General features: G+C 52.9%; 39 protein-coding genes (1 of these 39 only partly in view). 7 read left to right on the forward strand and 32 right to left on the reverse strand.

Translation table 11 applies throughout. The annotated features are described in order from the left end of the window. The 10 genes from B1748_RS16825 to B1748_RS16870 form a co-directional block, all read right to left on the reverse strand. Positions 1-3,964 carry the 5' portion of an S-layer homology domain-containing protein gene (locus B1748_RS16825; protein ID WP_087569096.1) on the reverse strand. 1,418 nt of this gene lie to the left of the window's left edge, so 3,964 of the gene's 5,382 nt are visible here — the first part of the coding sequence; the start codon lies at positions 3,962-3,964; the stop codon falls past the left edge of the window. Positions 3,965-4,022: 58 nt separating this feature from the next. Continuing rightward, complete coding sequence (locus tag B1748_RS16830) at positions 4,023-4,907, reverse strand: carbohydrate ABC transporter permease (protein ID WP_087569097.1); 885 nt, start codon at positions 4,905-4,907, stop codon at positions 4,023-4,025. A gap of 13 nt (positions 4,908-4,920) precedes the next feature. Beyond that, a complete protein-coding gene (locus B1748_RS16835; protein ID WP_087569098.1) occupies positions 4,921-5,817 on the reverse strand; it encodes an ABC transporter permease in 897 nt (298 codons plus the stop codon). Between the two features lie 58 nt (positions 5,818-5,875). Next, the gene (locus B1748_RS16840; RefSeq protein WP_179215631.1) at positions 5,876-7,588 is read right to left on the reverse strand and encodes an extracellular solute-binding protein; all 1,713 of its coding nucleotides are present in this window, start codon (positions 7,586-7,588) and stop codon (positions 5,876-5,878) included. Between the two features lie 88 nt (positions 7,589-7,676). Further along, positions 7,677-9,353 (reverse strand): response regulator, encoded by a 1,677-nt coding sequence (locus B1748_RS16845; RefSeq protein WP_087569100.1) that lies wholly within the window; start codon positions 9,351-9,353, stop codon positions 7,677-7,679. Next, positions 9,338-11,080, reverse strand: a complete 1,743-nt coding sequence (locus B1748_RS16850; protein ID WP_256975728.1) for a sensor histidine kinase — start codon at positions 11,078-11,080, stop codon at positions 9,338-9,340. The genes B1748_RS16845 and B1748_RS16850 overlap by 16 nt, the downstream gene beginning before the upstream one ends. 32 nt (positions 11,081-11,112) lie before the next feature. Continuing rightward, entirely contained in the window at positions 11,113-13,641 is a 2,529-nt protein-coding gene (locus B1748_RS16855) for a glycoside hydrolase family 2 protein (protein WP_087569102.1), read from the reverse strand. Positions 13,642-13,873: 232 nt separating this feature from the next. Next, positions 13,874-15,604, reverse strand: a complete 1,731-nt coding sequence (locus B1748_RS16860) for a sensor histidine kinase (protein ID WP_087569103.1) — start codon at positions 15,602-15,604, stop codon at positions 13,874-13,876. Between the two features lie 30 nt (positions 15,605-15,634). Continuing rightward, the gene (locus B1748_RS16865; RefSeq protein WP_087569104.1) at positions 15,635-17,260 is read right to left on the reverse strand and encodes a response regulator transcription factor; all 1,626 of its coding nucleotides are present in this window, start codon (positions 17,258-17,260) and stop codon (positions 15,635-15,637) included. Positions 17,261-17,521: 261 nt separating this feature from the next. Next, on the reverse strand, positions 17,522-18,295 hold the full coding sequence (locus tag B1748_RS16870; protein ID WP_087569105.1) for a phytanoyl-CoA dioxygenase family protein: 774 nt from the start codon (positions 18,293-18,295) through the stop codon (positions 17,522-17,524). 127 nt (positions 18,296-18,422) lie between these two features. Between B1748_RS16870 and B1748_RS16875 the strand changes: the two genes are divergently transcribed. Further along, entirely contained in the window at positions 18,423-19,313 is an 891-nt protein-coding gene (locus tag B1748_RS16875) for an AraC family transcriptional regulator (RefSeq protein ID WP_087569106.1), read from the forward strand. Positions 19,314-19,339: 26 nt separating this feature from the next. Here the strand turns inward: B1748_RS16875 and B1748_RS16880 are convergent, their stop codons facing one another. From B1748_RS16880 to B1748_RS16935, 12 genes are all read right to left on the reverse strand, one after another. Then, positions 19,340-20,155 carry a sugar phosphate isomerase/epimerase family protein gene (locus B1748_RS16880; RefSeq protein WP_256975721.1) on the reverse strand — a complete coding sequence of 272 codons (816 nt, stop codon included), beginning with the start codon at positions 20,153-20,155 and terminating at the stop codon, positions 19,340-19,342. A 31-nt stretch (positions 20,156-20,186) separates the two neighbouring features. After that, positions 20,187-21,053 carry an AraC family transcriptional regulator gene (locus tag B1748_RS16885; protein ID WP_087569108.1) on the reverse strand — a complete coding sequence of 289 codons (867 nt, stop codon included), beginning with the start codon at positions 21,051-21,053 and terminating at the stop codon, positions 20,187-20,189. Between the two features lie 82 nt (positions 21,054-21,135). Next, positions 21,136-21,873, reverse strand: coding sequence for a phytanoyl-CoA dioxygenase family protein (locus tag B1748_RS16890; RefSeq protein ID WP_087569109.1), 738 nt, complete (start codon positions 21,871-21,873; stop codon positions 21,136-21,138). A gap of 108 nt (positions 21,874-21,981) precedes the next feature. After that, positions 21,982-23,748 carry a glycoside hydrolase family 2 protein gene (locus B1748_RS16895; protein ID WP_087569110.1) on the reverse strand — a complete coding sequence of 589 codons (1,767 nt, stop codon included), beginning with the start codon at positions 23,746-23,748 and terminating at the stop codon, positions 21,982-21,984. A 10-nt stretch (positions 23,749-23,758) separates the two neighbouring features. Then, positions 23,759-25,774, reverse strand: coding sequence for an alpha-L-arabinofuranosidase C-terminal domain-containing protein (locus B1748_RS16900; protein WP_087569111.1), 2,016 nt, complete (start codon positions 25,772-25,774; stop codon positions 23,759-23,761). Positions 25,775-25,856: 82 nt separating this feature from the next. Then, positions 25,857-26,753: a carbohydrate ABC transporter permease gene (locus B1748_RS16905; RefSeq protein WP_256975722.1), complete on the reverse strand. Its 897-nt coding sequence runs from the start codon at positions 26,751-26,753 to the stop codon at positions 25,857-25,859. Positions 26,754-26,766: 13 nt separating this feature from the next. After that, a complete protein-coding gene (locus B1748_RS16910; protein ID WP_087569112.1) occupies positions 26,767-27,729 on the reverse strand; it encodes an ABC transporter permease in 963 nt (320 codons plus the stop codon). Between the two features lie 33 nt (positions 27,730-27,762). Further along, complete coding sequence (locus B1748_RS16915; protein WP_087569113.1) at positions 27,763-29,367, reverse strand: extracellular solute-binding protein; 1,605 nt, start codon at positions 29,365-29,367, stop codon at positions 27,763-27,765. Positions 29,368-29,491: 124 nt separating this feature from the next. After that, on the reverse strand, positions 29,492-31,129 hold the full coding sequence (locus B1748_RS16920; protein WP_087569140.1) for a response regulator: 1,638 nt from the start codon (positions 31,127-31,129) through the stop codon (positions 29,492-29,494). A 3-nt stretch (positions 31,130-31,132) separates the two neighbouring features. Continuing rightward, positions 31,133-32,929 carry a cache domain-containing sensor histidine kinase gene (locus B1748_RS16925; RefSeq protein ID WP_087569114.1) on the reverse strand — a complete coding sequence of 599 codons (1,797 nt, stop codon included), beginning with the start codon at positions 32,927-32,929 and terminating at the stop codon, positions 31,133-31,135. A 62-nt stretch (positions 32,930-32,991) separates the two neighbouring features. Beyond that, entirely contained in the window at positions 32,992-33,846 is an 855-nt protein-coding gene (locus tag B1748_RS16930) for an AraC family transcriptional regulator (RefSeq protein ID WP_087569115.1), read from the reverse strand. A 234-nt stretch (positions 33,847-34,080) separates the two neighbouring features. Beyond that, positions 34,081-35,415 (reverse strand): vWA domain-containing protein, encoded by a 1,335-nt coding sequence (locus B1748_RS16935; RefSeq protein ID WP_087569116.1) that lies wholly within the window; start codon positions 35,413-35,415, stop codon positions 34,081-34,083. 348 nt (positions 35,416-35,763) lie between these two features. On the opposite strand from B1748_RS16935, the gene B1748_RS16940 reads away from it, so the two are divergent. The 5 genes from B1748_RS16940 (at position 35,764) to B1748_RS16960 (ending at position 44,380) form a co-directional block, all read left to right on the forward strand. Next, positions 35,764-39,993: a glycoside hydrolase family 9 protein gene (locus B1748_RS16940; protein ID WP_087569117.1), complete on the forward strand. Its 4,230-nt coding sequence runs from the start codon at positions 35,764-35,766 to the stop codon at positions 39,991-39,993. A gap of 148 nt (positions 39,994-40,141) precedes the next feature. Continuing rightward, on the forward strand, positions 40,142-41,695 hold the full coding sequence (locus B1748_RS16945) for a spore germination protein (protein WP_256975725.1): 1,554 nt from the start codon (positions 40,142-40,144) through the stop codon (positions 41,693-41,695). A 51-nt stretch (positions 41,696-41,746) separates the two neighbouring features. After that, a complete protein-coding gene (locus tag B1748_RS16950; RefSeq protein ID WP_087569118.1) occupies positions 41,747-42,955 on the forward strand; it encodes a Ger(x)C family spore germination protein in 1,209 nt (402 codons plus the stop codon). A 39-nt stretch (positions 42,956-42,994) separates the two neighbouring features. Beyond that, entirely contained in the window at positions 42,995-43,246 is a 252-nt protein-coding gene (locus tag B1748_RS16955) for a hypothetical protein (RefSeq protein ID WP_087569119.1), read from the forward strand. Between the two features lie 42 nt (positions 43,247-43,288). Further along, on the forward strand, positions 43,289-44,380 hold the full coding sequence (locus B1748_RS16960; protein ID WP_087569120.1) for a GerAB/ArcD/ProY family transporter: 1,092 nt from the start codon (positions 43,289-43,291) through the stop codon (positions 44,378-44,380). A 40-nt stretch (positions 44,381-44,420) separates the two neighbouring features. On the opposite strand, the gene B1748_RS16965 is transcribed toward B1748_RS16960, so the two are convergent. From B1748_RS16965 to B1748_RS16975, 3 genes are all read right to left on the reverse strand, one after another. Beyond that, entirely contained in the window at positions 44,421-45,776 is a 1,356-nt protein-coding gene (locus tag B1748_RS16965; protein ID WP_087569121.1) for a hypothetical protein, read from the reverse strand. 4 nt (positions 45,777-45,780) lie between these two features. Then, positions 45,781-46,266: a sigma-70 family RNA polymerase sigma factor gene (locus B1748_RS16970; RefSeq protein ID WP_256975729.1), complete on the reverse strand. Its 486-nt coding sequence runs from the start codon at positions 46,264-46,266 to the stop codon at positions 45,781-45,783. Between the two features lie 184 nt (positions 46,267-46,450). Then, positions 46,451-47,278 (reverse strand): helix-turn-helix transcriptional regulator, encoded by an 828-nt coding sequence (locus B1748_RS16975; protein ID WP_087569123.1) that lies wholly within the window; start codon positions 47,276-47,278, stop codon positions 46,451-46,453. Positions 47,279-47,448: 170 nt separating this feature from the next. Between B1748_RS16975 and B1748_RS16980 the strand changes: the two genes are divergently transcribed. Beyond that, complete coding sequence (locus tag B1748_RS16980; RefSeq protein WP_087569124.1) at positions 47,449-49,113, forward strand: acyltransferase; 1,665 nt, start codon at positions 47,449-47,451, stop codon at positions 49,111-49,113. 987 nt (positions 49,114-50,100) lie between these two features. Here B1748_RS16980 and B1748_RS16985 read toward each other — a convergent pair. From B1748_RS16985 to B1748_RS17015, 7 genes are all read right to left on the reverse strand, one after another. Continuing rightward, positions 50,101-51,060 (reverse strand): alpha/beta fold hydrolase, encoded by a 960-nt coding sequence (locus B1748_RS16985; RefSeq protein ID WP_087569125.1) that lies wholly within the window; start codon positions 51,058-51,060, stop codon positions 50,101-50,103. A gap of 142 nt (positions 51,061-51,202) precedes the next feature. Further along, positions 51,203-52,279: a family 43 glycosylhydrolase gene (locus B1748_RS16990; protein ID WP_087569126.1), complete on the reverse strand. Its 1,077-nt coding sequence runs from the start codon at positions 52,277-52,279 to the stop codon at positions 51,203-51,205. After that, positions 52,280-53,242 carry a glycoside hydrolase family 43 protein gene (locus tag B1748_RS16995; protein ID WP_087569127.1) on the reverse strand — a complete coding sequence of 321 codons (963 nt, stop codon included), beginning with the start codon at positions 53,240-53,242 and terminating at the stop codon, positions 52,280-52,282. It lies immediately after the preceding gene. 14 nt (positions 53,243-53,256) lie between these two features. Beyond that, on the reverse strand, positions 53,257-54,090 hold the full coding sequence (locus B1748_RS17000; protein WP_087569128.1) for a carbohydrate ABC transporter permease: 834 nt from the start codon (positions 54,088-54,090) through the stop codon (positions 53,257-53,259). Next, positions 54,083-55,006: a carbohydrate ABC transporter permease gene (locus B1748_RS17005; protein WP_087569142.1), complete on the reverse strand. Its 924-nt coding sequence runs from the start codon at positions 55,004-55,006 to the stop codon at positions 54,083-54,085. The genes B1748_RS17000 and B1748_RS17005 overlap by 8 nt, the downstream gene beginning before the upstream one ends. A 25-nt stretch (positions 55,007-55,031) precedes the next feature. Beyond that, a complete protein-coding gene (locus tag B1748_RS17010) occupies positions 55,032-56,411 on the reverse strand; it encodes an ABC transporter substrate-binding protein (protein WP_087569129.1) in 1,380 nt (459 codons plus the stop codon). Positions 56,412-56,564: 153 nt separating this feature from the next. After that, positions 56,565-57,416: an AraC family transcriptional regulator gene (locus B1748_RS17015; RefSeq protein WP_087569130.1), complete on the reverse strand. Its 852-nt coding sequence runs from the start codon at positions 57,414-57,416 to the stop codon at positions 56,565-56,567. Between the last annotated feature and the right edge of the window lie 255 nt (positions 57,417-57,671).

Raw genomic sequence — 57,671 nt, forward strand, 5'->3', positions numbered from 1 at the left:
TCATAACCGTCAAATACACCGTGGATCCTTTTCCGTAACGTTCCACATATACTTCAGGATGGTTGCTGGTGGCATATGTGATAGATTCCCAGCCGGCTTCCGCCACTTCTTCCACGATCGGCACATATTTCTTAAACAACTCGCGGTCTCGATTGTAGTATTCCGGAGTAATCCAGTAGTTGTTTTCGCTAGCATTTTTGCTAAATGCGCTCGGATAAATGCCGTAGAAGAGGAGACGCTGCATATACAACTCCATATATTCATTTGTGAAATGAGCGAAATCCGTGTTTTGCAGCATATTGTACGGCTTCTGCGCGGAAAGCGTTCTGAAGCGGCTCAAAAGATAATCCGGATCCGGGTTGTAGGAATGATCTACTCCAAGCCAGTTGCGTTCATTGCCCATAATATCCAGCCACGGCATATACATCGAATAGCTATAAGGCGTTCCGTTAGACATCATCATCTTGTCCATGCCGTGCATGCGATCCGATAATTTCTTGACCAGTTCCCACGCGGCAAATGCGCGGTGAACCGCAGGCTGTTTTGTAATAGAAGAATACACCAAAGGCGTCTTCGCAGGACCGAAGTGTCCGCGTTCGTAATCGAGCGTATATGGCCAGCCATCAAGCGTGTCCAAATACTCTCCGTCCATCGCGTCCGCACCACCATAACGCCTTTCCAGAATCTCATCGCTGTAATAAAGCTCGTACCCGTTCGGATAGTCAGGGTAGTCGGGATTCTTTAGATCGGGATTCGAGTTCACCATCCATCTCGCGCCATTTGTCCAAGGAGTCTGTACCATTTGGAGGATCGGATTGCCGAGAGCGTTTTTCATCCCCGCGACGACTGCCATTTGGGCAGGCAGGAAACCTTCTTCCGTCATAATTTCCCGTTCTGAGATCGCGGTCTCAATCGTTTGCGGCAGGTTTTGGTCAATCTTCTGCCACCATGTGGATGGTTCAGTATAGTTAAAATCGTCGATATCGTTATCGATATGAAATTGGCGATCCGGATCGTTATCGTCGCCCTCTTTGTACTGGAAGCCAAAATCCTGCCAGTTAGGGATATCCGCGATCGAAGCGAACGGCATCCATATGCCTTGCTCCTTCGAACGAACGGTATAGAACTCAGGGAAGAGCTCCGTATATTTATCGAACGAGCTTCTAAATCCCCACTCCGGATCGAAACGGTATATCACGAACGAAAAGTCCGCGCTGGAAGGAAAATTCGCTGTATCGGGAGACAAGCCGAATTCGAAAGTGATGAGCAACTGCTTCGTTCCCCGGTTGTAATCCAGCTTATAATGGGTTGGCTTGTTGTAATCGACCGCAAGGGCCAGAGACTTGCCTGATGCCTTATCGTATATCGCCGTAGTCGGGTAAAGTGACAACGGTCCAGTCTCAAAATCCGGTTGATCATTATTCGAATACGTATACGCCTCATCATATGGTCTGATAACTCTGCTTTGGCGAATATAATCGTCCCACACCCAGCCCGATGCGTTCACCGGCAGGGCAAACGATAACGTGACCGCCCGGTCTGACTGCGTTGTGTCGGTCAAACGGCCAGTGACTTTGATGGCGTTGTCCAACTCCTCAAAGTCCGCATCGACCTCCAGACCCAAATCCTCGACCCTGCCTTTATATTCATTCGCTGTACCGGCGCCTGTCCGACGGAATGCATACAAGTTGGAATCGGCTGCCTGATCTCTGATCAAGAATCCGGAAGGTACGCCGGGAACTTTAAGCTCCACATTGTCTTGCTTCAGCGAAGCGATGCCGTTATCGCCTAGCGACAAACTTAATCCGTCCTCCGTCTCCAGTGTCGTATAAGCATTCTGCGGCCGCTCATTTACCTGAGTTACCATCGCATTTTGGAGTTCGGCTCCCGTTGTGATTTCTCTTATCGAGAAATCGTCAAACCATACTTTGCCTGTATGTCTGCTGAACAGGGCATACAAGTAGATTGCCGATACTGGTTTCGGCGGATTATAATAGAACATGCGTTGCTGCCAATCATGCGTACCGTTCATAAACGAGATTGTTTTCGCGTTCAGCCATGTTCCATCGGCGAAAGCAATGTCCATATAGATCGCGTATCCGTTATCGATCTCACCGTCAACTTCTTCCGCCTTGCTCCAGCCGCTGATGGCCAACAAACGAGGCGTAGTCTGATACAGGCCAACCCCGGTATACATGCCTCCCTCATCGGTTGCCGACGTATTTTCCATCATAACGCCGGTCGTGCCGTTGCGTCCGCCCCCATTGTCCAGTGAATATCCCTTGCCGAACGGGTTCCAATCGTTGAGCAAGTTGCCGTTAGTGATTTCCATGCTTCCGTTCGTCACTTTTTCTATACCCTGTGTATCCGTCGGAATAACATTGTAGGCCGTTACACTGTCCAGTTCTTCTACGACAATGTTGTCGAACCACACCGTTCCGGTATGATTTCTAAATATACCAAATATCTTGATCGACTTAATCGGCTTTTCGGGTTCAATATATAGCGTCTTGTACTGCCAACCATGTGTGCCGACATCGAACTGAACATGATAGCCCAATCCCTCGGTTCCGTCGTTGTATACAATATCGGCATATAAGGAGTAATCCGAAGAAATGTTTCCGTCGACATCCAGAGCTTTGCTCCAACCGCTAATCAGCAAAGGCAGGGCCTCTTCTCTGTTCAGCATCAGTTCCTGATAAATACCGTTTTCTGCTGCCTGACCCGATTCCCTAACGATTTTGGCTCCCCGCGAACCTCCTAGCCCCTCCGTATTGGCGACGCTATAACCGGCCAACCAACTATTCCATCCCGTGAAAGCGCCGTCCGCCATATTTCCCAGATCGCTATTTTGCAACAGATTGTCCGCCGGAATTGCAGGCTCTTCGAACGGGTATTCTTCGACTTTAAAATCGTCAAACCATACTTTCCCTGCCGTGTCCTTGAACAATGCATTAATGGTAAGTCTCTTGACCGGTTTTTCCGGGTTTATCGTATACTCGGCATACTGCCAGTCATGCGTGCCGGTATTTAGCGTTACGATCTGTCCCCATAAGGGCGTGCCGTCGTTGTATTCAATATCTACCCATATGGAGTAATTGATGCTTGGACTCCCCGCGACGCCTTCCGCTTTGCTCCAGCCGCCGAACTTTATCGGAGCAATGACACTGCGATTTAAAGTAATTGTTTGAGAGGCTCCGTATTGCGAACCCGCTCCAGTATTATTCTCCATATAAATGGAGTTAGATCCGCTTTTCGCATTGGCTGAATCTAAGGTATAACCTAGATTTAGAGGTGCCCAGTTTGCTGCGTGATTTCCCGATACCGTCTCGAATGAAGGATTCTGAACAGTATCCGTTCGAAATTCTTGAACATTAAAATCGTCGAACCAAACTTCACCCGCTATGCCTCTAAATAATCCGTTTATCGTCAAGCTTTTAATCGGTTTAATAGGATTTATCGTAAACTCGATAAATTGCCAACCGTCCAACCCGGTGTCGAACGCTCGAGCATGTCCCCATTCAGACGTATCATCGTCATATAAGAGGTCTACCCAGATCGAGTATGCGGCAACGTCAGGACTATGAGTCCCGCTTATACCCTCCGCCTTGCTCCAGCCGCTGATCTTGACCGGTGCAATACTAGTACGGTTCAAATGGATGGTCTGATAGATGCCATAATTCGTATTCTCGCCGACGGTATTTTGCAAGTGAATGGACCGTGAGCCGTCATAAACGTTTTCTGCCACTGTATCAACGGTATAGCTGCCTTCCGATATCGCCCAGTGGTCGGCAATGCCGTTTGATGCCGATTCAAACGAAGGGTTCTGCAAGACGGAATTGTAATTGCTTTCTGCGGCCGATACTTCGTTGATAAATTTTTTAAAGCCTGGAATGCTGATAGATGAAAAAAATAGCAAGAACGCAATTATGCAAGCAATACCGGTACGACATGTTTTGCCCATTTCACGTATAACCTCCTACTATAAGGTGTAACCGCATTCAAATCGTCATTCTATCGCGTCATTCTTTCACGCTGCCAAGTACGATTCCGCTGACAAAGTACCGTTGCAAGAACGGATAAATCAACAGAATGGGGAGAGTGGCCACAAACACTTGTGCCGCTTTACTTGTTCGTTCCGATACGTGGATCAGCGTTTTTACTTCTTCGGGCGTAATGAAGCTGACATCCCGTTTAATCAAAATGGTCTGCAAGTAGCTCTGCAGCGGATAATTATGCGGATCGTTCATAAAAATAATGCCGTCAAACCAACTATTCCAGTGGCCCACAAGCGAAAACAATGTGATCGTTGCAATTGCCGGCATTGCCAGCGGAACATAAATCGACCACATAATCCGAAAATGACTTGCACCGTCAATCAAACCAGACTCCTCAACTTCCTTTGGCAATGAACGAAAGAAATTAAGCAGCAGAATCACATTAAATACTGGTACCGCAGTCGGCAATACCAATGCCCAGATGGAGTCGATCAACCCTGTGCTCTTAACCGTAATATAATGGGGGATGAGCCCTCCGCCAAAGAGCATAGTAAAAACGAAATACCAAGCGTAAACGCTTCTCGAACGAAACGACCTCGAGCTCTTTGATAACGGGTAGGCAATCAGAATCGTCAACAAGCAATTGATTGCCGTACCCAAGACTACTCTCTGGGCCGAAACCCACGTGCCTTGCAAAAATTGTTCTTTCATAATAACGAATTTGTAAGAAGAAAGCGTGAACTCGACTGGCCAAAGTAAAACCTCTCCAGCTCCGGCCGCGCTTGCCGAACTCAAAGATAAGGCAAGCACATGAATGATCGGTACCAAACATAAAAATGCGGCAACCGATAAGAAAGCGTAATTAAACCATTGAAAGGCTTGAAGGCCTGTTATCTTAAATCTGCTCATTGAAGCACCTGCTTTAAAAGATTCGATAGTTGGCGAACCGATAAGCCACGAAATAAGAAGTGGCGATCAGAACAAAGGATACCAAAGATTTGAAAAGTCCAAGAGCCGTGGCCACGCCATACTGCGCGCTCTCCAATCCCAAACGATAGATCAGCGTATCAATGATGTCTCCTCGTTCATAAACTAGCGGGCTATACAAGTTATAGACTTGATCAAATCCCGCATTGAGAACGTTACCTAAGCTCAGCGTGCCCACTAGTACGATCATCGGCACAATGCCGGGTATCGAAATATGAATCGTTTGCTTCCAGCGGTTGGCACCGTCGATCTTGGCCGCCTCGTACAGGGAAGGGTTTATGCTGGTCAAAGCAGCCAGATAAACGATTGTGCCGAATCCGAATTCCTTCCAGACATCGGAGAGAACCAGGACAAAAGGGAACCAGTCGTTTCTGCCAAGAAAAAACACGGGCTCCAATCCGAAGAAAGACATCGCCTTGCCAACCAGTCCATTCGACGGGGATAGAATGTCGACCAGGATCCCCCCCAGAATGACCCAAGACATAAAGTGCGGTAAATAGACGAGCGTTTGGACGGTTCTCTTAAACAGCGTCTTTCTGACTTCATTCAGCAACAGCGCAAAAAGAATGGGCACGACAAATCCGACTACGATCTTCAGCACGGCAATGAATACGGTGTTATAGATCACCTGAAGGGTATCTTCCATGGCGAATACGAACCTGAAATTGTCCCAGCCGACCCAAGGCGAATGAAGCACTCCTTTGCCGGGATTAAATTTCTGAAAGGCAATCATGATACCTGCCATCGGGATGTAGCAATAGACAAACACCAACAGCGCGCCGGGAAACAACATGGCATGGAAAGGCCAATTAATTTTATGTTTTTTTCTCATTTACGCTCCTGACCTTCTTTATTAATGAGGGAGGACCGTTTGGACCTCCCTTCGAATCTTATCGTTTAACAGTTTGATACCACTCGTTTACTTCTTGCGTGATGTCGTTGCCGCCGAGGGACTTCCATTGTTCGACGAAAGAATCGAATTCTTCCAGCGGAGCGGCACCGACGATAATTCTCGTGAAAACCTCCTCCTGCTTTTTGGACAACGTACTATTTTTTTCGGCCATTGAAGGTGTCAGCGCACCAAAATATTCGTTAAAGACAAAACGGTTTTCCTGAGTGTACTGATACATGGTTTCGAGCGTGCCGCCTTGTTTCAACTGCATGGCGTAACCCCAATGGTCGGTATTTCCCTTTAAATAATCGGTCATAAAATCGTACAAAATCAATTCCGAGTCCGGCAGAAGCGTCGGGTCTTTTTCGGCCAACGCCTTCGAGATTGCCTTGCCTACCACCGGAAAACGGTCTTGCTTGCCCACGAATGTAGGATTCAATACATAATAGGTCTGATCAGCTCCGCCTTCAATTTGGATTTTCCCTTTGACGTATTTCGCGGCATTCGGTTCCGTTGCCGGAGCATCCATTGCCCAGATGGATTGGTTATACATTTTAATAATCGCTTCGGGGTTTTTGGCTTTCTTGGATACAACATAATATAATCCGGTCGATTTTTGCAGCTGCGCCTTGGCTATTTGATCATCCGCCGACACAATCGGGTATACGCCCCAATCCTGAATGACTTTACCGTCTTTTACAGCCCCGGCTTGCAAGGGATAATTCCCGGTCCAGAAGAGGCCGTATGTGATGCCGATTTTGTCCTGGGCGATCAACTCCGCTTCTTTAGCCAGATCCTTGACGCCAAACTCCTTGTCTATCTCACCGTTCGCGTACATCTCTTTCAGCTTGGCCAACGCGTTTTTCATTTCCGGTTGAATGCTGCCGTATACGAGCTCGCCCGCTTCGTTATTCAGCCAAATGTTGGGGTAGGCATGAAATCCGTTAAAGAAGCCCTGCAAGCCCAACGATCCGCTCATGAGATCCTTCTGAAGCGCCAATCCGAATGTATCATCCTTGCCGTTGCGGTCCGGATCGTTGCGGGTAAATGCCGTCGAGATCGCCTCCAGATCCTGCATCGTCTTAGGCGGCTGCAATCCCAGCTCGGCGAGCCAATCATTGCGGATAAATAAATAGGTCGAATCGTTATGAACGCCGTTCGTGTAAGGCAAAGCCATCATTTTTCCATTAATTTTCGTAGAATCCAGCTGCCCGCCGCCGTCTCGCGTCACGTACTCTTTCGTATACGATGTAGCGTATTTCTCGAAGATTTCGCCGATATCCATCAGCATGTCCGCATCCAGCAATTGCTGGAATTGAACGCTGTTCACTTGCATAAGATCGGGAATATCGCCGCTGGCGATCGCAATGTTCACTTTCTGATCATACTGGGATCCGTCCACGCTCCAGAGATTTTTGATCTTGATCCCCAAATCGTTTTCATAGGCGGCGTACACACCGTTGCGATCATAGCTTTCGCCCTGATCCCATATGATTGAAGGATTCATGGACCTGACTGTCGTGACCTCGACCGGAGGGTCATATTTCTGCATGGGGTCAAAATCTTGTTCCGGAGTCTTGGACGATGATGCCGAAGCTGTCTCTTGCCCTGCCGTTGATGTTGAAGACTTGCCTTCCTGCGATTCATTGCTGCACGCGGCGACAAAAAGACATGCAGCGGCAACTCCCACTAATACGAGTTTCCTGTACACTCTGAGATCCCCCCTAGATTTCTTGGATGAATGCGTTCTCATCTCAGTTTGATTATAAGCAGTGAAACTTTCGTATGTAAGATACGAGTTATGACCTCTTTTCCATGCTTTTCTTTACTTCGCGATATTCTTGCGGCGTCATTTGCACCTGGCTTTTGAAAAAACGAATAAACGCCAAACTGGATTGATAGCCTACAGCCTGCGCAATATCCTGCACCTTCATATCACTTTCAAGCAGCATAAATTGAGCTCTCTCGAGCTTCAAATCCAATACATATTCCCGCAAACCTCGACCGGTCATTTGTTTATACAGCCTGGACAAATAAGATGAGTTAAAATTCGCACGCTCCGCCAACGTCTTCAAAGACACATCGTTCATCAGATTATGTTCGACATAATCATGAATTTTTTCGATCACGCCATGGGATTGCTCCCGCCTTTCTTTTTCGATGCAGTCGAAAATATAAAGCGCCGCCTCGGTAAACCGACTTTTGATTTCGCTGGCGGATTTCGAATCGATTGCTGTATAAATGCGTTTGGGGTCGTAGAGCTCGCGGGCAATGGCTCTCCTGTTTGTTTTGGAAATATAGTAGACAAGGGTGGAAGCCAAACCGTGAAGATAACCTAACCGATAATAGACTGGCGTTTTATTGTCGAATGATACATCCAAATATTCTTCAAACGTTTGGAAAAAGAGCCAACGTTGATTGTTTTCCAGATAATCCGTCAACCTGTTCAGTCTTTCGAAACGCGGTCGCTCTTCTTCGCCTTCTTCCGAGAAGTCGGCGTCACTGCCGCCAGCGCGATCGGCCAGCTCATCGTCCGTGACCAAAATTTCTCGGTTTACGCCAAGCCCCCAGCCTAACTCCAGACACAGGTCGTCGTATTTTTGCGCGATATCGCGCCAAATAACAGGCTTTCTGCCGATCAGTATCGATAGGGTAATCTGAAATAAATTTCGGCAGGTATTCTGAACGTTCTCGAAAATCCCCAGCAAAAGGTCTGGAAAGGTGTCCGATAACGTATCGCTTTCCGTGCCGCTTTTAACCGGTTGGATGAGCCAGATACATTTGGATGGTTCATTGGGAATCGCGAAGTATCGGAACAAATTAGGCGCATATTCCTCGAATACATGCTGTACCAAATAAATCGATTGAATTTCCTCCGGCTCCAGGTTGTCCCCCGTCTGCCCGTCTATGCGCCCGATCGTCACGAAGACGGGTTTGGAGGGATCAAGCGGGATTTGCAACAAATCGAATTGGTTTTTTCTTACTTCGGCGGATACTTGTTTCCCCCGCAGAATGTCCCCCAAAAATGCTCTTTGCATGTTGGGAAGCGACTCTCGCAACTGCTCCTTCGTTTTGGCGTAGAGTTCGTCCCGTTCGAATTCCTCATTTAGCGATCGAATGGCTTTATCGACGGATTCAACGATTTTCTCATCGTCTTCGGTCTTCAGAATATAATCGAATGCTCCCAGTGAAATGGCATCCTTCGAATATTTGAAGTCGCTATAGCTGGTCAAGAGAATAACTTTGCACCGCGGCCAATGATCTTTGATTTGTTTCAGCATGTCCAAGCCCGACATACCGGGCATCTTGATATCGGATATAACGATATCGACTTTGTTGGATTTCATTAAATGGAGTGTTTCAAACGCCGAGACGGCGGACAGAATCTCCAGGTCCTCGCGATGCAAATCCTCGAAAAATTGCACCATACTCTGCACGATAATAGGCAAGTCGTCGACAATCAGCAATCTGTACATGACGATCCGCTCCCTCCGCTTATCCTTACTTCCACTCTTAGTCCGCCCAGACTGCTGCGGGATACTTCGATCCCCGATTCGTCGCCGAACTTGATCCGCAGCCGATTGTGAATATTGATTAAGGCCGTTCCTTCGCCTACAGACGTTTCCCGGGCATTTAAACTTTGGCGAATATGTTCGATGACCGAGGACTCAAGTTCATCTCCATTGTCTTCAATAATGACAGAGACACCGCTTCCATTTTGCGAGAATGAAAGCTTCAATATACCTTTTGTCAATTTATTCTCGAGCGAATGCTCGAACGCATTTTCCAGGATGGGCTGCAAAATCAGACGCGGTACTTTTAAGGCCAGCGACTGGGGAGGCGGAGGCTCCAATTCGATTTGCACCCTTTCGGTATAACAAATCAATTGAATATTGGTATAAGCTTTTGCAAACAAAAATTCCTGTTCCAGCGTAATTTCGTCTTGTTCATCCTTGGTTACATAACGCAAATATTCGCCGATGTACTTGGCAAAAACGTATGCGCGGTCATTGTCCCCCGCCTTGATCAACCTGGCCAATATAAAATGGTTATTATAAAGAAAATGGGGATTAATCTGCGACTGGAGTCTCTTTAATTCCGCTCTCTGGCTATTGATTTTCTGCTCATACACTTCCCCTATCAGCTGACCAAGCCGATTAATCATATTGTTGAATCTTTCATACAAAAATCCGAATTCGTCTCTTCTGTCATGAGAAATTTTGACCTGCAAATCCCCCGCTTCCATTCTGCGAAAGGATTGAACCAAATACACCAACGGTCTGTGAATAATGCGCCGGATCCAATAGGAAAACAAAAAAATGAAGCCTATGGAGGTGATGGACAGAATCCAGAACCAAACGGTATACAATCGCACAGGTCCCATAATCTCCCTCTCGGGAATAAAGGTCATGTAGGTCAAACCAAGATAATCGGAGCTTTCGTAGGCTGCATAGTACTCCCTGTTTTCTACTTGGATAAAACCCGATCCGCTATTTTTATTTTCATGAACGGTATCGGCAATAAAATGGACGAACGCTTCCGTATCCGCAATAGAGCTTGCATTGGCAATCACGCGATTATTATGTTTGTCCAATAGCAGCGAGCCTTCATTTTCGAAGGTTCTTTTGCTGTTCATGGATTTGATAATCTCATCGGTAGAGAGCTCGATCGAAAGCAAATACAACAACATTTTGTCGGCGACATCCCTTCCCGGATAGGGCAAACTCATAAACAACCGGCCATCTATCATCAGCAGCCGATTCTCGTTATGCCGACTAAGAATGTCAAGCCATTCCTGATCGATACTTGTCAAATACTCATAGGCTGTAATTGTTCTGTCGATGGCGGGGATAAATATCCCCGTATTTTTAATCAACGAGCTGGACATCTGCATAATCTGCAGACGTTTTTGCAAGGCAAGCGTGATCCGAAACCGTTCAAAGATATCGAGACCTTCGCTAATGGTGCTAAGCTGCAACAAATCCGCATCCATCACATAATCGCTTTTGAGCCGGGTAATTCTTTCGATCTCGTCTTCCATATTGTCGATGTAAGAACTTACGCGAAACTGCAAGGAGCTTGTTATTTGCGATTTATTTTGTTCCGCTCCTTTTATGTTAATAAAAAGATTCGCCACATAGAGCGGTACCGCTACCAGCAGGAACGCCATAAGCAGTTGATTATATATGGTGCGCGGTCTCATAAGCTTCAATGCTCCACCTCCAAGCCTCAGCTTCAGTCGGTATTCCAAGCCTGTACGGCAACATCCCAATTTCCGTTTATGCCGACCTCTCTCGTTTCTCCCGGGTTGATCCAAAAGTAATTATCTTCTGCAACCATCTCGTTTGAGTTGGCCGAACTTATGCTCACGCCAACGGCGGGTATGTTCCCTGTGTTTCGGATCATCAATTTGTCGCGATGCCTCTCGCTTTGCAGCGTTGTTCTCGGCAATCGGAACAGACAGCCTCGGTCGGATAAATAATTAAGCCAGTAGAATGACCGATATCTGACCCTGCCCTCCAATCGCAGCTCGCAAACCATAAACAAAGGCGTATGGTTTATTTGCTCTTTTGTTAAAGAGAACTGGCCCAATTGCTGGCGAATGGGGATCGTCCCATGCCCGCAAAAAAACGTTTTTTTCACTTCCCGCAGCGTCGAACCGAATGCCGTCACTTCAACCTCCCAGTTTTGACCGGCGAGACAATTGGAATCATCCAGAATAAAAACGGGTGCATCCATCGGAGAATCCCCTGGATTTAAGCCGTCCAGCAGAACAACGGCAGCAAGCGGAGAATAGGCATCCTGGACAAAATAATAAGCAAGTTTGGGCGCGCCATACCAATCGACTATCGACCAGGAGACGGACGGGCAGTTATCGTTCAGTTTGTAGAAGGCAACCCCCGCTGCTTCCGGCCACCGTGTTCTGGCTAATTCGAGCGTATGGCGCATCCCTGTAGCCTGTGCAAGCTGCGTTCCCAGCACAAACGCCTCCATGCTGCTATTGTCGATAAAATCGGCAACGTAATGCGACAGCCTGCTCATATCTTCATTGCGATTAAACACCGGGGTCTTATGGGCAAACGTCCCGAACGGCGGAGGCGGCCACGCTTCCCATTCGTGTTGCGGAATGTATTTCTTTACCGACTCCAGGTTTGGAGCCGATGCGAGGCCGAACTCGCCAAGGAACGGCGACTCCAGCTTTAAATTACGATCCAGAGGCTGACGCCCCCAATAGACATCGTAATTGTTCAGGCTGCCTCCCCACGGCTGCGTGCGTCTGAAAGTTCTTGTCCCATCCAATTCGTAGCTTAAGCGCCCCATCATATCAATGGCTTCGCCAGTCGGATCCGGCGACTCGTTGCCTCCGCCCCACTGAACGAGCGACGGATGATTGCGCAGGCGCATCATATTTTGTCTCACGGTTTTTTCCAGAATCGAGATCGGTTGAACTTTATGACTGTCCCAAGCAGTCGGCCATTCTTGGTAGACCATAATGCCCATACGGTCGGCCAGGTCGTAAAATTCGTCCGTTTCCGGCAATCCCGCTCCCCAAGCGCGCATGAATTGAATATGGGATCGGCGAGCCAGATCCATAAACCGCGCGTATCTCTCCTTATCGAATCTCATCAAAGCGTCAATGGTGCACCAGTTGGTTCCTTTGGCGAAGACGGCTCTCCCGTTAACTTGCAGGGCCCAGTTGTATAGCTCCGGATCCGGTCCTCCCGGCAATGGATTAAATTGAACTTGTCTTACACCGAAGATGACCTCCTTCCGGTCGCCAATACCCTCCTTCGGAATAAAAATCAGGTTCATGCGATACAGATGGGGATCCCCCAGCCCATTAGGCCACCATAACCTATGTTCCGGTATCTGAAACTCGAATTGCATCTCCGGCCCGATCTCCGACGACCGGACTTCATACTCGAAACCGAATGAATTCCCATCGAAATTATCCGGCTCAATTTCGACATACAAAGTGCCTTCCCGTTCGTGCGTTCCTCCCTCCAGATGAACCGACAAATTCATCGTGCCTGCCATGAAATCTCTTGTTGCAATAAAGGGATTTTTTATTTCAACGACCGGCTTTTCTTCCAAAATAACCGTTCTCCAAATGCCTGTAGCCGGCACATCGATATAATGCCAGCCGTACACATTGTTAAACACAACCGTATCCATCCACCCTACGTTCATGCCGATCCAGTAAGGATTGGGCTCCCCCTCGCTGATTCGATAAGGCGCTGGCTCCAGTCTGACCAACAAGGTGTTGCAATCCTTCTTCATCGACTCGGCAATATCGAATTCGAAAGAGGTAAACATGCCTTGATTGGCAGCAACCTGATGATCGTTGAACCAGACGGTGCAGGAGTCGCATACCCCGTTAAATACAATTCGCATAGCCGTCGAATCGGCAGGAATTTTTATTTCCTTTTTAAACCACCATGCGCAAAAACTCTGATCTCTTGCAATTGAATCATTTTTCCCTTCATAGGGATCGGGAATTTTTCCGGCATTCATCAATGCGGTGTGAACGCTTCCAGGAACGACGGCCGGCCACCACTCTCCCGACGGTCCGTTCGTTTCCTCGGAATGTTTAGAGATGAACCATTGATCATCCAACATGTATTTTCGAGCATAGCTCGCTTTCGATGGATCTTGCGGAGTTACCCTATCCATTCTAACATTTACGGATTTTTTGCTGAAGGGTATGGTTCCCGGATTAAAAGACAAACGCTCTGTCTCATCCAGACTATTTCGTGTAATCAAACGGATCTCTTCCTCTCAAATTGGCATTACGTACATTATATTCGCAGCCGTTGCCCATCTATAGAGACACTTCTTTACAATGAAATAGATATTCTTTTACTTTTCGAATACTCATTGCCGGACCCAAATAAAAAGGCCCCGAATAACCCTGCGCGGTGCAGGATCTTCGGGGTGAGTCAATCGTGATTTGAATAAACCAGCAGGTCGTACGTGCGGCCATGTTGTACTAACATTAATCCTGCGGCTTGATCGTCGGTTTGAGCGGCAAATGGATGACGGCGCGAAGGCCGCCGCCCTCGCGTGCCTCGTAGCGAAGGCCGTAGGCTTCGCCGTAGTGGAGCTGCACGCGCTGATGCACGTTGCGGATGCCGTAGCCTTTGTCGGACGCGTCGCCCCGCACGATCGCGGCGAGCCGCTCCATGTCCACCGGCAGGAAGCCGTTGTCCTCGACGATGAGCAGCAGCTCGTCGCCGTCTCCCCGGCGAATGCAGATGCGCAAGACGCCTTCCCCGTCCATCGTGCTGACGCCGTGGAAGATGGCGTTCTCCACCAGCGGCTGCATGATGACCTTGGGCGTCGTATACGCCAGCAGCTTCTCGTCGATGTCCCACTCCACCTCGAACGTATCCGGGTACCGCTTCATCTGCAGACGGCTGTACGCCTGCACATGCTCCAGCTCCTCCCCGATCGTGATCATCGTGCGTCCTTTGCTGAGACCGATCCGCAGCAGCTTGGACAGATCCTTTACCATCTCGCCGACGTCGGTATTGCCGCTGTCCAAAGCGTACCAGTAGATGGAATCCAGCGTGTTATAGAGTAAGTGGGGCGTAATCTGGGAATGCAGCATGGAAAGCTCGTATTCCTTCTGCTTGATCTGCATGCCGTAATTGTCCTCGAACGACTGATCGAGACGTTTGGTCATCTTTAGGAACGCCCCGTACAAGATGCCGAACTCGTCCGCCCGCAACGGCTCATTGCCGATATCCAGACTTTTGCCCGGCTCATACAGCTTCGTAATCGTGACCAGCCGAACCAGCGGCTTCACAACAATCCGAAGCAGATACAGCACAAACGCCAGCACAAAGACGAGGTACAGCGCAGACAGCGCCATCAACGTGACAAGCAGCGCCGATTGATTGCCCGTGATGGAGTCGTAAGGGATTTTGTAGACGAGCGTCGTATCGTAGGCGGGCTTGCGGGAGAAGGCATACAGCCACTTCCCGTCCCCCTCCTTGGCAAAATAAAAACCCGACGTCCCCCGTCTCGCCTCCTCCGGAATTTCCGAGAGCGCCGCGCTGTCGGGACCAGCCTTCATCAGAAGCTCGTCCTGGGCGTTGAACAGGTACAGCCCCGCATGCTCCGGCAGCTGAACGGAGACAAGATCCCGCGTCAGCAGCACCTCCAGCTTGGTAACGACGAGCAAGCCAATGGATTCGGAATACGACTTGGGATTCTGGATGCTCCGCATAAAGCCGATCGTCTTGCCGCCGCCCGGCAGCGAAATATGCCTTACGCCGGCCCCGCCTCCTTGCTCCATTGCATGCATCGCCCAGTCCGGGAGACCCGTCATATATTCGCCGAAATATTTGAAGCCCCTTTCCTTGTACATGGTATCGAAGGGCGTTTGCCTGCCATCCACATTTTTCATATATAGAGTATATTCGGTGCCATCCGACGACCAGCTCTCCAAAATGGAATCCGCCTCGCTGATCTGGCCAAGCGTCTCGACGCCTGTCCAAAAGCTGTATTGTTTCATATTGCTGAAAAAATGATTATCCATAAACGTCAGCGACTTATCGTTGACGGAGGATAACGTCTTCTCGATCGTGACGTGGTTTTGATTGACGAGTTGAAGCGTCGTCCGGCCGATCTCGTCCGTCATGGAATTCGAGGTACGGATGACCGAGATCCAGCTCACGACGAGAAACGGAGCCACGATAAACAGGAGGAATGCGATCGTCACCTTGTATTTGAGCCGCAGCTTACTCCCCCCCTAAGCTTCCTTGCGGAATTCGGCGGGGCTGACGCCCGCATACCGTTTGAACATCCGGCTAAAGTGTTCCGGCGATTCGTAACCAACCTCGTAAGCCACCTCGTACCGTTTCTTGTCCGTCGTCGCGAGCAATCGCTTCGCTTCTTCGATCCGAAGCTCCGTAACGTAATCCCACAGGTTTTTTTTCATTTCGCGCTTGAACAGATAACCCAAATACGCCGTGCTGAAATGCACCTCGCCCGCGATATCTTGAATCTTGAGAGCCGGATTGCGGAAATGCTGGCGAATGTAGCCCGTTATCCGCGCAAGAATGGATTGATCGCGCTCCTTGCCGAGCTCATAGACCAGCACCTCCGCCTCCGCCAAATAATCGCTTAACTTCGTCAGCCTCGCCTCTCCCGCCAGACCCTGGAAATAAGCGGCGGGGTCGAAACGCTGCAGTTGTACGCCGCGGCCGTTCCCTTGCTCGAGAATCAGCCCGTACACGCGGTAGACAAGCATGCCGAAGCAGCTGCTGGTCAGCCCCTCCGAATGACCCAGCTCGCCCAGCGTGCGGACCATAGCCGCATGATTGACGAAACCCGCCGTGCCGTTCGCGGATTTTAAAGTCCCGATATATTCGTCCACCTTCGCCATCCACTGCGTAATGTTAAGGTTATCCTGCGTCGCGACATCCTCGTAATAAAACACCTTTTGTCCCGGATGCAGCTTCCGCCATTCGGCCGCCGCGTTCGCCTCTTCCATCAGCTTGGGCAGCGTAAATACGTCCTCGCTCAGCCGACTCATCCCCACCGTCGCGTCGACGTTCAAATATTGCTTCACGTTCATGGAGATAATCTGCCCGATGAGGTGGAGCTGCGACTGCAACTGCTGCGGTCCTTCGGACAACTCCCGCTCGCTCAATTGAATAATGCCGACAAGCTCGTTGCCGTAGCCGTTAAAGGTAAGTCCGCTCCACTCCCGAAGGCTTTCATCCATTATATTAACCGTAGCGTACTTGAGCAGCTTGCGGTCCTGCAGCCGAATCTCCCGCTTGCTGAACCCGCCGCTGCTGAGATCCAGCCTGACGGAGACGACGCCGTAATGGCAGCCGTTCCGCTCGCCGCCCAGCTCGTCGATGAGATCCTCGTAATCCGCTTTGGCCAGATTCCGTTCCGTAACCAGCTCCAGCAGCAGCTCGTTGCGCCGCGCCGCGCCGGTCCTCTCCTCCTCGCCCTCGCGTATTGTCCGCTCTAGCGATTGTTTGCCGTGCTCTTCCTTCTCCCGCAGCACCCGGCCGACGATGCGCAGCAGCTCTGCAAGCTCCACCGGCTTGACGAGATAGTCTCTCGCCCCGAGTCTCAGCGACTTCTTCGCGAAATCGAATTTTTCGTGCGCGGAGATGACGATGACGGGCAGATGGGGCTGCTCCATATAGATCGTCTCCATCAGCTCCAGACCGCTCATCCGGCTCATCTGGATATCGGTAAGCACCAGATCGAAGGTTTCCATGCGCAAATAATCGATAGCTTCGAAGCCGTTCAGCGCCGTCTCCACATGAGTAATTTGCAGCTCGGATGACAGCAGGACATTTTTAATCCCGGCGCTTACTCTCGGCTCGTCGTCTACGACCAAAATTTTGTACATGTCGGATCCCTCCCGTACGATTATGCCCGTCTATTAGCAGCAGAGCCGCCGTACGTAAGGGCACGGCGGCTCTGCTATTGGCATTCTCAGTATAACGCATAATCCATGCACAGGACGATGATGAAATCCATGGAGTTCGTGATGTATCGCAAGCTTCGTATATGAGCTATCATCCGCATTGTTCTCCTCAAACAACAAGCCTCCTTCGCCGAGCTTGCTGTATGGGCAAGTTCGGCCAAAGAGGCCGGTCATTCTTTCATCCTATTCGACTATGCGGTAGTTCGGCCTCGCGCGGGAGAAGTCCGGATTCTCGCCGCTGACCATCAGTCCCATGCCCCAATCGAAGTGGACATTTTCCGTCGGAACGTCTGATGCGTCGCGGTATTGGAACAGGACGTTCCGCCGCGTTCTCGGGCTTTTGTTGACGTCGGAGCCGTGAATGGTCAGATAGTTGAAGAACAACACGTCGCCCGCTTGAGCCGGACACGGCGTTCCCGACGAGATCGGATGCTCTTTATGGTTTAGATAATGGGCGCCGACATGGGGCATCGGCCCTTGCTTGTGCGAACCGGGGACCACGCACAAGCAGCCGTTTTCCATGTCTGCATCGTCCAGGTGCACGCTCGCCGCCAGCATGGAATGATCGCGGTGAGGGAAGTACGGATAATCCTGGTGCATCGGAAACGCCGCCCCATTGGATGGCGGCTTTACAAGCATCTTGGAGTGGTGCAGCTGCACGTTCGGTCCGATGATGCCGTTTAACGCTTTTACCATATTGGGATGCGTCGCGGCCCTGGTAAATGACGCGTCATGGTAGTGCACGTCGTGAAACCCCTTCAGAACCAGCTTCTTTAATTGCTCCGGCTCCAGATAATCGCCCTGCCACGCGTGATTGGCATCGGCCTTCGCGCGTGCCGCCCTCTGAATAATGCTCTCGACGGCCGCCCTCATCTCTTCCACTTCTTGCATAGAGAAAACGCCCTTGACCAGCAAATACCCATTCTCTTTGTAAAATTGTACATCAGCCTGATTCATGCCTGATCCTTCTCCTTCGCAAATATAGGATGCAATCTACGTTCATTATAGGTATTCTATACATAAATCGTATTTGCACCTATCGGACGCCTTTTTGCAAAATTCCGCCAAGGGAGGTCGGATTGATATGTTTCAGTGGCAACAAAGCCAGGAAAGACTTAACCGGCAAGCCGGACTGCTGCAGGGCGAACGGCTCACCTTTCATGTGCATTATTGGGGAGTTTCCCGGCACCTGGTGGCCAATCCGGTCCACAAGCATTCGTTTTTCGAAATCTGTTACGTCGAGGGCGGAACGGGGATTTATACCGAAGGCGATCGGGAATATTCGTTGCATAGAGGCGTGTTGTTCTGCTCCAGGCCCGGCGTCGTCCACCAAATCAGGGATGTAAACGAGCTTGATCTGCTGTACGTCGCGTTCGAACCGGACGAGAAGCAGTCGGATCCGGCCGAGCTCGAATCCTACCTGGATGCGCTTGGGCAAGGAGAGGTCTGGATGGATAATCAGTCGGGTTCTCCTATCGCGGGATTGTGGCGGTCCCTACTCGTGCCGGATTCGTACGCCGGCGCCTTATCCGCCGGCGTTCTTCCCGCGCTTGCGCATTCGCTGCTCGCTTCGTTCCCGGACTTGCTCGGCGTTGCTCGCAGTTCGAATCGCCCGCCCGTCCGGACCGACTCCTCGATCCTCGTGCAGCGCACCAAACAATATATTCGCGACAATCTGGCAGGCGACCTCTCCCAGCAGCAAGTCGCCCGTCTCCTAAATGTGTCCGAGAGGCATCTGTCAAGGCTGTTTGCCGAGAACATCAAAGAATCCTACACGATAACCGTACGGAACGAACGCATTCGCGCAGCCGAGGAGCTGCTGATCCGGACCGGAACGCCGATTAAGGAAATTGCCGAACAGGTCGGGTTCTCGTCCGTTCATTATTTCACCCGCTCCTTTACGCAAAAAAAAGGCATGCCGCCGGCCGCTTACCGCGAAGCAAACTGGCGACATGCCGATCATCTCCATCCCTAGTCCGCTATTTCATCTGTGGCCGTTCGTTACGATGTCATCCATTGCTCGTATTGCTTTTTCAAGCGATCCGTCATCCACTCGTTCACTTCCCACAAATCCGATACCGGCTTGTTCGTAAACGGATCGGTCGGCATGTAGCCGGGAGGACCGAACTCCGCCGTAAAGGTAGCTTGCTCCCTTCCTGCGGCAGCTTGAACGGCAAATATCCGCTCCCACCAGCCCAAGAACAAGCCGAGCTCCTTCTCGAAATAGGGAGAGGCCGGATGCGGCACCTGCGGCCCCTCCGGAAATCCGATCCGGCCATGAACGTGGATCGTTCTTTGGATCGCAAGCTCGATCGCCTCCTCCTGATCCTCCAGATGCGATTCGCAGACGTTCATCCAGTGGCTGAAATCCGCCGTAATACGAAGCTCGGGAAAGCGGCGCAGCAGTCTTGCCGTTGTCCAAGGCGTAAACATCGCGCGGCCGCGATGCGTTTCATGCCCCACCGGAATGCCCCAGCGCTGCTCCGCTTTCAGGGCATGGTCGTAAAAGCGGTCTTGCTCCGCTTCGCTCATGCTGTCTTTGGCGCTATGGCAGACGATCAGGACAGGCTCGAAGCCCGCGGCTCTCTCGACTTGCTCCGAGAAGCTGGACGCATGGTCTCCGTTTGTAAAGGTCTGTACGATATAAGACAAATTGTGACGCTTAAGAGCCTGCTTAAATGCCGCTTCATCCTCCTTGGAGGGCAGCGGGGCTTCAATTCCGGCATAACCCGCGTTCGCGGCACGCTCCAGAAACTTTTCGTATGTTCCTTCCATTCCCCATAAAGCTTTAAATACGTTTAAGTTCAACTTTATCACTCCTTCTTTATGCCCATTGGCATAAACTTGATCAAGTTTTCCGTTCCGAACCGATTCTTTTTCGATAGTCTCTAGGCGACAGACCGTACTTCCTCTTAAACGATTTCTCGAAATGGGGGATCGTATTAAACCCCGAAGCATAACATATTTCGGTTATCGCCAGTCGCGTGCTGCCGAGCAGCGCGGAGGCGAAAAGAAGCCGCTTCTCGCTGACGTATTCCTGAAAGGAAATGCCCGTCTGCTTATGGAAGCATTCGCTGAAGTAGTTCGCCGACAATCCGGCGTAGGCGGCAATCGACCCAAGGGTCACCTGTTCACGGAAGTGATGCTGCAAATAAACGAGCGCTTTCCTTATGGAAGGATGCCTGTCGCTTGCCGAATCGCGAGCTGTCGAAATCCCGGCAGCCGGCAGACATCGTCTGGTCAACAGGATCAGCACCCGCTCCAGACTGCCGCGAACCAGCCACTCCTTCCCGAAGCGTTCCTCCCGGGACTCTTCCCATATGCCGCTAAATTCCCTCCTCATGCGTTCGGCGTCTTCGTCGTACAAGGTGTAGACATGCGGGGCTTCCCGTTCGAACATCTTTTCGGCTAGCTCCGGCATCACCCATGAATCCTTGAAGATCATATTGTATAGATGAATGGTCTCGCCCTCGTCCGGCACGATCTCGTGAAAGTCGGCCGTCGTCAGCAAGAAGACCATTCCCCTGCCGAGCGGGAATGGTTCTCCGTTTACCATATGGACGCCTTTGCCTGACAAGATGTATCCGAGCTCAAAAAAATCATGCCAATGGGTGTGGATTCGCCCGTTGACATCCTGCTTGAAGATACGGTAGGATTCGTTTTTTTCGAGAAACTGGCTTCCCAGCAAGCGCTCCGGCGCGCGGTCGTCCCGCATGGCTTCACCCCCTCATTTATAACCCCGGAACGAAACGCGCTGCGCCGTCAAAGGACGGCGCAGCCGATTCGCCTAGTTCCGATTATACATTTACAAAGGGGTTTCCGGCTAGATCGACGCCTCGGGCCAGCCATACTTTAAAACCGGGATTCTTTTCCGGAATCACCTTGGCGTCGGTCGCAAAGTAACGCATCGTATAGCCGCAGCGTCGATAAGGACTTGTGTTGGGCGCCGCGCCGTGAATAATACGAGAATCGTGCAGCGAACATTCGCCCGGCTCAAGTTCGAAATAAACCGCCTTCTCGGGATCCACGTTTTTTATTTCCGTCTCGAAGATGTTCTGAGCCCCGTCGACATCCTCGTAATCCGAGAAGCCGTTGCTGTGAGAGCCCGGAATAACGCGCATGCAGCCATTCTCCTTGTTGCTCGGATCGATCGCCAGCCATACGGTCACGATCTTGTCGAAGCGGCTCAATCTTCCCTTCCAGTATGCAGAATCTTCATGCCATGGCGTCTGCTTTCCGACCAAAGGCTCCTTGCAAATGAAATGGCTTGACCAAAGTCCAATATTCGGGCCGATGATCGGCTCTACCAAATCCAGCACTTCTTCGCTGAGAAGGAACTTCAGCAATCTCTCGTCGCGAAAGTGCGGCGTGTCCAGCTCGCTGTTGAGCTTTCTTCCGACCAACTCCCATTGCTCCTCGAAAATGTCGCTAAGCTCTTTCATTTTCTCCGGTCCAAAAAGCTGCTTTTTGTGGAGCAAATATCCGTTTTCCCGGTAATAGGCCGCTTCTTGTTCAGAAATAACCGCGTGACTCATGGCATTCCCTCCGTTTAATCCATCATTGTCCCTGCAAGATGATCTTATCAGAGGGAAGGGGCCCCAATCTTATGGTTCGTTCGGCAAAAGTACGCTTTTTTTCGGATGTTAGCCAAGATTGATCGCACGGATTTGCTCCAGCGGCACCTTCGGCTTGCGGTCCTCCGTCAGCAGGCCGTTAATTTCCTGCTGCACGTCGGTCACCTGCGTATAACAATATCCGCAAATATAATCGACGGACTTGATCGCTTGCGTAAGCCCTTTAAATCGCTCCATAAACGCTTCCACTGACGCCACCTGCTCTCCGTAGCCCCAGCCCTTATCCGACTGGAACGCGATGCCGCCGAATTCGCTGATGATAATGGGCTGCCCCCGGTAGCTGTAACCTTTGGCGAGGGCATACTTCCATTGGTTGCAGGTCGTCTCGCCCGACATAATTGAGTCCTTGTTGTCCCGATAACGCTGCAGAAATCCTTCGCCGGTCGCGACATAATCGTGCAGCGTCACGATATCCGAGACGGTATGCTCCCAGCCGTCGTTTACGATGACAGGACGATGGGGATCGAACGACTTGGTGAGATGGTAGATGCCCTCGGCAAACTTCTGCTGCCTCTCGTCGCGAAGAATATTTCCGATGCCCCACGACTCGTTAAACGGTACCCACGTAATGATGCTGGGATGATTATGCTGCTGCTTGACGATCTCGAGCCATTCCTTCGTAAACGCATTTACCGCTCGATCGTGGAATTCGAAGGTCGCCGCCATCTCCGACCAGACAAGAAGTCCCTTCACGTCGCACCAATACAGGAAACGGGCATCCTCGATCTTCATATGCTTGCGCACGCCGTTGTAGCCCATCTCCATGATCAGGTCGATGTCCTCGACCAACGCTTCTTCGTTTGGCGGCGTCAGATGGCTGTCCGTCCAATAACCTTGGTCCAAAATAAGACGTTGAAAGATCGGCGTATTATTAAGCAGCACCTTGCCGTTCTCGATTGAAATCTTGCGCATGCCGAAATAAGAGAGCGCCCGGTCGACGACCCGTCCTCCCGATGTCAGGACGAACTCCACGTCGTACAAGTTCGGACGGGCGGGCGTCCAATACGCCCGCTTCCACGGCCCGTTCGCCTCGTGGTTAAGATCGACCTCCACGGAGAGACAGGGACGGTCGATTCCCAGCGCGACCCGCTTGACGGGCCGGCCCTTAAACGTGACGATCGCTTCCAGCAGCAGATCGTCGCCGCCTGCCGCAACGCCGTTAACCTCGTAATCGAACCGTACGATATGACGATCGAGATCCGGCGTTATTTTGACCGCGTCCAGCCGCTGCTCCTCCACATACTCCATCCATACGGTCTGCCAAATGCCCGTGGTCTGAACGTAAAAACATTCGAAGTTGTCCGGGGTCCAGCGCTGCTTGCCCCTGGGCTGGTAGCAGCTGTCGCTGTCCGTTACCTTGACCGTAATCCGGTTGTCGGCGCCGAACGCCAAATATGGCGTCATATCGATCGAAAAAGCCGCGTAGCCGCCCTGATGACCGCCGGCCAGTTCGCCGTTCACCCATACTTTCGCTTCGTAGTCCACGGCCTGGAAATGCAGAATCGCCCGTTTCCCCGCCGCCTCCGCCGGAACGGCGATCATCCTGCTATACCAAACCTGAGGATGAAAGATCTCGATCCCGATGCCGCTCGCCTTGGTTTCGTAAGTAAACGGCACGGTAATCCGATGAGTTGCCTCGAACGTCTCCTGCCACTTCTCCTTCTCGCCAACGTTGGCATCGTCGAAGCGGAAGTCCCACTCGCCGTTAAGGTTAAGCCAGTCGCCGCGCACGAGTTGAGGTCTTGGATAGTCTTTTATATACGATTTCGTCGTCATGGCGCGCCTCCTACGCTTTCGCTTGGAATACTGCCGCATAGACGGAGTACGGCCGCAGCGGAACGCCGCTTTGCCACTCCGCCGCCGGAACGACCCGGTCGCGGCACAAAATGTTCTCCGGCTCGAAGACGCTGTTGATGGCGTCATAGCTATCGCCGGTAATTTCGTACAGCACCGTCTCTTCAGCCGCGTCGAAAGCAGCAAGCTCAAGCACGGCATTGACTTCTTCCAGCCCGCGGTTCACGATAAGTACCGTAACCGTATCGCCCGCTCCGCTAACGCCTGCCGCGACATCCAGCTCCGGCAGCGCGTCCAGCGCGACCGGCGTTTTCTTTAAGGCCGGAACGGCGAACGTGTCGCTTTCTGTCCGCACGGGAAGCATATGACGCAATCCGCGGTTCGCATACAGCTTCAAGACCTCGTAAGTCGGCGTCCCGTATACGTCAAGCGGTCTTCCGCTCCAGCCGGACTGCTTGCCGCAATATTGGTCGGCATAATAATCGCCTACCCGGATGCAGCCCCCAAGCCAGCCGTTAACCAGATCGGAGAAGCTGCCGATGTGCACCATGTCGCTTCCGCGCAGCATTTCGTTGAGGTTGGCCGCGTTGGCCACCGCCGCGCCCAGCGTATGTTCGTTCGGCAGTCCCTTGCGAATGGTGTTCGGATAATACATCGTGTTGTATTCCGTAATGGCGATCTTCACGTGTGCATGCTTTGGATTCGCCTTGATGCTCTTCGTCGTCTCCCGCACGTAATGCCGGGTGAATTCGGGAAAGGCGGAGATCGCCTTGTACCGGTCCTCCGCAGGCGTGTCGCGGTTCATGCCAAACGGTCCGTACCCGTGGTAGATGTGCAAGGTCAGATAATCGATCCGTTCGCCGGCTTGCTCGAGCACCGGCTTGTTCCACTCCTGATCGTAATGGCCGCAAGCGAGCAGCGCGATCGACGGATCGGCCGCCTTCATCGCTTCGGCGAACGATACGGTGCGCGCGGCGAACTCCTCGGCTGTGCAGGTTCCGACCTGCCATTGTCCCCACACCTCGTTGCCGATTTCCCAATACTTGACGCCGTACGGCTCGGGATGGCCGTTCGCGGCGCGCAGGGCGCCCATCGGCGTGTCGGCGTCGCCGTTGCAATATTGAATCCATTCCGCCGCTTCCTGCGGCGTCCCGGATCCGTCGTTGACTGAGATGAGAGGCTCTACGCCCAGCTCCCGGCAAAAGGCGATAAATTCGTCCGTGCCGAAATATTTGCTCGTCCAGCCGCCCCATGCTTCGTTGTACATAACCGGCCGCTCCAGGACGGGACCGATACCGTGTTCCCAGTGGTACGCGCTGATATAGTTGCCCGAGAGCCTCATCATGCCGGCGTTCAGATCCCTCGTCATGTCGATGACCTCGCTCTTTACCATGCCGATGCTGTCCGCTGCAAGCAGGGACACGTGGTCGAGCCACAGCATGCCGGTCGACACGTGATCCGTCCACCGGGGATGATCCGCCGGGATATAGACGCGAAGCTCGGCATCGGCGCAGGCGCGGGAGACGGACAGGCTCGTTTCGTATTCCCGCCAGTTATGGCTGGTTAATGCAATTGACACCCGACCCAGCGTTTCCCCTGTACGACGGTCCGCCGCTTCCACGATAAGCTCTTTTAATTCGACGGATGCCCGAGCGACGACCTTAACCGTGTAATCCGCAGGTCCCTTGAGAGCCGCCTTCTGCGCGATGCCGGCATACGCTTCGTCGTCGCTCATCGCGCGGATGCGCTGCGCGCGCCCCGAATGCTTGGGTGCGGGCGCCTCCAGCGCGTATTTGGTGCCACGGCCGTTCGTATAGGCATACCAGCTACCGGAAATTTCCCGTTTCGTTTCGGATTCGCTTTCGAAATCCATATCCTTGAGCGGGAAGGCCAGCATAGCTTCCATATGGTCGCGGATGTCCTCGACAAAGTGCCCGAACAGGTACGGGTTGACGGCATGTTCGCTTGCTCCGCCGCAATCGACTGTTATTTTCGCGTTTTTATTCACAACGGACCTCCATTGAAACGTTAATTATAATGCGCATTCAAACTATACTTCGTGATCAAAAGCGGACTTTTTGAACAACCTTTTATCCTTTGATGGAGCCGATCATAACGCCTTTGACAAAATGCTTCTGCACGAAGGGATACATGATCAGCACGGGCAGGCTGGACACGATGATGACTGCAAATTTAATGCTTTCCGCGAGCAAAATTTGTTTCTCCAGGCCGACGCTGCCCCCGTCGATTTGGGCCGATTGGCTGATCAGCAAAATTTCGCGGAGCACGAGCTGCAACGGATATTTGGCCTCGTCGCGGATATAAATCAGCGCGTTGAAAAACGAATTCCAATGTCCGACCGCGTAGAACAACACCATAACGGCCAAAATGGGCTTCGATAGCGGAAGGATGATGCTTACGAGCAATCTCCAATTGCTGCAGCCGTCCATATGGGCCGCCTCCTGCAGCTCCCAAGGGATGCTGGATTGGAAGTATGTGCGCATGACGATCAGATTGTAAGTGGCGATAGCGCCCGGCACGATCAGCGCCCACATCGTGTCGACCATCCCAAGATCCCGGACCAGCAAATAAACCGGGATAAGTCCGCCGCCGAAAAACATCGTCAGCGTAATCAGAACCATAATGCCGTTGCGCAAAGGCAGATCGGGTCTCGACAACGGGTATGCCGCGAGGGTCGTCAACACGATGTTAATGACGGTGCCGACGACGGTATACAGAATCGAGTTGCCGTAGCCGCTCCAGATCTTGTCGTTTTTCAAGATATTGGCGTACGCCTCGATGTTGGCTCCTTTCGGCAGCAGCCATACTTGTCCGTTCAATACCTTGGACGGATCGCTAAACGAAGCGCTGACCGTGAACAGGAGCGGATACAAAACAATGACCATAATGACCGCTGCTATGACATACAAAATAATGTCGAACAGCTTTTCATCCGACGGTTTTGACTTCACTTGCACCTTTTCCAAAGCGACTCCTCCTTTACCATAAGCTCGTCTCCGACGTCTTGCGAGCGAACCTGTTGACCAGCAGCAGCAGGATGAGGTTGATGACCGAGTTAAACAGACCGATCGCCGCCGTATAGCTGTATTCGCCCTTCAAGATGCCCGTCGTGTAGACGAACGTGGAGATGACGTCGCTGGATTCCAGGTTCAGGTTGTTTTGCATAAGCAAAATTTTCTCGAAGCCGACGTTCATAAAGTGGCCGACATCGAGTATAAGCAAGATAACGATGACCGGAATAATGCCCGGCAGCGACACATGCCAGATACGGCGGAGCCGCGAGGCGCCGTCCATCTTGGCCGCCTCGTACAGCTGGGGGTTTACCCCGCTGAGGGCGGCGATGTAGATAATGGACTGCCACCCCATGCTCTGCCAGATGTTCGAGCCGATGTAGACCGGCTTGAACCAGCCGGCACTCTCCATGAAACGGATCGGCGTTCCGCCGAACAGCTCGATCAATTGGTTGATCGGCCCCGCCGAAGGCGAAAGCAGCGCCTGCAGGATGCCAACAATGACGACTACGGAGATGAAATGCGGAATGTACGTAATATTTTGCAGAAGCTTGCTGAACGTCCGGCTCCGAATCTCATTAACGATCAGCGCCAGCAAAATCGGAATCGGGAAAGCAATCAGCAAAGACAACAGGTTGATGGATAACGTATTCCACAGCAGCCGCCAGAAGTAATACGAGTCAAAGAACCGTTCGAAATGGATAACGCCTGCCCACGGACTGTCCGTAATGCCTTTGGCCGGGTTGAAGTTTTTAAAGGCGATTTGCAAACCGTACAGCGGCCCGTAATGGAAAATCAAATAGAAGGCGATCGGCAGCAGCAGCATGAGGTACAGGTCGTACCGCTTTGCCATTTTCTTTAACAGCCCCATGCCTTTCTTGTTGCGGGCGGGTGCAGGGGCGGCCCCCGCGCTTTCCATCATGCTGTTCATGGGCAACCCCTCCTTCTCCGTATAACGTCCGGTTTATTTGTCCATCTTGTCATAGGCTTCCTGGTAAAGCTTCTCGAGCTCGGCAACGTTCATCTTCTCAAGCGTGGATTGGAATTCGCCCCACTTGTCGAAGCTGAGCGCCCCTACGATGAACTTGGTGCTTTGTTCTTCGATATATTTGTCGATGTCGTTGCGCAAAATATTGACCTGTTGAGCGGTCGCCTCGTCGAACATCGGCGGCGCATAGCGGATTTCCGGCAGATAAGGCTCCAACGCTTCGAACGCTTCCTGCACTTGAGGCGGGTTGATGAACGACGCTACTTTATCGCTGATGATGTGAGGCGCGCCCCCGCCCGCATATGGCGTAATTTTCGCTTGAGCTTCCGCGACGGCAAGCAACTCCTCCTTGTAATAAGGAATGCCGTCTTTCATTTCGTAATGCTCGCCTTCCCGGCCGAAGCGCAGCAGCGTGGAGCCTTCGTCGCTGTAGAAATAATCGATCCAACGCATCGTTGCTTCCGGATGTTTGTTGACCGACGTGATGGCAAATGCGCCGTAATCGCGCGGCACCGGCAAGATCTGGCTGTGCAAGCGGTCTCCGTGCGGACCTTCCGGCGGCGCGATGCCCACATATTGATCCTGGATCGAGAGGAAGTTGTTGTTCGTCTGGTCGAAGAAATACCCCGTGTTGCCCGTGCCTTGCTTCGCCAGAAATTGCGCTTCCGTATGGGAGAAAATTTCCTGGTCGATCAGCTTCTCCTTATACAGCTTGTTCAAATACATAAGCAGTTCCTTGTGACGATCGTTCCCGCTCCAAATATCTACCTTGTCGTCTTCGAGGTTGATGTTGTAGCCGAGCTGCGAATCCAGCCCGAACGCTCCCGCCATCTGGTTGACGATCGGCATGCCGACCCGCGCCGTCAACGGAATTTCGTCCGCTTGCCCGTTTCCGTTCATGTCGCTGTCGCGGAAGGCCGTCAGCACGTTGTACAGATCATCCGTCGTTGTCGGCACATCCAGGCCCAGCTTATCCAGCCACGACTGGTTGATCCACCGTTTGTCGGTACGAGCGGAGCCGAGCGTTACGATACCCGGAATGGCGTAGATATGACCCTCCGGCGTCGTGATGCCCGCGCGGATCTCCGGATACTGCTCCATGAGGCTCTTTAGATTAGGGGCATATTCCTCGATCAAGCCTTCCAGCGGAATCAGCTGTCCCGCCGTTCCGTAGCGGATCGACTCGAGCTGCGACAGCCCGGAACGGAATATGGCGTCCGGCAGCTCATTGGATGCGAACAGCAGGTTCTTTTTCTCCGCGAAGCCGTCTGTCGGCGTCTCGATGAACTCTACTTTGATATTGCTCAGCTTCTCGTAATCCTGGAATACAGGCATATCTTTGAAAGGCCCGTTTACAGGCGCGACGCGAGTGAACATCTTTAGCGTGATCGGCGTCTCGACGATCGGGAACCCGTCCGCCTTTACGGCGCCTTCAGACGAATTCGCCCCATTGGTGCTCCCCGGATTGCCTCCGTTGCCGCCGTTGCCGTTGTCGCCGCCGTTCCCGTTGCTGCAGCCTGATGCGATCAACCCGGTGACGATCATCGTCGCAAGCGCGTATTTCCCCCATTGTTTGCGCATGTACATAAACCTCCAGTATATCGATTCACCGATCATTGTAAGCGTTTGCCGTCGGTGTTTCCCCATTATAAGTCACCGCCAATGACGGCAAATTACACATATATGACTATTTACTCCACATATTTTACGGCTTCGTTCCAGGTCCGCCTCCGAGACTGTTGCAATACGCCTGCGGCGTCATGCCCGTCGCCTCCTTAAACACCTTGAAAAAATAATTATGCGTGGAGAAGCCCACTTGATCGCTGATCTGCTTAATGGAATATTGACCGCTCTCCAGCAGCCTTCGCGCCGCGTCGACCCGCACGCGGTTCACGTATTCGGAGAACGTGGACTGCGTCTCGTCCTTAAAGATCCGGCTCAGATAGGATGCGTTCAGGCCAATGACGCCCGCGGCCAGCTCCAGCGTTACGCTGCCCGAATACTTTTCCAAGATAAAGCCGATCGCCTGCGACACATGGCGGGAATACGTGCCCGTCGCATGGCGCTCCTTGAGCAGCCGCAGCAAGACGCCATAGAACGATTGCATCCACTCCTCCAGTTCGCCGACGCTGCCGAGCCAGTTCAACTCGCTTCGCGAAGGCAGGCGATCCCCTTCCGTCGCCCCGGACGGGGACTGGCCCCCTTTTTTCAATGCTTTGTCGCCGATATGCAGCAGCTCGCTGACGATCATCTGCGCCGCATGCGAATGCAGCGGCAACGAGCGGATGCGCTCGAACACGGAGGCGATCAGGCGCTGCGCGCCTTGTCCGTCCAGCCGCTCGATGGCGAGCAGCAGCTGCTTCTGCTCCTCGATCGTGAGCGCGACGAAGCGTTCCCGCTTCCCGCTCCCCGTCTCGAAGCTGGCGGACGCGGCGCTCGCGTCGAGGGCCTTTTCGGCGGACGCGTAGCTCGCGCCGAGCTTCGACAGACTGCCGCATACGTGTCCGACCGCATAGATCGACCTCAAATTCAGATACATCTCCAGCGCATGTCGAAGTTTGCTCATGCTTCTGGCCGCTTCGGTTGCGGCTGCATTTTCGCTGCGCTCCCGGAAGGCGAACAAGACGATGATTCGCCCCTCCTCCACGTAAGCGGCCGTACGCTCACGGACATCGCCGAGACTCTGCTGCATGAGATCGACGGCCTGCTGGACCATCCGGTTCGTCTGAACGTCGGTATTGGATTCCGTCAGCAGCAAGAAGGGGACGATCTGCAGCACCGCCGTCGTATACAAAGCCGCCTTCGCATACATGCCATGCCGCACTGCGATTGCTTCCAGCTCGGCTGCGGCTTCGGCTTTGCCTCTTACCAAATCCGCGATGTGGCCTCGGATCGCTTCCGGACGGAACGGAGGCGATTGCCCGGATGAAGTGCCGTTATCCTTCGTTGCGTTTGCGGCTTCGGCCGCCCGCTTCTCCCGAACCGCCTTCCCGAGCAGAGCGAGCAGCGTTTCACCGTCGAGCCTGTGCTTAAGCAAATAATCGACCGAACCGTTTTTTAAACAATCACGAACGTAATCGTAATCATCGTAGCTGCTTAGCATAATGGTCTGAACCGCGGGATAACTCTGCTTGATCATACGGTTAAGGTCCACGCCGTTCATCCCCGGCATGTTGACGTCAATGACGGCGACATCAGGCGGGGATTGCTGAATCATAGCCAGCGCCGTCTCTCCATTTTGGGCTTCGCCGCATATATCGAATCCATGCGCGCGGAAATCCAATAAGGAACGAAGGTCGTTGCGCGCAAGCGGCTCGTCGTCTACCAACAGTACCCGATACATCATCTAGCTCACCTCTTGTTCGGAGCCCGCCGGGCCCCGCAGATTGGGAATCCGAATTTCGACCTTTGTATACAAGCCCGGTTCGCTGTACAGTTTAATTCCGTATGGTTCGTCGAACGAACGTACGATTCTCTCGTGCACGTTGCGTACGCCCATGCCGCTGAATCGGGAGGACGTCGTCTTCGTCCCCTGCCCGCCCAGAAGCAGCTCCATCTGCTCCGAGGTCATTCCTTTGCCGTTGTCCGTCACTTCGATCATGAGATCGCGATGCTCCTCGTACACCCGGATCGTCACGAAGCCGCCCTGCTCCCGCGATCCGATTCCATGCAGAATCGCGTTCTCCACGATCGGTTGAAGCGTCAGCTTCAGCATCCGGCTATCCAGCAAGGACGGGTCCCCGATTTCCTCATGAACGGCGATCGGCTCCATATATTTGTATTTGACGATGGAAATGAAGCTTCGCACGTAGTCCAGCTCCTCCCGCACCGTCAAATATTCATTCGAGTTGCCCAGTACGCCCCTCATCAGATCGATCAGCGAGCCGGATACCTCCTCGATATTGGGCGCCCCGTTCAGCTTGGCCAAATATTTGATGGTGTTGAGCGAATTGTATAGAAAATGAGGGCGGATTTGCGCCTGAAGCGCCGTCAGTTCAGCCTCTCGCTTCTCTTTTTCGCTCACGCGAATCCCTTCGAGCAGCCGCTTAAGCTCCTCCACCATGCCGATGAAAACATGGTACAGTTGCCCCACTTCATCTTTGGTTTTAATCTCTTTTTTCGGAAACGTCAGATTGCCGTCCTTGACCAGCATCATCATGGCTTTCAATCGGCGAATATTGATCGTGATGCGGGACGACACCTGCAAGGAACCGATTAGAACGACGATAAGGACGATAACCGATACTTCCAGCATCAAGTTCCGCAGTTGGGTCGACTCGCTAAGCAGAGAGTCCAGCGGTATAAGCGCCAGCGTCGACCAGCCTGTATGGTCGGACTGCCGGCTGACCACGATAAAGGACCGGCCGTCAATCACCTTCTCCACAACGTCGCCTTTGCCCGCGAGTTCTCTTTTCAAGTCGATAATCTTCTGGTCGGAAGGAGCGAACGAAGGCGTCTGGTCAGGGCGGTACACGAATCCATTTTGCTGATCCAGCACGTACAGCATACTGTCGGCGGTCGGCTTAACGCCGTACGTTTTCCGGATAAAATCGTAACGCAGATCGACCATAACCACGCCGATCGTTTCGCGGTTATAACGGATCTCGCGCCCTACCGTAATCGTCTCCGCGACGCCCGTCTGCTTTAAATACGCATGACGCGATCCATTGCGCAGCATGTATTCCATCGTCGGCGTTCCAAGGATCGTACTGTCCAGCCATGGCCCCCCGGAGAAAAACACCTTTCCGTTCAAGCCGACGACGGCGATCCGGGAAATGTAAGGTTTGTATGTGATTAAGGACGACAGAAACTCCTCGATTCGCTTCTGCTCCTGGAACCATTCGTGGCTGATCTCCACCGACGGGCTGATCAACGTATCGATGACGGTGTTTTTGTTGATGACGACGACCATATTCAGCCGATCGATCTCCTCCAGCATGATGTTCAGAGATTCGTCCGCCTGGCGGATGCTGTCCGACACCGAGGTCACCGCGTTGGACTTGATCGTGTCGCGCATGTTGACGTACACGATGCCGGTTATGGAAAGAATGGAGAGCAGCGCGACGAGACTGAACGCAAGAAATATTTTCCCTTGAATGCTTAAGCTGGGCGATATCCATCGCCTGAGAGTGGACAGCTTCATTGCGGACAACTCCTTTTCACGGAGAAATGCAATCGCTTACAATTTGATTTCGATTGAATTTGCTAAGCTTGGGCTTTCCTTAAAGTTAGAGGGGATTGCTTGAAATAGATTTTGAAAGCCCTCGTAAACGTATAAAGGTTGGGATAGCCGAGCGACAGACCGATCTCCGTCACCGTGGCATCGGTATCGATCAAGAGCCGCCTGGCCTTCTCCATGCGGATCATCTGCAAGTACTTCATCGGCGGCATACCCGTCCGGGCCGTAAACACCTGGGTAAAATACGAACGGTGCACCCCCGCGAAATCCGCGACCTGCTGAACCGTAATGCCTTCCGAAGCGTGCAGCTCCATATACTCTTCGCATTCGCGGATCCAGCCCGCCAGTTCTTGGATCTGTTGATCCTGCTCCCGGGGCATGAGGGACGCCAATAACCCGCACAAGAGGCCTTGCAGTTCAAGCGCCGCGGCCGGGTGCCACCTTTGAACCCGCTCCATCGCTTCAATCGCGCAGTTAACGGCAGCCGCTCCTTGCGGAGTTATAGCTTCCGCGCGGAAGGGCCTTTCCTCCGTAAGCCCCGCCAGCGCAAGCAGCGGCTTTACCCGTTCACCGTCCATGGCCAACCAGCTCATCTCGAGCTCCCGCTCCGCGGGAAGCATATCGTAAAAGTACGTGCGATCCGGGAATAGACAGAAGATGTCGCCCTTTCGAAGCTCGATCTGCCGGCCCTCGTACTCCAGGCGAAGCCTGCCCTCCCTCACGAAGTGAAGACTGTAGCACTCGATTCTTTTGGGTCCGACTTTATAATGGGGCTTGGCCAGGCATCTTCCCGCCCGAACCGGCCATAGACCGCCCGCCTTGTCGAGCTCGCCCGGCGTGTAATAAATAAAGTCCGCGTACTCGTAATCGTATTCCCGCACCTCCGACGCCACCTTTCATCCATATAACAAAATGACAATAATATTACCATTCTCTATTTCTCCATTAGTACGGTTAAAATAGGATAGAAACCTATAATATTACGAATTTTTAAATCCGTAAACCTAACATAATGATATTTCCAAATCGACAAAAAGACACTTACGTTGGAATTGCCGCCTTTCGCAGCCGTTTTCCCGCAAGTGCCTCTTCATTGACCGACTCTCGCTAGACAGTCAGCTCACATAACGGTTAATAACTTCAACTAATAAATCATTAAGCAGCTTAACCTCGTATTCGCCCACCGCCGGCTCCAGGTGATCGCCTCCGATCCCGCTGTCATCGGTCAGGAACAGATAGGTTCCGCCTGTCGCAACGGCCATGAACCGCAGCAAATACTCCGTATCCGCATTTACGCCGCTCGAAGCGACCGGAATGATGCGAATGCCTTTTTCCGAAGCATCTTCGATAAGCCTGTGCACCTCTTCGATGACTTGGGCATCCTCGTGCGGCGGAGCATCCAGCACCAGAAACAGCAAGCGCGCCCGGGCCTCCTCGCTCCAGTCGTGCTTATGAATACCATCCCTGAGCGCCTGGTCGACGGCTTCCGGATAATCGCCTCCGCCTCTCGCATTCTGCTCGCTGAACTGGTCGATCACCTCATTTATATTCGTCGCAAACGGATAAGGCCTCGTAATATATTCGTCCCCTGCATCCCGGTAAAAGTTGGCGCTGACCCTGATCCCCAGCTGATTGGCATGTTCGTCCGCCACCCGTTCCACGACGTCCTTAAGCTCAGCTTCCAAATAATCCAGCTCATCCTTCATCGAACCCGTCGTATCGACGACAAACATCAGATCAACCTTCTCGGACGGCTCCGTCCCTGGCACCCCAGACCCCAAATCCACCTTGACGCTGCCCTGTCTCGTTATGTCCAGCCCCTGCGTCGTTTTCTGTTCCTGTCCGAAGCTGACTTGAACATTGTAGGCATTGCTGGTCTTCAAATCGCGTTGCTCGTACAGCCCTGCATAGACATACGCGATGCCGTCCGTATTGGTCCTCGCCTGCCAGACCGCCTGGTTGTCGGCTTGCAGGACGACCTCCGCATCGGATACGGCTCTGCCGTTAGCCGAGACAATTACCTCCAGCCGATGAAATTGCCAAAAGCCCCAGAAGCGTTTGCTGCTGTCGCCCTCCTGGCTGTTAAGCAGATTGTTGAAGCCTTCCCATGCCGCCAAGTCATCCCACTCTCCCGCGGTCAGCTGCCCGGCCTGAATCTTCTGTTTCGGATTGGAGTAAACTCCGTTGCGTTCAACTATTTCTTTTTTCGGCTCGGAAGAAGTGGGGCTCCTGTCCGATTCCCCTAAAGCTTCTCGAGGAGCGTTCCCGCTGTTCCCCTTTTCGGCAGACGCAGCGTTTGACGCGCCTTCCGTGCTTCGGCTGCCCGCGTTATTGTCCGCTCCGGAACACGCGCTCAAGACAATAACCATCGCAAGCAGCACTCCCGCCAGTCCACGCAGCCGCGATTGCCGCCCCTTTTTTGGCCCCTTCGACGAATACGCTCTCATCATTGCCACAACCCCCTTATGTGTATATACTCCTCTAACGTCCAGGGATTGGCATATGTTGCTAGGTCAGGCTATTATTCGCAAAACGCCCCAACCGTCCGCGCCCCATCCTAAATCATCGTCACCATCCTGAGTACTCTTCGCACGAATCATGCTGAAATTGATCATGTACTCCTCGAAATACATCATCGCTTGGTTTGCCATTCCCGTACTATTCTTGTGATGTAAACGGATTCAAATTGTTAGAGAGGAGGGGTAAGATTCAACGCGGTCTGCAAGGCCCGCACTCGAGACTGCTACTCGCAGAATGAACCGGCAGCCTACTATATCTATCAAAATGGAGGTTAGTTTATGTCACTCGTCAAAACGTTCGCCCGATCCAAAGCAAAAAAACTCGCCGCGCTCTGTTTGGGCGTCGCGCTTGTCCTTCCCAGCATCTCCGCGGCACCGGCAAGCGTAGCCGCCGCCGTCGCTCCGCTCCCTGGTCCGAGCAACCCGCTTCTATACGACGATTTCTCCGGCGGCGGAGTCTTTACGAAAAATTGGATGAACTGGTGGAACCAGGACGGCGGTACCGGCACCTTCACGAAAGCAACGGAGGATTCCCGCACCATCGGCAAATTCGCGCAGACTCCTGCTGCGGCTAATTCCTGGGCCAAATTCCAGCCCTGGAACGAGACGGTAGACGTTAGAGGTTACCGCTACCTCAACTTCCCGCTCAAGAACCCGGGGTATCCCGACGCGCGCCTGCGTATCATCATCAATGACGGAACCCGCAATTATACGCTTGCGAACTGGGTGCCGGTAGACAGCGATTGGACGGTCAGCCAATTCGATCTGGACTCCCTCTCCCCTGCTATTAACAAGAAGAACATCAAGTTCGAAATCTGGCTTAGACAAGCAAACGGCGCTTACGGAGAAATTTGGATGGATGATATCGTCGCTACGACAGGCTCCAGCGGCAGCGCTCCAGTTTTGTCGGCGACGGGCTTAACCTCTAATGCCGGAAGCATTCATAATCAGAACACGCTGTACCAGTTCACCGCTACCTATACGGACGCGGATAACGAGAAACCTTACGCGATGCAGGTCGTCATCGACGATACGGCCTACGATTTAAGGGAAACCGACACCTCTGACACGACGTACAGCGACGGCAAAAGCTACTTCCATCTCACCAAGCTGCCCGTCGGCAGCCATACTTACTACTTCCGCGCAGCGGATCTCACCTCCGACGGAGCATCCACGTCCTTGCAGACGGGTCCTACCGTCGTCTATTCCGACCAGACGGTCGATGTCGTCGTCAGCCAAGCAGGCTACAGCGCGAACGACGTCAAAAATGCGCAGGTCGTATCCGGGCAGCCGCTGACGGATCTTTCCTATCAGGTGCTAAATGGCTCGACCCCCGTTTCGACCGGTACCCTGGTCTACAAGGGCATCACGTGGGACAAGCATGTCTATAGCATCGACTTCACTTCAGTAAACGCGCTCGGCAGCCAATATTCCATTATAAGCAACGGCATATCGTCGTTCCCGTTTACGATCGAAAGCAACGTCTGGGATAACTACAAAGACGAGATGACCGCCTTCTATCGTCTCCTTCGGGCGAGCGTGGCCACAGTCGACGCCTACCCGCCGGGCTACAGCAGCGTTGCTCCTTCGGCTAAGCTCTATCACGGAGCCGGACACTTGGACGACGGCGCATCGCCCGACGGTTTGACGCATTACGATCTGACCGGCGGCTGGTACGATGCCGGCGATTACGGCAAGTATGGCGGCAATCAGTGGGTTGGAACCCAGATCGCGCTTGCATACATCCGTCACAAGGATGCCGACAGCGTAAAGTTCGACAACGACAATAACGGCATTCCCGACCTCATCGACGAAGCCATCTGGGGGAGCGAATACGTCATCAAGTTCGCCGACCAGCTTGGCGGAGCTATGTACAACCTCAAGAACAATGCTTCCTTTGTTCATCCGGAGAAAGCGACGGACAATATCCCAGGCACAGCCGACGATCGCAAAATTACCGACTACGGAGTCGGAGGGTCCGCGAAAGCGGCCGGTACGCTTGCCGCGACGGCCCGCGCGATTCGTATCGCTATCGCCGAAGGGGACATCGATCCTTCCAGGACGGCCGAACTGACCTCATTCGCCGCGGAATGCCAGGCGGCAGCGGAAGTATTCTACCAATATGTGCTGGATCATTACAACGACCCGCTCGGCTCTTATTCCACGAGAGGCGGCATCGATAACTCCATGCTGCTTGCCGATGTGGAGATGTACCTGCTTACGAACGACAATGATTATAAGGACGCTGCCACGGCCAAAATCAATGTGCTCACGCCGAGCGATCTGTACACGACAAACTACTGGGATATGCGTCCGATGTCGCTCGCCGAATTTTATCCCGCTGCGGATCCAGTTACGCAAGCTCATATCCATGATCTGCTGAAGCAGCAGGTTGATTACTTCCTGTCTTCCGCTGACGATACGCCTTACGGCGTGTTCAATCAATTCAAAAACTTCGGCGTCAACGAACCGCATGCCTCCTATTTGGGCGACCTGCTCCGCTATTACGAGCTCTTTCAGGATCCAGCCGCGTTAAACGGCGTCCTAAAGGGAATATACTGGATCTTCGGCGAGAATCCCTGGAATATCAGCTGGGTATCCGGCATCGGCAGCGATTATGTCGATTTCCCGCACACCCGCTTCGACGAGGAATCCAACACGCCGGAGGGCAGAGGCAACGTTTTCCCTGGCGCAATGGTCAGTGGACCAAATATGAAGGATACCAAGGACAAGAATAGCGTCAGCCCCTGGTACCAGGATCGATCGCTGCATCAGGACGATACGAATCAATGGCGCTATAACGAGTTCAGCATCAGTATTCAAGCCGGGCTTCTGTATACGATCATGGGCCTGAGCGCGATGGAAAGCAACAGCATTCCGCCGGGCGAACGACCGCAGGAGCTGCCGATTCTATCGCCGATCATCGGCGACTATGTCCGCGGCAATGTTACCGTCTTCGCCGATCCCGCAAATGGATTTAGCAATCCGCAATATTCGGTGCCTGCTGCCGGCTGGCAGCCGATGTCCGCATCGGGCGAAGCATACGCGGGCACGGTCGACGAGACCGCGGCTGCACCGTACACCAATCGTCGGATAGACGTGCGGGCCGTGGACGCGAACGGCAACCATTCCTACAGCTCCACCCACTACACGGTCGCGCCGCCTCTCCCGGATCCTTCGACGCCTTTGCTGTACGATGACATGGGCGGCGGCGGCTTGTGGGGCTCGAGGGGCGGCAACAACCACTGGGTAAACTGGTATACGCAAAATGACGGCTCGGCTACGTTTGCCAAGACAACGGTGGACGGGCGCTCCGTAGGCAAATTCACTCAGACGCCAGGCTCGGCGACATCGAATGCCAAGTTCCAGCCTTGGCATGATTTCGTGGACCTTTCAGGCTATCAATATTTGAACTTCGGCATCAAAAATCCGGGTTATCCGGACTTGCGCATGAAGATCGAGCTAAACGACGGCACGCGCACGTTCAACCTGACTGGCGGCTGGGCCAGCGTACCGACCTCCTGGACTGATCTGCAGGTCAATCTCGACGGCTTGGCATCCATCGTAAACAAGAAAGCCGCAACGTTGTCCATCTGGCTCAACCAAACGACCGGAACGTACGGCGAACTTCTCATCGACGAAATCAAGGCAACGAATGTCAACAGCGGCAGCGCTCCTGCGTTAACCGGAGGCGGCGTCAGTGCGGCAGCCGGAGATTCGGCGACGGACTTCACGTTCGACGTGACGTACACGGATGCCGACAATCAAGCTCCGTTCGCCATGGAGCTCGTGCTGGACGGCGTCATTTATAAGATGACGGCAGCCGACCCGAGCGACAACAACTATGCCGACGGCAAGGCTTATACCTACACGACAACGCTCCCGATCGGAGTCCACTCGTATTACTTCCATACGACCGATACAAAGACGGATGCCGTCAGCACGGCCGTTCTGGCGGGGCCTACGGTCGCGGACGCACCGCTCCCCCTGTTCGCCGACGACTTCGGCGACGGAGCTGCGGACGGTTGGACGTCGACCAGCGGCACGTGGACTGTCGTCGGCAACGAATACAACGGTCAAGCAGGCTCCGGCTCAAGCTACTCGGTCGCAGGCGATCCGACTTGGAGCGACTATGTCTTTCAAGCGAAGGTCAACGTGACGAACAATGTCAGCGGCAACAAGGACGCGGGTCTCGTTTTCCGCTATGCCGACGCCAACAACACCTACGTGCTGCTGCTCAAAAACAACGACAAAGCCGGCCGCAAGATGGAGCTCGTCAAGGTCGTGGGCGGAGTCAAAACCGTGCTGGACTTCTCCAATCCCAGCATTGCCCCGGATACCTTCTACACCTACAAAATCGTCGCGAACGGCGATTCCATCGAGGTGTACAAGGACGATGTCCTGGAGCTCAGCGCCACGGACAACTCGTTCTCCAGCGGCAAAATCGGCGCGCGCACCTATGCCAACACAAAGGCGATCTATGATGACATTCTCGTGACTGCGCCATAATCCGATTTGGTCAGCCAGAAACTTCTGGCTGGCCTTTTTCTACCATGAAGGCAACGCCATCGAATACTTGCTGCAAGCCTCGTATAGCTCCGCAACTCATAGGAAATAATGGAAGAAAACGTCGAATGGTCGGGAAAGGTGTTGAAGGATGGGCTACGAATCAGGCGGTATGGCGCAAGACGGCCAAAGCACGACAAACGGCATGACGCAGAAGCAGAACAAATCGGCAGACCGTGCAGCTCGTCCGCTCTCGCCATCGCTGGACGCGAATCTTAAGGAATTGGAAGACACGTTCGCGGGCAACTCGGACATTATTTTCCGACATTGGAGCTTCGGACCCGATTTCCGTGAACGTGCCTGCTCCATCTACTTCTCCTCCCTTGTGCAGGAAGACAACATCAACTATATGAAACATTCGCTGCAGGATCTCGAGACCCATGAGGTAGGGCCGGGTAAAGATCTTACGATGGAGGAGCTGCGAAATTTCTTCGAGCGCAGCGGCGTCTCCGCCAAAAAAGCGACAGTCGTTAAAGATATGTTCATGGTGGAGGAAGAAATCCTGAACGGCCGGCTTGTCATTCTATTCGACGAATGGAGCAAGGCGCTCAGCTTTAAAGCGAAGTCCGTCGAGACCCGACAGGTCAACGAGCCCGTCAATGAATCCGTCGTCATCGGCCCCCGCGAGAGCACCGTCGAAAATTTGCAGAAAAACCTCGGCCTCATCCGTCTCCGGCTGAAGACGACGAAGTTCAAAATTATAATGGTCCAGGGCGGAGGCGAGACGAACACTTCCATTGCTTACGGCTATATCGAAGGAAGGGTCGACGGCGAGCTGCTCCAGGAATTTCAGCGCAGAATCGCGGACGTCGACAAGCTAGAAATTCTGGAGACCACTTATATCGAGCAATTGATCGAGGATTCCAGCTACTCTCCTTTCCCCCAGCACCGGTATACGGAGCGGACGGATATGGCGGCGGCCGCGCTTCTGGACGGCAAAATTATCGTCCTGGTGCAAGGAACGGGCGGCATTATGTTATGTCCGGGAAAATTCACGGAATTTTTCCAATCCAGCGAAGATTATTACCAGCGGACGCTAATCTCTACCATGGTGCGATGGCTCCGTATTATCGCCTTTGTAATCGCGCTTACGCTGCCCAGCATCTATATTGCCTTGTCCACCTTTCACCCGGAGCTTATACCTACCGTATTGCTGCTTGCGATTTTGAACGCTCGGGAAGGCATTCCGCTGCCGGCGTTTTTCGAGGCGCTGCTGATGGAGTTTTTTTTCGAGCTCATGCGGGAGGCCGGCGTTCGGTTGCCCCGGCCGGTTGGGTCGGCAGTCAGCATCGTCGGCGCGCTTGTCATCGGTGAAGCGGCCATCAGCGCGGGGATCGCTTCGCCTATCATGGTCATTGTCGTTGCTTTAACCGGCATTGCTTCGTTCTCCCTGCCTCAGTACGGCATGGCAATCTCTTTGCGCATATTACGTTTTCCGCTTATGGCAAGCGCGGCCTTGCTGGGCGGATTCGGCATGATGATCTGCCTGCTGTTTATCCTGCTCCATCTCTGCAAGCTGCGATCGCTTGGACAGCCGTACATGGCTTCGTTGATGCCTCTTCGCTTAAGCGATCTCAAGGACGTGCTGCTGCGCATCCCGCTCAAGAAGCTGCTCCGCCAACCTCGCAATTTGCATAAGCAATAACTACCTTCCGGTCCATGCGCCTGCGGCGGAAGCCCGTATTGGAGATGAACGATGTTGATAGAAGATAGAACTCCCCTGCCGCGCCGGCTGGCTCAACGACTGCGCTCCCGGATCCGAAAGGTGTTGAAGCTGATGCTCGCGGCCGCCATGCTCGTCTTGCCTACAGGCTGCTGGAGCAAATATGAGCTGACGGAAAGAGCGTTCGTCATGGGTGTGGCGCTCGACCTTCGTGACGACGGCAAGCTCGATATGCTGACGCAAGTCTATCGGCCTTCGTCGTCGGAAATCGGCAAGTCGACGTCCACGATCGTAGGCTCCAGCGTTAACATCAAGACGTCGGACGATACCGTTATGGAGGCGATCCGCGACATTCCGATCCACTTGGGAAGGAAGGCTCAGTGGAGCCATATGCGCGTCATTATCGTAGGGGAGAAGCTTGCCAGAAGCCTTAATCTGATCCAGACGCTGGATCTGTTCTATCGCGACCATGAGCCGCGGAACAGCGTCTCCCTCATGATCGCGAAGGGAAAGGCAGCACATCTGTTCGAGAAAACGCCGCTTATCGAACAGACGAGTTCGCAGCAATTTTTAAGGACGAGCGAATCGTCGCACCGCAACGCTGCGAAGACGCTGGATACGACCTTGCTGGATCTGATCCGCCGAATGAAGAGCGTGCAGAAGGACATGGCCGTCGCTTACGTTTACGAAGAGGGCAAAACCTCGCAATTTTTTTCCGCCGCAGGTCTCGCTTTGCTTCATGACGGCATGATGAAGGACGTACTCCCCGCAAGCAAAGTGGAGGGCTTCCTGATGTTAAGCGGCGATTACAAATCAGGCGCCGTCGAAATCCACTGCCCCGGCTCCAAGACAGAGCTCGAGACGGCGGAGGTTCTCTCGCTCCATTCCAGCATAAAACCCGTGGTGAAAGGAGACGATGTCCGTCTAGTTCTTCGCATCGAAGGCGATATTACAATCAATGAATTAAAATGCTCGAAAATTAGCACAGCCGAGGAAGAAGCCATGTTTGTAAGCGCCATTGAGGAACGGATCAAGGAGCAGGCAGCGGGCGCCCTTTCCTTTCTGCAGAAGCGGCAAATCGATGCGATCGGCCTAGGCAATCGCGTCTACAGGACTCATCCGCAAGCCTGGTCTCGCATGAAAGCCGATTGGGGCACCCGCTTCGCCGCTATGCCTTACGACATTTACGTGAGAATGCGGCTGGTTTCAGGCGGCACAATTCGGAGCAAAACCATGTCTTGACCATGTCAAGACAGTCGAAGTCGGGGGAGGGGAACGAGGATGTGGGAAAGATGCCTTGTAATCGCGATTGCATTTGGCGGCGTACTTCTATTCGACGGCTTTGCGCTTAGGGGAAAGCTGACTGCGCGCGACAAGCTCGTCTACGGATCAATCGTCCTCATCACGGTTTATGGAGCAATCGACTTCGCCATGAACCAGGATTGGCCGGATTATCTGGATCTCGCCAACATTCCGTTCGGCAAGGCAGCGAAAACCATGGAGCAGCTGCTGCAGACCGATTGGGAGCGCTAGTCAGAACTGCATGGAGCTAATCAGGAGGAAGGGAGGATCGCCATGGACAAGGAACAGATCAGCCATATTCAGCTGGGCGTGCTTTTCTTCGTATTTATGACCGGTTCCTCAATTATCAACGTCCCGGGCCCGCTCATCGGCAAGGCAGGCAACGGCGCCTGGATCTCGCTCATCCTGTCCGGGGCAGCCGGCTTCGCCGTGCTGGCCATGCTATTGTATTTGGCCAAGAGGTTTCCGGATTTGACCTATGCGGATTATAGCCGCAAGCTGATCGGCAGTGTGCCAGCCACGGTGCTGGGTCTTCTGTCGCTTACCTTCATGCTTCAGATGCTGTCGGCTATGGTCATGGATGTCGCCCTCTTTATGGTGAGCTCCATGCTGAGGGAGACGCCGCTCTATATCTTCACCTCTCTGACCTTGCTGATCGCTGCGCTTACCGCCAGGGCAGGCATCGAAGTGATGGCACGCATGTTTATGTTCATTGTGATCATCACCGCCCTCTTCCTGCTCTCAACGCTCTTGCTCTCCATTCCGGAGTACATGCCGCAGCATCTGCTTCCGATTCTCCCAAAGGGGTTCAAGCCCGTGCTGCACGGCGCTTACTTCTCCTTCGGCTTCCCATTCGCAGAAGTGTTCGTGTTCGGCATGCTGATCCCTTTCGTGGCTCCCAAGAACAGAGGGCGTATACCCGCTACGTTATCCATCGCGTTAATTTTCAACCTGTTTACCTTATCGGCGGCAACGATTGGCGGAATTATGGCGTTCGGTCCCTATGCAGGCGAGATTCCATACGTCCTCTATTCGATGGCCCGGCTCGTGGAATTCCAGGAGATCATTCAGCGTATCGAATCCATCATCGGCATGTCGCTCATCCTGGGCTCCTATATGAAAACGTCTATTACACTCTACGCCATCTCCCTGTTTGTGGGACGCCTCTTCAGACTCCGGGACAGCTCCGTCATCGTCATGCCCCTGGCCCTGCTCGGCTTCATAACGGGCATGGTCACGTACGACGGCCCATCCGGCTGGGGAGCCAGCGTCACCTCCGTTCACCCTATCTGGGCCGCTGCGGTATTCATCATTCCGCTGATGCTGCTGACCATTATGGCGGTTGTTCGGAAGAAGGCGGGGTAAAGCCGGTGCCGGAATTCCCGGTGGATGATCGTGTCGTAAACTACCGCAAATCGCTCAGTACCCATGGCCCTTTTACGACAAACTGCGGCTCCCCGATGTAGAAGGTGATTTCCTTCTGGCCAGGCTTCACGGTCAGCCATTCTGTAATGGCACCCGTCACCTCGTTTAGTTCGGAAGAGTACGACATCGCGCTTTGGCCTCTTTTCCCATACAGACGATAATGTTGCAGCGTTCTCGGTTGTTCCGGATCAAAATGAGTATCCACTTCGACGCGCACGCTCTCGGCATCAACGCGCTCTATGCTCCTAAAATCGATCGTGAATCCCAAGATTTGGCTTGCCACATTAATTTCTTTCTTGCCTTCCTTCGGTACCGGCAGGGTCACTTTAACCGGCTTCGCATCGGGGTCGATAACTCGAATAGCGGGAATAACCACCTGATAATACTTTGATCCTATAGAGTCATCAAATAGCAGCTCTCCCGGCTTGATGAAACCTTTTTCTTCTTTCAACTCCAGCTCACGCCCTTGATCATCCGTTAGCTTGAGCTGCAAGCCTTCTGCAATCGAACTTTTGCCGTATGAATCCACTTTCTGGCGGCCAGACAATTGAGTAAGCAGATTTATTTTAGTAGTTCCCCCATCTAGCGGAGTCACGATACCAGTAACGGTTATACCGTTCTTGCTGTCACTTGAGCCAAATCCCTCCAACTCTTCAGCAGTAGCCGCCTTCGACAGCGGAATCGAGCCGATGAGTGTATTTCCGAACCGAATACTAACTATTCCGAGCCCGTTGTCCGGGATGTTTCCTTCATAGTAGTATGTGGCCTGCCATGGACCGTTGCCCCCCCATGCTGCGCTGCCTCGTTTAAATTCGTATTCCCCTTGCTCCGTCATCAGCACGAGGTTTTTCACCTCTGTAGCGCTAGCATGATTCCCGCCTAGAGAAATTTGCGAAATGGATGGCTCGATGAGCACGCCCTCCACCGTAATTCTGCCATATTCCCCTATCGAGTCTATCGGTTTAGGCAGCACGTACGCGATGTGCTCCGAATCTTCGCTTGGCTGCACGAAGCCGAAGCCCGGGATGAACTGCAGCACTTTCTGCATTTCGGCTAGCGCCCCGGGCGAAAGGGAAATAAAAGCCGTACCCAGAATAAAAATTGCGCAGACGGCAGCAATCCATCTCCGACGTCCTGGATTTCTGCGCGACTTTGCTTTTGTCAAGCGTTTCTCGCCAACAATCTCCATACCCAATTGACTAAAAGTACGTTTCCTGATTCGCTCCCATGCGGCAGCATCTGCTGCCTCCTCCTGGCATAGCTCAATCTCTCCTGCATCGTCCAGTTCCTGATGATCCATCCACGCGAATATTTCTTTTTCGTCCTTCTGAGTCATTTCCTTATTCCGCCCTCCTTTCGCCAAGCTTAGCTTTAAACCATTTCCGAAGCCTGTACAGGCGGCTCTCCACCGCTTTCACGGTCAGATTGAGACCCTGCGAGATTTGTTCGATGGATTCGTAGGAAAAATATCGCCGGTAGAACAAGCTCTTATCCGGTTCAGGTAGAGCATGGACCAGTGCAAGCAGCTCCGCGGATGCTTCTTTGGTTAGCACTTTCTCTTCCACGCTCGCCCCGGCAGCAGCATGCCCGTCGAACGACTGCATGACTTGCTGTCTTAACAGTTTCCGCCGCGCATCGAGAGCGGCGTATTTGGCTAAAATCAGAAGCCAGGTCCGCAACGTTCCTTTCTTCATATCGTATTCATCAATTCGTTTCCAAGCCGCTAGAAACACGTCGCTGACGCATTCCTCCACATCTTCCGTCCTGCCTGCGCCTGCAAGAACCCGTCTCACAAGACCGTAAACTACATCCCCGTATTTCTCCATCAAACTTTCAAGCCCCGATGGCAGACGGTGGCGCAAGGCGTCTAGCGTCTACCAGCTGTTGCTCCTCCCCGCTCATAACCTCTCCCTTTCAAGTCTTGTTAAGCTCCTATATCTATAACTACGTCACCAGATTCCGGAATCCCTCAACCTAAAAAATAAAAGACCGGATAGTGACTCCGATCCCTCACGTTCCGCCCTTCATCTGGTCCCTCCAGGCCTTCGGCGGCAGTCCCGTATATTTTTTGAAGCTTTTGCTGAAATGGAATTCGTCCGCGTAACCGCAGCTTTCCGCGATCTCCTTCATCGTGCTGTCTGCGTACAGAAGTTGCTTCTTGGCGTGCTCGGCCCGAAGAACGCTCAAATAATCCTTCGGACTGCGTCCCAGATGGCGCTGAAACAGATTGCGCAGATGCGAATCCGATATGCCGCAGCTTCTCGCCAGCTCGCTGAGTTTAACCTGGCCGGCATACCCTCGGTCGATGGCCTGCTTGGCACGCTCGAACGCATCGGCGGATTGCGCGCTTCCCGTCTGCGCTTCTCTCATTCGGCGCCTAATCGCGCTGATTAGCCGGAACAATGCTCCTTTGGTAATCAACTCGCCATCCGCCTGTCCCGGCACCCAACCCGCCTCTATCTCCCCGAACAGCTTGTCGAATTCATGCGCCGCTTCTCCGTGGGCCTCCAGAAGGAAAGGCAGCGGCAGCGCCTCCTCGACCTTCCGCCAACTTCCGGCGTCCCCTCCTCCTTGCATCGCGGATATCAGCACCATCGTAATTTGCAGGGGATGACGTTCATCCGTCTCCATGGAGAGTTCCAACCCGGGATGCATATACAACAGCATTCCTGCACGTACGGCGAATTCGCTTTCTCCCCGGAAAACGCCGCGTCCTTCCCTAATCCAATAAAACGTATGCGCCGACCGATTCTGCCGAATGTCGCGCCAACCGGGATAAGTCCTCTTATCCATCACCAAATGGACGTGCAAGTGCAGCTGCCGAAGCAACTCCTCCATGGCTTAACCTCCCGTCGTAATCGACAATGCCCTTGCCGATCGTCATTCGTATGATAACGAGCATAATCTCGCGAATCGATTTTGACAAGTATGCGATCGGTATTACCATGTTTATCTAGGCACCGTCATGTTAAAATCAGCGTGATTATGACAAAGGGGAGGGAATCCTAATGACGCTAAGGCCGATCGATTATATGCCATGGATGGCCAAGACGGAAGAAGAACGGCAGACCCAACAAACCTTGCAGGACAATCTGGAAGCACGATTTGAAGGCAAGTTCGGCAGCAACTGCTTTGTGTCTGCGGAATCGTTGTTCTATCCGGATTCATTTCGCATTGGCGATCGCAGTTACATTGCGGGCGGAGCGATCGTACGCAATACGCATCTTATCATGGGAAAAGATTGCTCCATTAACGCTTACGCAGTCGTCTCCGGTCGCATCACGATCGGCGACGGTGTACGGATCGCATCGCATGTCAGCTTGTACGGCTTCAATCATGGTTACGCCTCGACGGAGATCCCGATCTTTCAACAGCCTCATACTTCGCTTGGCATTGTGATCGGAGATGATGTATGGATTGGCGCTGGCGCAGTTATCTTGGACGGCGTACGGATCGGCTCTCATGTCATCGTGGCCGCGGGAGCCATCGTTACCAAGGATGTCCCCGACTACGTCATTGTCGGCGGCAATCCTGCCAAAGTCCTTCGCAGCAGGCTTGGAGGCGACAGATCTGTTGCTTCGACATCGGACGCAAACGATCGCGGCAAAGGGAGAGACGCGCTTGCGACACGCCTTAACAAATTTGGCGCCGGCGTTGCCGGACAAATTCCGGATCTGCTTCATCATTATGAGGAGGCGGACGGAAATGAACGTTATTTCCGCGACCGTCCCGGCTTCAAGCGTACCGTCCGCGCTTATTGCGATGCCGTCGAGATCGCCGCAATGTTCGGCGATCTGCCGCCCGGCTGGTCGCGAGAAGAGCTGATCGCGAAGCTTGACGGCTTCCAGGATGCGGAATCGGGACTTCTGCCGGATCCATGGTCGCCCCCAGACGAAGAGACGTACGATCCCGCTCTGCTCACGGATCATCTCTCCCGCTACCATCTGCTCGCCGTCGGATACGCGCTGGAGGTGCTGGGCTCGGCGCTTCCGCATGCCGTCCAAGTCGTAGAGAGGCTGGATACGCCGGCGTTGTACGCGAAGTTGGCAGCCCTGCCATGGACGAACAACGCTTGGGGCTGCGGCGATTGGATCGACTGTTACGCGACGGGGCTCTACCATAACCTTAAGCACTTCGGCTCCACCAAGCGGCCCGACGACCTGTTCGGCTGGCTGCACACACACGCAAATCGCTTGACGGGGTTATGGGGCGAACCGACGGAAGCCGATGGGTGGCTGCAGCCCGTCAACGGCTTTTACCGTCTGACCCGCGCCACGTATGCGCAGTTCGGCATGCCGCTCCCTTATCCGGAAACGGCCATCGACACTATTCTTGCCCATAGCCGCAACGCGAAGTTTTTCCGCGAGGACCGGCTTAACGCCTGCAACGTGCTGGACGTCATCCATCCGCTGTGGCTGTGCATGAAGCAGACCGATTATCGCCGTGACGAAATCGTCGCCTGGGCGGAGCGCCACATCGAGATCGTCCTGCGCGGCTGGGTGCCGAACCGCGGCTTCGCTTTCGTCCTGAGCGAACGCGAGTCCACGGGCTTGCAAGGGACGGAGATGTGGCTCAGCATCCTCTACTTGCTCGCCGACGCGTGCGGGCTCAGCTCTACGCTCGGCTACGAACCGAAGGGCGTGCATCGATTGGAGCCGGCTTGGCGGTTGTAAAAATGAAACAAGGCGAAATGGCAACGGTCCTTGGGCCGGGAGGTGCGTTTCGTCCCGAAAAAATCGGCTTAATGCTCCAAGCGGAGTTACTTTCGGCGCTGTAACCCGGAAAAATCGGGTTACAGCTCCAAGCGGAGTTACTTTCGGCGCTGTAGCCCGAAAAAATCGGGTTACAGCTCCAAGCGGAGTTACTTTCGGCGCTGTAGCCCGAAAAAATCGGGTTACAGCTCCAAGCGGAGTTACTTTCGGCGCTGTAGCCCGAAAAAATCGGGTTACAGCTCCAAGCGGAGTTACTTTCGGCGCTGTAGCCCGAAAAAATCGGGTTACAGCTCCAAGCGGAGTTACTTTCGGCGCTGTAGCCCGAAAAAATCGGGTTACAGCTCCAAGCGGAGTTACTTTCGGCGCTGTAGCCCGAAAAAATCGGGTTACAGCTCCAAGCGGAGTTACTTTCGGCGCTGTAGCCCGAAAAAATCGGGTTACAGCTCCAAGCGGAGTTACTTTCGGCGCTGTAGCCCGAAAAAATCGGGTTACAGCTCCAAGCGGAGTTACTTTCGGCGCTGTAGCCCGAAAAAATCGGGTTACAGCTCCAAGCGGAGTTACTTTCGGCGCTGTAGCCCGAAAAAATCGGGTTACAGCTCCAAGCGGAGTTACTTTCGGCGCTGTAGCCCGAAAAAATCGGGTTACAGCTCCAAGCGGAGTTACTTTCGGCGCTGTAGCCCGAAAAAATCGGGTTACAGCTCCAAGCGGAGTTACTTTCGGCGCTGTAGCCCGAAAAAATCGGGTTACAGCTCCAAGAGGAGTTACTTTCGGCGCTGTAGCCCGAAAAAATCGGGTTACAGCTCCAAGCGGAGTTACTTTCGGCGCTGTAGCCCGAAAAAATCGGGTTACCGTCCCGGGGCAATACTTCGTTTCCTAAAACATAAAAAAAGCCCCTCAACTCTCTCGAAACCGAAACCAAGTGAGAAGCGGGGCTTGTCATTTATTTTATTAACCTTCCAAAAAGAACTGAATCGTCCGATCCGACGATCCCGGCAAACCTTCATGACCGAAGTCCGGATAGATGGCGAGCTGTTTCTTGGCCGTGATTTTGTTGTACATCGCAAACTGCGTGGACGGCGGGCAGATCGTATCCATCAGGCCGACGTACATGAGCACCTCGCCTTGAATGCGGTTCGCAAGGAACTGCAGGTCGATGTAGCCCAGCTTCTCGAAAATTTCGTCCTCGCGCTCATGCAGCGGGTCAAAATGGCGGAAGTACGTGCGCAGCTCGGCATAAGCGTCCTTCGCCAGATCCATCTCCCATACGCGCTTGTAATCGCACAAGAAAGGAAACACCGGTGCCAGCTTCTTAACACGCGGCTCCAGCGCCGCGCAGGAGATCGTCAAGGCTCCGCCCTGCGATCCGCCCATCGCGTAAACTCGCTCAGGATCCACCTCCGGCAGCTCAATGGCGATGCCGGCGAGCTGTGCCGTATCCAGAAAGATCTGACGGAACAGGAGATTGTCCGGGTGATCGTCAAGTCCCCGAATGATATGGCCGTGATGCGTATTGCCTTTTACGCCGCCGGCATCCTCGGAGGAACCGCCTTGTCCGCGGCAGTCCATCGCCAGCACGGAGAAGCCCAGCGACGCATAGGCGAGCTTATCGCTCCAGTCCCCCGCATGCCCCGTGTAACCATGGAACATGACGATTGCCGGATGCGGCTCCTGCACGTTTTTGGGACGAACGTATTTGGCATGAATGCGCGCGCCCTTGACGCCCGTAAAATAAAGATCGAAGCAGTCCGCCTGCGGCGTCTGGAATGTGCTCGGCACCAGTTCCACGTTTGCGTCAACGGCGCGAAGCTCCTCCAGCGCGCGATCCCAATATGCGTCGAAGTCCGCGGGACGCGGGTTCCTTCCCTGGTATTCTTTCAACTGGTCTAGCGGCATGTCTACTTGCGGCATCTCTCAATTTCCCCCTCGAATAAGTGCAATGATTGGCATAAGGCCGTTATAGGCTTCAGCTCGAATAAACCCATAATACTCCTTTTTGACAGCGATTCCAACAAAAAAAAGAACGTCCAAAAAGGACGCTCTCCTTCTACCGTTAACGTTGAATAACCGGGCCTTCCGATTGCAATTCGGAGGTTGGCCCTTGTCCGCCGTTGATGACCGGCCAATCATTAAGCCAGTCGATTCGGTCAAGCATCATGGCTCGTCCCGATACATCAGGATGGATCAGATCATAGGCATGGTAAAGCATCCAATCCTGCCCCGCATCGTCCTGAATCACCGCATTATGCCCCGGCGCCAGAAACCGGTCATTCCTTTCGAGAATCGGATTCCCGGCATAAATCTCGAACGGCCCGACCGGCGATTCGGATCTTGCGACCATGACCGAATAATGTGCGTTGTGACCGCTATCCTGACAGCAGTAATCGCCGGAGTAAAACATATAATAATAATTAGCTCGTTTGATTACCCAGGGCGCCTCGACCAGCTTGTCATAACCGTCGCGCACATCAAACTGCCCGGCCCATATCGCTTCCGTCTTCTCGCCGACAACGCTCATTCCGTCGGCAGATAGCTCCTGCGCATATATAGGCATGCCGTTGGAACCCCAGTACATGTAGCGCTTGCCGTCTTCGTCATCGTACACAAACGGATCAATCGTATCGAAGCTGATTCCCGCGAGCACCGGTTCTCCCTTATCCTTATAGGGTCCTTCCGGGTGATCCGCCACCGCAACGCCAATCCCCATACCGGTGGATTCATCGTCGTCATTAAGCATCGTCGAATAGTATACATAATACTTCCCGTCATAATAGGTGATATGGGGCGCCCAAAAATAATTGTAAACGGTCCAATCCGGCACGTTCTCCACCGTGAAGACGGTCCCTCTCTCCTCCCAGTGAACCAAATCCTTCGATCTCAAAATCGGAAGGGGAGTAAACGTTCCGTTACGAGTCGTTTGGGTCGTGACAGCATAATAATACCCATCGTCAGCCTTCAGCACGGTTGGATCCGGCGCGTCGGACCGATAAACCGGATTGGTATACGGAACAGGCTCGCCCGGATCCTCTCGGGCTTGCATCCATACCAAGACCGCTCCGACTGCCGCAGCGCACAGAATCAATAGGAACCCGATCCAGACCAGGCGTCTTGCCTTAAAGACTCTGCCCATTTACTCGTCACCCGAGGCTACCGGAAGATCCGTATCTAGCGAAGCCGGAACCCCGAAGTCCGGTTCTCCCTCCTCGGACCAACCGAATTTCTGGATATGCGTGCTGCGTTTTTCGCTCCCCCCGCCGGATTCCGGAATCGCGTGATACACGATCCAATCCTCTGTCCCGTCAGGGGAAACCGTAAAGCTGTTGTGTCCGGGCCCGAATATGCCGTTCTTGACGGATTTGCGGAAAACCGGCGTTTCGCTCTTGGACCAGGAAGACGGATTCAAGAGATCGCTGTGTTCGGGTGCGCTCAGCATCCCGAGCGCATAATCATCCGACCAGCAGGTGCTGGCCGAATAGATCAGAAACACTTTGCCGAAACGCTTTAGAAAGCAAGGACCCTCGTTGATCGCCATTCCGCCTTGCTGCTCCCACTCGTACTCCGGCTTTGTCAGCAGCACATTCTTGCCTTTCAACGTCCATGGATCCTCCATCTCGGCCGCATAGATCGCCGAACCGTATAACGGGTAATGACCGTATCCCGCATACATAAAAATCAGCTTTCCTTGGTGCTCCAGCACGCTGCCGTCCAGACCGGCGAATTCGGTGTTGACCGCGCCTCTCTCGATCCACTGCCCGTCTAACGGGTCATCGCTTTCATTCTCAAGCACATAGATTCTGCGAGTATCGTCGCCGCCGCCGTCATTCGCGGTAAAGTAGATATACCACTTTCCTTTCAAATAATGAATCTCCGGCGCCCATAAATTTTTGCTGTTCATTCCGGATGCCGGCGGCAGCCACACCACTTTGCGTTCTCCTTCCGCAATGCGGTTCATAGAGCGGGATTTGAACAATTCCAGACGATTTCCCGCGGTCACCATAAAGTAATAATATCCGTCCGTGTGCCTGTACATCCACGGATCGGCTCCGTTAGCCAAAATCGGGTTCCTAAATGTAGTCTCTCTTGCCGTTTCCATGCTTAATCTCCTCCCTATCCCTTCAGCCCGGTCATAGTGATGCCCTCAACGAAATAGCGTTGGGCAAAGAAAAATAGAATCACCGTCGGGATAAGCGCCAGAACGGATCCGGCCATAATTAAAGTCCAATTCGAAACGTAATAGCCTTGAAACGATGCCAAAACAAGCTGCAGCGTAAATTTCTCCGGGCTGTTGATATAAATGAGCGGTCCAAGGAAATCGTTGTAGCCGCCCAGGAATCCGAATATGCCTTGCGCGGCGAGCGCCGGCTTGGACAGCGGCAGCATAATTCGAATAAATACGCCGAACGGATTCAGGCCATCGATCTTCGCCGCATCCTCCAGCTCGGACGGAATGGTTCGAAAATATTGACGCAAAAAGAATACGCATGCCGCCGACCCGAACAGGCCAGGTATCATTAGCGGCTTCCAGCTATCCAGCCACCCGATGGTCTTGAACAGGATGAAGGTTGGAATCATCGTTACCACGCCGGGAATCATCATCGTCGTAAGCAGCGCAACGAACAGAAACTCTCGGCCCGGGAATCGAAGCTTGGCGAATGCGTAAGCGGCCAATGCGCTAGTAAGCAACCCGACGAACATCGGCGGCAAAATGATAATAAGGGTGTTCATAAGACCCCCGAACAAAGGGGCCTCCGTTAGTACGGTTACATAATTGCTCCACTCGATCGGCTCAGGAATCCAGCGAATCGGATATTCGAATACTTTGCCTTCCAGCTTGAGCGATGTGGAGAACATCCAGAGAAAAGGCAGGAGCATAAATACCGTGCCGATAATCAGAAAGGCATATGCCGATAATTTCCCGAGCTTGTTTTCTTTATTATTCATAGTGCACCCACCTCCGGGACAGCCAGAAGTTGATCAAGGTGATGATCATGATCAGAATTCCGAGTATCCATGCCATAGCGGAAGCGTAACCCATATCCATGTAACGGAACGCATTCTGGAACAAATAATACACAATGGTCATTGTCGAATATTCCGGACCGCCTTCGGTCATGATCATAAACCGGACAAAATCCTGCAGTGCCGCGATAACGGCTGTGATCAAAATAAACAAAGTAGTTGGCGAAATGCCGGGAATGGTCACATAAAGGAATTTCTTCCAGCTTCCGGCACCGTCGATCTCAGCCGCTTCATACAACGTTGTAGGCACACCCTGCAACGCTGCCAAATACAGGATCATATGAAATCCAAGACCGGCCCATACGCCTTGAATAATCATGGAGGGCATGGCCCAACGAACATCGTTGAGCCACGCGGGTCCAGATACGTTGATCAAGCCAAGCAAGTAATTAAGCAGGCCGTAATCGGCATTAAAGACCCACTTCCAGAGCAATGTCAATGCAACGACGGAGCATATCGTAGGCAAGAAAAATACCGTTCGAAAAAACTTGATTCCGACTATCCTTTGATTAAGGGCAATCGCGATCGCAAGCGCTGCCGCCATTCCGATCGGAATGCCGATCGCGGCATATAACGTGTTCACCAGCGATTTCCAGAATAACGGGTCTTCCAGCAAAAGCCTTGCGTAGTTGTCCGCACCGTTAAACGTCGGCGGATTAAACGCATCATATTTCGTAAAACTCACATAAACCGAATACCCGATCGGAATAAATGCGAACAGCATAAATCCCAGGATAGGAGCAGCGACGAACGAATATCCCCATAGATACTCTTTGTTGAATTTTCGCTTAGCCTTGCGGCTCGGTTGAACGGGGCGGTTCTCGGAGACCTCCGTCATAATCAACTACGTCCCCTCCTTTCCATCATTCGAACAATTTCGGGTTTCCTTCTTTAATCAATTTATCAATTTCCGGCTTCAACTCGTTCATAAGCGCCTCGGCCGTTTTTCTTCCATCCCATACTTGAGCCAGGTTTTGATTCAGCGTATCCCACCATTTGGCATTCGGAAGGTTCGTCCATGGACCCGGTTTTTGAACCTCTGCCGCTTTGACGAATACTTCCGCATGCTCAGGCTTCTGTCCCGGCTGCAAGAACACATCGCTGTTCGCCATCGACTTGAAGCTCGGAATGGCAAAGCCCATCTCGGATTGCAGCTTTTGCCCTTCCGGACCGCCCAGATACTCCACCAATTTGAAAGCCGCATCCGCATTAGCCGTTTTGCTATAGATGCCTAACCCGACTGAACCGCTATGACCATCCCATTGGCCGTTTGTCGGATTTGGCGCAACATCCCAATCAAAGTCCAGCTTCCGATAAGTCGGCACCATCCAGCGGCCTTGCTGCATCATCGCCAGCTTGCCGGTCTCGAACATTTGACCGTCGTTCATCGCTTGCAGCGCTCTGGAGTCTGGCGAAACACCGTGCTTGTTCCGCAGATCCGCGGCGAATTGCAACGCGTCCGTTGCCGCTTTCTCATGCATCATAAACTCTTTGCGGTCGTCGCTTAGGATCTTGCCGCCATTGCCCCAGATCCAGCCTTCCCACCACGCCGGTCCCATGCCGTATTGCTCCGGCTTTCCGTCGCCGTTCTCGTCCTTGGTAAGCAATTTCGCCGTCTCGAGCAGCTCATCGAACGTCATTGGATTTTCCGCGCTGGGATAAGGGACGCCAGCGGCGTCAAACAATTCCTTATTGTAATACAAGACAATGGGGCCGATATCTTTAGGCAAAGCATACAACTCGCCTTCCCCCGTCTTTTTGCCGTCATACTTGTAACGCTTGAGACCTGATTCCCACATATCCCCAATATCGATATTGCTGGATTCGACGTAATTATCGATCGGCATCAACAAGCCCGCGCTTACCCATCTGCCGAAGTCGCCATCCGGTACATACAATACGTCAGGAGCGGTTCCGCCAGCCAGCATTGTGTTCATTTTGCCAACGTAATCGGCTGGCATGTGCATATATTCCACATCGATAGTCGGGTTTTTGGTTTCAAAGTCCTTGATCAGCTGGTCGAATACCTGCTTCTCGGACGGATCTCCCCAGCCGGCGAATTTAACTTTCACCTTATCGCCTGTATTCGCTGCTCCGTCGTTGTCGACCGCAGCGTTATTGTTGTCTGTACCCTGATTGACATTTTTGCTGGCGTTGGGCTCTTTCGTGCCCGCGCAGCCGACAGCGGCAGTTGCCAACACGATAAGGGATACCGTCGTACATATTGCTTTTTTTGCTTTCATTTGCTTTCCCCCTTTTTGTTCATTGGATTATGGTTTGCCCCTTTAGTTTATCAACTCCTGAGTATGAACGGTTCATGGAAACGCTTCCGATTGCAAGCCAAAAAAAACAAAAAACCGCCGTTTTCGACGGTCGTTTTCGTATTTGTTCGTTCTTCAATTCGAGCCAGCCTCTTCCCTCTTTCTCCACTCCAACGGAGTTTTCCCGAAATGCTTGACGAATAGTTCATGAAAGCGGCTGGATGAAGTGAAACCTACCTCGGAGGAGATCCATTCAATGGGCTTGAGTGTTTGCTGGAGCAGTCTCTTGGCTTCATTTAACCGTAGACTGATAATATATTGTTTCGGCGATATACCGACCATTTCTGTGAATTTCTTGCGGAAAATGCTTTCGGACAAAAAATAACGCGCAGCCAAGTCGGATATTTTAAGTGCCGTTTGGTAGGAAGCATGAATCACTTTTAAAGCCTCTTGTATGATCTGATTATCGCTGCCTTGCTCGATTCGGGAAGCCTTCATCGCTTCCGACGCGTTGACATGATAACTGAGAAGCAGCGATTCAAACGCGTTTCGCATTAAATCGTAAGATAATTCGCCGTGCTCTCGTCTGGACCATTCCTCTTCTAATTGTCTCAAAGCCAATTCTGCTTTATCCAGCTGCCACCCGCTCAACCTGGAAACTAGAATATGATCCGGATTTTGTTGAAAAGCATTTCCAACTAAATATTGGCAATAAGAAGGGACTTCATGTTTGAAAAAGTGGACGGATATCCCCTTCCATGCTTTCAAGCATACGAATCCGTGAAACAGATTAGCCGGGATGAGGATCAAGTCGCCTCTTGCAACAAGGATGTTATGACCCTGGGTCATATAACTGCCTTCTCCGTCCAAGATGAGAGTTAGCTCGTCTGATTCGTGGGAATGCGAACGATACAGCCCTTCACCCTCCAGGGCCTGGAATACATGAGGTGCAAAATGTTCTATTTGTTCTACGAAAGCACGCCCCATATACGATCCCCGACTTTCCTTTATTAGTTGCTAATTCTATTGTAGTGGAAGCTGAAAGCGTTGACAACAGGATGCCCGTGCTACATTATCATTCGCTTTCGACTAATATAGAACTTCCTCTCTGGAAACTAGCGAATATAAAATACCAAATCGTAAAAATAGAACCTCGCAAATGTTGCCTCCCGACCGATACAATAAAAGTGCCGGGAACTCGGACAAGCTTAAGGGCCGCTTCCGCTCCCCATGATGATACCG

It is taken from the genome of Paenibacillus sp. MY03 (genome assembly GCF_002165585.1).
Taxonomy (GTDB): domain Bacteria; phylum Bacillota; class Bacilli; order Paenibacillales; family Paenibacillaceae; genus Pristimantibacillus; species Pristimantibacillus agaridevorans.

Excerpts from the sequence above, each read along its gene's own strand:
- B1748_RS16835 (WP_087569098.1), bottom strand. The coding sequence starts at position 5,817 with ATGAGAAAAAAACATAAAATTAATTGGCCTTTCCATGCCATGTTGTTT.
- B1748_RS16920 (WP_087569140.1), bottom strand. The coding sequence starts at position 31,129 with ATGTATCGGGTACTGTTGGTAGACGACGAGCCGCTTGCGCGCAACGAC.
- B1748_RS17000 (WP_087569128.1), bottom strand. The coding sequence starts at position 54,090 with ATGAATAATAAAGAAAACAAGCTCGGGAAATTATCGGCATATGCCTTT.
- B1748_RS16850 (WP_256975728.1), bottom strand. The coding sequence starts at position 11,080 with ATGAGACCGCGCACCATATATAATCAACTGCTTATGGCGTTCCTGCTG.
- B1748_RS16960 (WP_087569120.1), top strand. The coding sequence starts at position 43,289 with ATGGACAAGGAACAGATCAGCCATATTCAGCTGGGCGTGCTTTTCTTC.
- B1748_RS16910 (WP_087569112.1), bottom strand. The coding sequence starts at position 27,729 with ATGAACAGCATGATGGAAAGCGCGGGGGCCGCCCCTGCACCCGCCCGC.
- B1748_RS16935 (WP_087569116.1), bottom strand. The coding sequence starts at position 35,415 with ATGATGAGAGCGTATTCGTCGAAGGGGCCAAAAAAGGGGCGGCAATCG.
- B1748_RS16885 (WP_087569108.1), bottom strand. The coding sequence starts at position 21,053 with ATGCGGGACGACCGCGCGCCGGAGCGCTTGCTGGGAAGCCAGTTTCTC.
- B1748_RS16915 (WP_087569113.1), bottom strand. The coding sequence starts at position 29,367 with ATGCGCAAACAATGGGGGAAATACGCGCTTGCGACGATGATCGTCACC.
- B1748_RS16955 (WP_087569119.1), top strand. The coding sequence starts at position 42,995 with ATGTGGGAAAGATGCCTTGTAATCGCGATTGCATTTGGCGGCGTACTT.
- B1748_RS16940 (WP_087569117.1), top strand. The coding sequence starts at position 35,764 with ATGTCACTCGTCAAAACGTTCGCCCGATCCAAAGCAAAAAAACTCGCC.
- B1748_RS17010 (WP_087569129.1), bottom strand. The coding sequence starts at position 56,411 with ATGAAAGCAAAAAAAGCAATATGTACGACGGTATCCCTTATCGTGTTG.
- B1748_RS16845 (WP_087569100.1), bottom strand. The coding sequence starts at position 9,353 with ATGTACAGATTGCTGATTGTCGACGACTTGCCTATTATCGTGCAGAGT.
- B1748_RS16995 (WP_087569127.1), bottom strand. The coding sequence starts at position 53,242 with ATGGAAACGGCAAGAGAGACTACATTTAGGAACCCGATTTTGGCTAAC.
- B1748_RS16875 (WP_087569106.1), top strand. The coding sequence starts at position 18,423 with ATGTTTCAGTGGCAACAAAGCCAGGAAAGACTTAACCGGCAAGCCGGA.
- B1748_RS16985 (WP_087569125.1), bottom strand. The coding sequence starts at position 51,060 with ATGCCGCAAGTAGACATGCCGCTAGACCAGTTGAAAGAATACCAGGGA.
- B1748_RS16865 (WP_087569104.1), bottom strand. The coding sequence starts at position 17,260 with ATGTACAAAATTTTGGTCGTAGACGACGAGCCGAGAGTAAGCGCCGGG.
- B1748_RS16925 (WP_087569114.1), bottom strand. The coding sequence starts at position 32,929 with ATGAAGCTGTCCACTCTCAGGCGATGGATATCGCCCAGCTTAAGCATT.
- B1748_RS16950 (WP_087569118.1), top strand. The coding sequence starts at position 41,747 with ATGTTGATAGAAGATAGAACTCCCCTGCCGCGCCGGCTGGCTCAACGA.
- B1748_RS16965 (WP_087569121.1), bottom strand. The coding sequence starts at position 45,776 with ATGACTCAGAAGGACGAAAAAGAAATATTCGCGTGGATGGATCATCAG.
- B1748_RS16945 (WP_256975725.1), top strand. The coding sequence starts at position 40,142 with ATGGGCTACGAATCAGGCGGTATGGCGCAAGACGGCCAAAGCACGACA.
- B1748_RS16895 (WP_087569110.1), bottom strand. The coding sequence starts at position 23,748 with ATGACGACGAAATCGTATATAAAAGACTATCCAAGACCTCAACTCGTG.
- B1748_RS16980 (WP_087569124.1), top strand. The coding sequence starts at position 47,449 with ATGACGCTAAGGCCGATCGATTATATGCCATGGATGGCCAAGACGGAA.
- B1748_RS16830 (WP_087569097.1), bottom strand. The coding sequence starts at position 4,907 with ATGAGCAGATTTAAGATAACAGGCCTTCAAGCCTTTCAATGGTTTAAT.
- B1748_RS16870 (WP_087569105.1), bottom strand. The coding sequence starts at position 18,295 with ATGAATCAGGCTGATGTACAATTTTACAAAGAGAATGGGTATTTGCTG.
- B1748_RS17015 (WP_087569130.1), bottom strand. The coding sequence starts at position 57,416 with ATGGGGCGTGCTTTCGTAGAACAAATAGAACATTTTGCACCTCATGTA.
- B1748_RS16890 (WP_087569109.1), bottom strand. The coding sequence starts at position 21,873 with ATGAGTCACGCGGTTATTTCTGAACAAGAAGCGGCCTATTACCGGGAA.
- B1748_RS16990 (WP_087569126.1), bottom strand. The coding sequence starts at position 52,279 with ATGGGCAGAGTCTTTAAGGCAAGACGCCTGGTCTGGATCGGGTTCCTA.
- B1748_RS17005 (WP_087569142.1), bottom strand. The coding sequence starts at position 55,006 with ATGACGGAGGTCTCCGAGAACCGCCCCGTTCAACCGAGCCGCAAGGCT.
- B1748_RS16975 (WP_087569123.1), bottom strand. The coding sequence starts at position 47,278 with ATGGAGGAGTTGCTTCGGCAGCTGCACTTGCACGTCCATTTGGTGATG.
- B1748_RS16970 (WP_256975729.1), bottom strand. The coding sequence starts at position 46,266 with ATGGAGAAATACGGGGATGTAGTTTACGGTCTTGTGAGACGGGTTCTT.